General features: G+C 55.2%; 56 protein-coding genes (2 of these 56 running past the window's edge). 22 read left to right on the top strand and 34 right to left on the bottom strand.

Annotated features, from left to right (window positions below):
- The 7 genes in view from paaG to paaA are tightly spaced (at most 11 nt apart) and all read right to left on the bottom strand, a layout consistent with a single transcriptional unit that may run on beyond the window.
- Positions 1-21: the beginning of a 2-(1,2-epoxy-1,2-dihydrophenyl)acetyl-CoA isomerase PaaG gene (gene paaG / locus CRO87_RS00765; protein WP_097161019.1), read on the bottom strand. 768 nt of this gene lie to the left of the window's left edge; 21 of the gene's 789 nt are visible here — the first part of the coding sequence; the start codon lies at positions 19-21; its stop codon lies off the left edge, out of view.
- Between the two features lie 2 nt (positions 22-23).
- Positions 24-791: a 2,3-dehydroadipyl-CoA hydratase PaaF gene (gene paaF / locus CRO87_RS00770; RefSeq protein WP_097161020.1), complete on the bottom strand. Its 768-nt coding sequence runs from the start codon at positions 789-791 to the stop codon at positions 24-26.
- Positions 788-1,858, bottom strand: a complete 1,071-nt coding sequence (gene paaE, locus CRO87_RS00775) for a 1,2-phenylacetyl-CoA epoxidase subunit PaaE (protein ID WP_097161021.1) — start codon at positions 1,856-1,858, stop codon at positions 788-790. Before paaE ends, paaF begins: the two co-directional genes overlap by 4 nt.
- A gap of 7 nt (positions 1,859-1,865) precedes the next feature.
- On the bottom strand, positions 1,866-2,363 hold the full coding sequence (gene paaD, locus CRO87_RS00780) for a 1,2-phenylacetyl-CoA epoxidase subunit PaaD (protein WP_097161022.1): 498 nt from the start codon (positions 2,361-2,363) through the stop codon (positions 1,866-1,868).
- Between the two features lie 9 nt (positions 2,364-2,372).
- Positions 2,373-3,128: a 1,2-phenylacetyl-CoA epoxidase subunit PaaC gene (paaC, locus tag CRO87_RS00785; RefSeq protein WP_097161023.1), complete on the bottom strand. Its 756-nt coding sequence runs from the start codon at positions 3,126-3,128 to the stop codon at positions 2,373-2,375.
- An 8-nt stretch (positions 3,129-3,136) separates the two neighbouring features.
- Positions 3,137-3,424 carry a 1,2-phenylacetyl-CoA epoxidase subunit PaaB gene (paaB, locus tag CRO87_RS00790; RefSeq protein WP_097161024.1) on the bottom strand — a complete coding sequence of 96 codons (288 nt, stop codon included), beginning with the start codon at positions 3,422-3,424 and terminating at the stop codon, positions 3,137-3,139.
- Positions 3,425-3,435: 11 nt separating this feature from the next.
- Complete coding sequence (gene paaA / locus CRO87_RS00795; RefSeq protein ID WP_255252465.1) at positions 3,436-4,365, bottom strand: 1,2-phenylacetyl-CoA epoxidase subunit PaaA; 930 nt, start codon at positions 4,363-4,365, stop codon at positions 3,436-3,438.
- Between the two features lie 288 nt (positions 4,366-4,653).
- Here paaA and paaZ point away from each other — a divergent pair, with 288 nt between their 5' ends.
- On the top strand, positions 4,654-6,693 hold the full coding sequence (paaZ, locus tag CRO87_RS00800) for a phenylacetic acid degradation bifunctional protein PaaZ (RefSeq protein ID WP_097161026.1): 2,040 nt from the start codon (positions 4,654-4,656) through the stop codon (positions 6,691-6,693).
- A gap of 188 nt (positions 6,694-6,881) precedes the next feature.
- Positions 6,882-9,137 carry a primary-amine oxidase gene (gene tynA, locus CRO87_RS00805; RefSeq protein WP_097161027.1) on the top strand — a complete coding sequence of 752 codons (2,256 nt, stop codon included), beginning with the start codon at positions 6,882-6,884 and terminating at the stop codon, positions 9,135-9,137.
- A 26-nt stretch (positions 9,138-9,163) separates the two neighbouring features.
- Here tynA and CRO87_RS00810 read toward each other — a convergent pair whose 3' ends face one another.
- Positions 9,164-9,478, bottom strand: a complete 315-nt coding sequence (locus tag CRO87_RS00810; RefSeq protein ID WP_097161028.1) for a hypothetical protein — start codon at positions 9,476-9,478, stop codon at positions 9,164-9,166.
- Between the two features lie 341 nt (positions 9,479-9,819).
- Complete coding sequence (locus CRO87_RS00815) at positions 9,820-10,092, bottom strand: hypothetical protein (RefSeq protein ID WP_097161029.1); 273 nt, start codon at positions 10,090-10,092, stop codon at positions 9,820-9,822.
- Between the two features lie 261 nt (positions 10,093-10,353).
- On the opposite strand from CRO87_RS00815, the gene CRO87_RS22440 reads away from it, so the two are divergent.
- Positions 10,354-10,638: a hypothetical protein gene (locus CRO87_RS22440; RefSeq protein WP_141398650.1), complete on the top strand. Its 285-nt coding sequence runs from the start codon at positions 10,354-10,356 to the stop codon at positions 10,636-10,638.
- 504 nt (positions 10,639-11,142) lie between these two features.
- Here CRO87_RS22440 and CRO87_RS00820 read toward each other — a convergent pair.
- Entirely contained in the window at positions 11,143-11,661 is a 519-nt protein-coding gene (locus CRO87_RS00820; RefSeq protein ID WP_176504239.1) for a phosphoribosyltransferase, read from the bottom strand.
- Positions 11,662-11,887: 226 nt separating this feature from the next.
- Here CRO87_RS00820 and CRO87_RS00825 point away from each other — a divergent pair, with 226 nt between their 5' ends.
- Complete coding sequence (locus CRO87_RS00825; RefSeq protein WP_097161030.1) at positions 11,888-12,226, top strand: type II toxin-antitoxin system RelE/ParE family toxin; 339 nt, start codon at positions 11,888-11,890, stop codon at positions 12,224-12,226.
- Position 12,227: 1 nt separating this feature from the next.
- Positions 12,228-12,512, top strand: a complete 285-nt coding sequence (nadS, locus tag CRO87_RS00830; protein ID WP_097161031.1) for a NadS family protein — start codon at positions 12,228-12,230, stop codon at positions 12,510-12,512.
- A gap of 113 nt (positions 12,513-12,625) precedes the next feature.
- Here the strand turns inward: nadS and CRO87_RS00835 are convergent, their stop codons facing one another.
- On the bottom strand, positions 12,626-14,125 hold the full coding sequence (locus CRO87_RS00835) for an aldehyde dehydrogenase family protein (protein ID WP_097161032.1): 1,500 nt from the start codon (positions 14,123-14,125) through the stop codon (positions 12,626-12,628).
- 231 nt (positions 14,126-14,356) lie between these two features.
- Here CRO87_RS00835 and feaR point away from each other — a divergent pair, with 231 nt between their 5' ends.
- The gene (gene feaR, locus CRO87_RS00840; RefSeq protein WP_097161033.1) at positions 14,357-15,265 is read left to right on the top strand and encodes a transcriptional regulator FeaR; all 909 of its coding nucleotides are present in this window, start codon (positions 14,357-14,359) and stop codon (positions 15,263-15,265) included.
- Here feaR and CRO87_RS00845 read toward each other — a convergent pair whose 3' ends face one another.
- The 3 genes from CRO87_RS00845 to CRO87_RS00855 are packed head-to-tail and all read right to left on the bottom strand — an operon-like array spanning position 15,266 to position 18,427.
- Entirely contained in the window at positions 15,266-15,589 is a 324-nt protein-coding gene (locus CRO87_RS00845) for a YdbL family protein (protein ID WP_097161034.1), read from the bottom strand.
- Between the two features lie 7 nt (positions 15,590-15,596).
- Positions 15,597-15,788, bottom strand: a complete 192-nt coding sequence (locus CRO87_RS00850) for a YnbE family lipoprotein (RefSeq protein ID WP_097161035.1) — start codon at positions 15,786-15,788, stop codon at positions 15,597-15,599.
- Entirely contained in the window at positions 15,785-18,427 is a 2,643-nt protein-coding gene (locus CRO87_RS00855) for a YdbH family protein (protein WP_097161036.1), read from the bottom strand. Before CRO87_RS00855 ends, CRO87_RS00850 begins: the two co-directional genes overlap by 4 nt.
- Before the next feature lie 256 nt (positions 18,428-18,683).
- Here CRO87_RS00855 and CRO87_RS00860 point away from each other — a divergent pair, with 256 nt between their 5' ends.
- On the top strand, positions 18,684-19,673 hold the full coding sequence (locus CRO87_RS00860; RefSeq protein ID WP_097161037.1) for a 2-hydroxyacid dehydrogenase: 990 nt from the start codon (positions 18,684-18,686) through the stop codon (positions 19,671-19,673).
- Positions 19,674-19,789: 116 nt separating this feature from the next.
- Positions 19,790-20,209, top strand: a complete 420-nt coding sequence (gene hslJ / locus CRO87_RS00865) for a heat shock protein HslJ (protein ID WP_097161038.1) — start codon at positions 19,790-19,792, stop codon at positions 20,207-20,209.
- Here hslJ and CRO87_RS00870 read toward each other — a convergent pair whose 3' ends face one another.
- A complete protein-coding gene (locus CRO87_RS00870) occupies positions 20,210-20,476 on the bottom strand; it encodes a DUF333 domain-containing protein (RefSeq protein ID WP_097161039.1) in 267 nt (88 codons plus the stop codon). It abuts the gene before it with no gap.
- A complete protein-coding gene (locus CRO87_RS22645; protein WP_176504235.1) occupies positions 20,418-20,606 on the bottom strand; it encodes a hypothetical protein in 189 nt (62 codons plus the stop codon). Before CRO87_RS22645 ends, CRO87_RS00870 begins: the two co-directional genes overlap by 59 nt.
- A gap of 142 nt (positions 20,607-20,748) precedes the next feature.
- Here CRO87_RS22645 and nifJ point away from each other — a divergent pair, with 142 nt between their 5' ends.
- The 4 genes from nifJ to ttcA all read left to right on the top strand — a co-directional run bounded on the left by nifJ (position 20,749) and on the right by ttcA (position 27,335).
- On the top strand, positions 20,749-24,273 hold the full coding sequence (gene nifJ, locus CRO87_RS00875; protein WP_097161040.1) for a pyruvate:ferredoxin (flavodoxin) oxidoreductase: 3,525 nt from the start codon (positions 20,749-20,751) through the stop codon (positions 24,271-24,273).
- 363 nt (positions 24,274-24,636) lie between these two features.
- Entirely contained in the window at positions 24,637-25,776 is a 1,140-nt protein-coding gene (gene ompC / locus CRO87_RS00880; protein ID WP_097161041.1) for a porin OmpC, read from the top strand.
- A 291-nt stretch (positions 25,777-26,067) separates the two neighbouring features.
- On the top strand, positions 26,068-26,229 hold the full coding sequence (locus CRO87_RS22650; RefSeq protein ID WP_176504240.1) for a hypothetical protein: 162 nt from the start codon (positions 26,068-26,070) through the stop codon (positions 26,227-26,229).
- A 170-nt stretch (positions 26,230-26,399) separates the two neighbouring features.
- Entirely contained in the window at positions 26,400-27,335 is a 936-nt protein-coding gene (gene ttcA, locus CRO87_RS00885; protein WP_097161042.1) for a tRNA 2-thiocytidine(32) synthetase TtcA, read from the top strand.
- A 52-nt stretch (positions 27,336-27,387) separates the two neighbouring features.
- On the opposite strand, the gene CRO87_RS22655 is transcribed toward ttcA, so the two are convergent.
- From CRO87_RS22655 to CRO87_RS00895, 3 genes are all read right to left on the bottom strand, one after another.
- Positions 27,388-27,525 (bottom strand): hypothetical protein, encoded by a 138-nt coding sequence (locus CRO87_RS22655; protein WP_176504241.1) that lies wholly within the window; start codon positions 27,523-27,525, stop codon positions 27,388-27,390.
- Between the two features lie 273 nt (positions 27,526-27,798).
- Positions 27,799-28,782: a zinc transporter ZntB gene (gene zntB / locus CRO87_RS00890; RefSeq protein ID WP_097161043.1), complete on the bottom strand. Its 984-nt coding sequence runs from the start codon at positions 28,780-28,782 to the stop codon at positions 27,799-27,801.
- A 222-nt stretch (positions 28,783-29,004) separates the two neighbouring features.
- A complete protein-coding gene (locus CRO87_RS00895) occupies positions 29,005-30,174 on the bottom strand; it encodes a methyl-accepting chemotaxis protein (protein ID WP_097161298.1) in 1,170 nt (389 codons plus the stop codon).
- A gap of 437 nt (positions 30,175-30,611) precedes the next feature.
- Here CRO87_RS00895 and CRO87_RS00900 point away from each other — a divergent pair, with 437 nt between their 5' ends.
- Positions 30,612-32,726, top strand: coding sequence for a bifunctional diguanylate cyclase/phosphodiesterase (locus tag CRO87_RS00900; RefSeq protein WP_097161044.1), 2,115 nt, complete (start codon positions 30,612-30,614; stop codon positions 32,724-32,726).
- Between the two features lie 68 nt (positions 32,727-32,794).
- Positions 32,795-34,027, top strand: a complete 1,233-nt coding sequence (locus CRO87_RS00905; protein WP_097161045.1) for a sensor domain-containing diguanylate cyclase — start codon at positions 32,795-32,797, stop codon at positions 34,025-34,027.
- A 46-nt stretch (positions 34,028-34,073) separates the two neighbouring features.
- On the opposite strand, the gene CRO87_RS00910 is transcribed toward CRO87_RS00905, so the two are convergent.
- Together CRO87_RS00910 and CRO87_RS00915 are read right to left on the bottom strand one after the other, a co-directional pair.
- Positions 34,074-34,286 carry a hypothetical protein gene (locus tag CRO87_RS00910; RefSeq protein WP_097161046.1) on the bottom strand — a complete coding sequence of 71 codons (213 nt, stop codon included), beginning with the start codon at positions 34,284-34,286 and terminating at the stop codon, positions 34,074-34,076.
- 126 nt (positions 34,287-34,412) lie between these two features.
- On the bottom strand, positions 34,413-36,029 hold the full coding sequence (locus CRO87_RS00915) for an ABC transporter substrate-binding protein (protein WP_097161047.1): 1,617 nt from the start codon (positions 36,027-36,029) through the stop codon (positions 34,413-34,415).
- Positions 36,030-36,228: 199 nt separating this feature from the next.
- On the opposite strand from CRO87_RS00915, the gene mpaA reads away from it, so the two are divergent.
- Positions 36,229-36,957, top strand: a complete 729-nt coding sequence (gene mpaA / locus CRO87_RS00920; protein WP_097161048.1) for a murein tripeptide amidase MpaA — start codon at positions 36,229-36,231, stop codon at positions 36,955-36,957.
- Positions 36,958-37,241: 284 nt separating this feature from the next.
- On the opposite strand, the gene ycjG is transcribed toward mpaA, so the two are convergent.
- Positions 37,242-38,207, bottom strand: coding sequence for an L-Ala-D/L-Glu epimerase (gene ycjG / locus CRO87_RS00925; RefSeq protein WP_097161049.1), 966 nt, complete (start codon positions 38,205-38,207; stop codon positions 37,242-37,244).
- 104 nt (positions 38,208-38,311) lie between these two features.
- Between ycjG and tpx the strand changes: the two genes are divergently transcribed.
- A complete protein-coding gene (gene tpx / locus CRO87_RS00930; RefSeq protein WP_097161050.1) occupies positions 38,312-38,818 on the top strand; it encodes a thiol peroxidase in 507 nt (168 codons plus the stop codon).
- A 52-nt stretch (positions 38,819-38,870) separates the two neighbouring features.
- Here the strand turns inward: tpx and tyrR are convergent, their stop codons facing one another.
- The 8 genes from tyrR to pspA form a co-directional block, all read right to left on the bottom strand.
- Positions 38,871-40,412 carry a transcriptional regulator TyrR gene (gene tyrR, locus CRO87_RS00935; protein ID WP_097161051.1) on the bottom strand — a complete coding sequence of 514 codons (1,542 nt, stop codon included), beginning with the start codon at positions 40,410-40,412 and terminating at the stop codon, positions 38,871-38,873.
- A 150-nt stretch (positions 40,413-40,562) separates the two neighbouring features.
- A complete protein-coding gene (locus CRO87_RS00940) occupies positions 40,563-41,465 on the bottom strand; it encodes an arginase family protein (RefSeq protein ID WP_097161052.1) in 903 nt (300 codons plus the stop codon).
- Positions 41,466-41,549: 84 nt separating this feature from the next.
- Positions 41,550-42,599: a YcjF family protein gene (locus CRO87_RS00945; protein ID WP_097161053.1), complete on the bottom strand. Its 1,050-nt coding sequence runs from the start codon at positions 42,597-42,599 to the stop codon at positions 41,550-41,552.
- Entirely contained in the window at positions 42,596-43,993 is a 1,398-nt protein-coding gene (locus tag CRO87_RS00950; RefSeq protein ID WP_097161299.1) for a YcjX family protein, read from the bottom strand. Before CRO87_RS00950 ends, CRO87_RS00945 begins: the two co-directional genes overlap by 4 nt.
- Positions 43,994-44,116: 123 nt before the next feature.
- Complete coding sequence (gene pspD, locus CRO87_RS00955; protein WP_097161054.1) at positions 44,117-44,335, bottom strand: phage shock protein PspD; 219 nt, start codon at positions 44,333-44,335, stop codon at positions 44,117-44,119.
- Positions 44,336-44,350: 15 nt separating this feature from the next.
- A complete protein-coding gene (gene pspC / locus CRO87_RS00960) occupies positions 44,351-44,710 on the bottom strand; it encodes an envelope stress response membrane protein PspC (protein WP_097161055.1) in 360 nt (119 codons plus the stop codon).
- A complete protein-coding gene (gene pspB, locus CRO87_RS00965) occupies positions 44,707-44,928 on the bottom strand; it encodes an envelope stress response membrane protein PspB (RefSeq protein ID WP_097161056.1) in 222 nt (73 codons plus the stop codon). The genes pspC and pspB overlap by 4 nt, the downstream gene beginning before the upstream one ends.
- A 53-nt stretch (positions 44,929-44,981) precedes the next feature.
- Complete coding sequence (gene pspA / locus CRO87_RS00970; protein WP_097161057.1) at positions 44,982-45,650, bottom strand: phage shock protein PspA; 669 nt, start codon at positions 45,648-45,650, stop codon at positions 44,982-44,984.
- A 158-nt stretch (positions 45,651-45,808) separates the two neighbouring features.
- On the opposite strand from pspA, the gene pspF reads away from it, so the two are divergent.
- From pspF to CRO87_RS00990, 4 genes are all read left to right on the top strand, one after another.
- Positions 45,809-46,804, top strand: coding sequence for a phage shock protein operon transcriptional activator (pspF, locus tag CRO87_RS00975; RefSeq protein ID WP_176504242.1), 996 nt, complete (start codon positions 45,809-45,811; stop codon positions 46,802-46,804).
- A gap of 322 nt (positions 46,805-47,126) precedes the next feature.
- On the top strand, positions 47,127-48,209 hold the full coding sequence (locus CRO87_RS00980) for a DUF262 domain-containing protein (RefSeq protein WP_097161059.1): 1,083 nt from the start codon (positions 47,127-47,129) through the stop codon (positions 48,207-48,209).
- Positions 48,209-49,003 (top strand): HEPN domain-containing protein, encoded by a 795-nt coding sequence (locus tag CRO87_RS00985; RefSeq protein WP_097161060.1) that lies wholly within the window; start codon positions 48,209-48,211, stop codon positions 49,001-49,003. Before CRO87_RS00980 ends, CRO87_RS00985 begins: the two co-directional genes overlap by 1 nt.
- A 548-nt stretch (positions 49,004-49,551) precedes the next feature.
- A complete protein-coding gene (locus CRO87_RS00990; RefSeq protein ID WP_097161061.1) occupies positions 49,552-49,989 on the top strand; it encodes a hypothetical protein in 438 nt (145 codons plus the stop codon).
- A gap of 58 nt (positions 49,990-50,047) precedes the next feature.
- Here the strand turns inward: CRO87_RS00990 and CRO87_RS00995 are convergent, their stop codons facing one another.
- Positions 50,048-50,560, bottom strand: a complete 513-nt coding sequence (locus CRO87_RS00995) for a DUF4823 domain-containing protein (RefSeq protein ID WP_097161062.1) — start codon at positions 50,558-50,560, stop codon at positions 50,048-50,050.
- 245 nt (positions 50,561-50,805) lie between these two features.
- Here CRO87_RS00995 and CRO87_RS01000 point away from each other — a divergent pair, with 245 nt between their 5' ends.
- A complete protein-coding gene (locus CRO87_RS01000) occupies positions 50,806-51,900 on the top strand; it encodes an AAA family ATPase (RefSeq protein WP_097161063.1) in 1,095 nt (364 codons plus the stop codon).
- Positions 51,901-51,969: 69 nt separating this feature from the next.
- Here CRO87_RS01000 and CRO87_RS01005 read toward each other — a convergent pair whose 3' ends face one another.
- The 3 genes from CRO87_RS01005 to CRO87_RS01015 all read right to left on the bottom strand — a co-directional run bounded on the left by CRO87_RS01005 (position 51,970) and on the right by CRO87_RS01015 (position 55,324).
- On the bottom strand, positions 51,970-52,473 hold the full coding sequence (locus tag CRO87_RS01005; protein ID WP_097161064.1) for a DUF1543 domain-containing protein: 504 nt from the start codon (positions 52,471-52,473) through the stop codon (positions 51,970-51,972).
- Between the two features lie 265 nt (positions 52,474-52,738).
- On the bottom strand, positions 52,739-54,127 hold the full coding sequence (locus tag CRO87_RS01010) for an MFS transporter (RefSeq protein ID WP_097161065.1): 1,389 nt from the start codon (positions 54,125-54,127) through the stop codon (positions 52,739-52,741).
- Positions 54,128-54,154: 27 nt separating this feature from the next.
- On the bottom strand, positions 54,155-55,324 hold the full coding sequence (locus CRO87_RS01015) for a M20 aminoacylase family protein (protein ID WP_097161066.1): 1,170 nt from the start codon (positions 55,322-55,324) through the stop codon (positions 54,155-54,157).
- Between the two features lie 172 nt (positions 55,325-55,496).
- On the opposite strand from CRO87_RS01015, the gene CRO87_RS01020 reads away from it, so the two are divergent.
- Positions 55,497-57,119, top strand: partial view of a helix-turn-helix domain-containing protein gene (locus tag CRO87_RS01020; protein WP_097161067.1) — the 5' portion only. It continues 696 nt past the right edge of the window; the window shows 1,623 of its 2,319 coding nt (coding positions 1-1,623); it begins with the start codon at positions 55,497-55,499; its stop codon lies beyond the right edge, outside the window.

The following is a 57,119-nucleotide window of genomic DNA, read 5'->3' on the forward strand; positions in this document are numbered from 1 at the left end:
GCTGAGAATGAAAGCATCCATCGTTAGCGTCCTTTAAATTCGGGTTGGCGTTTGGTGAGAAACGCGGCGATGCCTTCGCGGCGATCGTCGGTGGCGCTGAGCAGCGTGAACAGCTGGCGCTCCTGGGCAAGCCCGGCGCTGAGGCACACTTCCTGCGACTGGCGAAGCGCCTGCTTCGCAGCCTGAAGGGCCAGCGGGGAGTGTTTCGCCATCTGTGCGGCAAGCGTCAGTGCATATTCAGCCATCAGGCCAACAGGATGCACTTCACTGACCAGTCCGGCCTGCTGCGCACGCTGCGCGTTGATGGCCTTGCCCGTCAGCACCATCTGCGTCGCCAGCGATTTGCCCACGGCGCGAATCAGACGCTGCGTGCCGCCCGCGCCAGGCATGATACCGAGGGTGATTTCAGGCAGGCCAAACGAGGCGTTATCGCCTGCCACCACCACGTCGCACAGCAGCGCTAGTTCGCAGCCAGCGCCCAGCGCGTAGCCGTTGATGGCCGCAATCAGCGGTTTAGTGAAGGCATCGATCCGCGCCCAGATGCGTGGCCGAACGTCGTTGAGCGTGGCGGCCAGGTCCTTCTCCGCCATCTCCTGTAAATCGGCCCCGGCGGCAAAGCAGCGCTCGCTGCCTGTGATGACCACTGCGCCAACCGTGCTGTCCTGCTGCGCAGCTTCCAGCGCTTCTGCAATCTGCGTCAACAGCGCGTTGTTCAGGGCATTGCGTGCCTGCGGACGATTGAGCGTCAGCAGCAATACGCGCTCGTGCTGGCTTATCAGTAAATCGCTCATGCCATCCCCTTGGCGTCGAAATCGACGATCACGTCGGCGGTTACCGGCAGTGACTGACAGCTCAGCACGTAGCCCGCCGCCAGTTCGTCCGGTTCGAGGCTGTAGTTAGTCGCCATCGACACTTCCCCACGCAGCACTTTGCATTTGCAGGTGGCACAGACGCCGCCCTTGCAGGCATACGGCAGATCTGCGCCCTGGCGCAGCGCCGCGTCGAGAATGCTTTCATCTTCGCCCGACAGCACAATCGCGCGGTCGCGACCGTCCTGACGAATTGTCACGGTCTGGCCGTCGGCCTGCACGCTGGAGGCATGGCGAACGGCGCTGCCCGGCGTGTTGAAGCGTTCCAGGTGAATCGCTTTCGCAGGCATGCCGAGTTCAACCAGCGCCGCTTCGGCATCGTCCATCATTGCCGCCGGACCGCAGATAAAGGCCTCGTCGAACTGGCTGAAATTGAGCAGCGTTTTCGACAGCGCGTGCAGTTTCTCGCCGTCGATGCGCCCGTGCAGCAGCGCACTGTCCAGCGTTTCCTGGCTGAAAATGCAGACCAATTGCAGGCGCGTCGGGTATTTGTCCTTCAGGTCGGCGAGCAGCTGGCGGAACATCATGCTCTGGCTGCTACGGTTGCCGTAAATCACCGTAAACTGGCTGTGTGGCTCGGCCTGCAGTGTGGTTTCGGCAATCGCCAGCATAGGCGTGATGCCCGACCCGGCGGCGATCGCCAGGTAGTGACCGTTGCGTTCAGGCTGGGCCTGATAGCCGAAATTGCCCTGTGGCACCATCACTTCAAGGGCCATGCCAGCTTTGATTTCATCGCGGGCGTAACGGGAGAAGCGCCCGCCTTCGATGGCTTTCACCGCCACGCTGATTTCACCGGGCACGGCGCGGCGGCAGATGGAGTAGCAGCGGCGCAGCTCTTCGCCTGCCAGTTGTGTTTTCAAAGTCAGATGCTGGCCCGGACGGAACGCATAAGCGCTCTGTAAGGCTTCCGGTATCGCAAAAGTGATGGTCACCGCATCGCGGGTTTGTGGCTCCACTTTTGCCACCTTCAGCGAATGAAACGTCGTCATGGCAACCTCAGATACATTTAAAGTAATCAAAGGGTTCCCGGCAGCTGTCGCAGCGATAGAGCGCTTTACAGGCCGTGGAACCGAATTCAGAGATAATGGTGGTGTGGGTGCTGCCGCAGCGCGGGCAGGCAACGTCTTTCGGCATTTCTGCGTGACACGCGTGGGCCTGCGGCGGGCTGATGCCGTACTGACGCAGGCGTTCGCGGGCGTCCGGCGTCATCCAGTCCGTGGTCCAGGCCGGATCCAGTTGCAGCACAATATGCACCGGCGTGAAGCCGTGCGCTGTCATCACCGAGCGAATTTCACCGAGCAGATGCTCCGTGGCCGGGCAGCCTGAATAGGTCGGCGTGAAGCCGATAACCCAGCCTTCCCCCTGAGGGGTGACGCTGCGCACCATGCCTAAATCGGTGATGGTCAGCACCGGCACTTCCGGGTCACAGATCTGACTTAACAGTGCCCAAATCTGATGCACTTCCGCCGGGGCGATTTCCGCGAGACGTTGCATAGCGACTCCTTACCACTGCTGACCAGGATACGAACGCTGCAGATACTGCATCTCTGCCAGCATCGGCCCGAGGTGTTCGGTGTGCAGCCCCTGCTTGCCGCCAATGCGGTAAGCCTGTTCGCCTGGCACCTTCAGTTCTGCTGCATTCAGGGCTGCGGTGATTTCTGCCAGCCACTCTTCGCGCAGTTCGCGCGGATCGACGGCGATGCCCTGAGCCACCAGGTCCAGCTCCAGTTCATCGGCCTGGAACAGCTCGGCGGTGAAGCGCCACAGGTTGTCGATGGCCGCCTGCATCCGCTGGGCGGAAAGCTCTGTGCCGCCGCCCAGACGTTCAACCCAGCCACGGCTGAAGCGCAGGTGGTAGCGCGCCTCTTTAGTGGCCTTCGCGGCAATGGCGGCAATCTGCGCGTCTTTGCTCGTCACCAGACGGCTGAACAGCGCCACGTGCCAGGCGTCCATAAAGAGCTGGCGCGCCAGCGTGTCGGCGAAGTTGCCGTTCGGCTGTTCCACTAACAGCACATTGCAGAACTGGCGCTCGTCGCGTTGAAAGGCCAACTGGTCTTCGTCGCCCTTGCCCTGACGTTCAGCGGCGTAGCTGAGAAAATTACGCGCCTGCCCCAGCAGGTCGAGGCCGATATTGGCTAATGCCAGATCGATTTCCAGTTCGGGGGCATGTCCACACCAGGCAGAAAGGCGTTGTGCCAGCACAAGACAGTTATCGCCCAAGCGCAGCGCATAAGTCGCAATAGGGTCATGATTCGTCATCTGCCGCCTCACATGTGCTCAATGCCGTCAGGCAGGGTGTAGAACGTAGGATGACGGTAGATTTTGCTCTCCGCCGGGTCGAAGAACTCGCCGCGCTCTTCTGGCTGAGAGGCCACAATTTCACTCGCCTTCACCACCCAGATGGAGCAGCCTTCGCTGCGGCGGGTGTAGGCATCGCGGGCGTTTTCCAGCGCCATGCGATCGTCGGCGGCGTGCAGGCTGCCCACGTGACGGTGGGATAACCCCTGTTTGCTGCGAACGAACACTTCATATAAAGGCCAGTAGACATTGCTCATCGTTATTCTCCTTATGCCGCGTTGCGGGCCTGCTGTTTTTTGGCGTGCGCCAGCGCGGCTTCCCGCACCCAGGCGCCCTCTTCCCAGGCTTTACGCTTGGCGGCCAGACGCTCGTGGTTACACACGCCGCGCCCGTTGATCACTTCGTTAAATTCATGCCAGTCGATCTCGCCGAAGCGGTACTGGCCGGTAGTTTCATCAAGGGTCAAATCTTTGTCCGGCACGGTCATGCCGAGCATTTCCACCTGCGGAACGGTGTTATCGACAAAACGCTGGCGCAGTTCGTCATTACCGAAACGTTTGATCTTCCAGGCCAGGCTCTGGGCGCTGTTTGGCGAGCTGTCGTCGTTCGGCCCGAACATCATCAATGCCGGCCACCAGAAGCGGTTGATGGCGTCCTGCAACATGGCACGCTGCTCTTCACTGCCGTTTGCCAGCGCCATGCAGGCCTCGAAGCCCTGCCGCTGGTGGAAGCTCTCTTCCTTACAGATTTTCACCATCGCGCGGGCATACGGGCCGTAGGAGGTGCGGCACAGCGCCACCTGATTGACGATAGCGGCGCCGTCCACCAACCAGCCGATTACGCCGATATCGGCCCAGCTCAGCGTCGGGTAGTTGAAGATGGAGGAGTACTTCATGCGGCCATCAAGCATCTTCTGGTAGATGTCTTCGCGGGCGCAGCCGAGGGTTTCAGCGGCGCTGTAGAGATAGAGGCCATGCCCCGCTTCGTCCTGCACCTTGGCGAGCAGGATTGCCTTACGGCGAAGAGTTGGCGCGCGGGTGATCCAGTTGCCTTCCGGCAGCATGCCGACGATCTCGGAGTGCGCATGCTGACCAATCTGGCGGATCAGGGTTTTGCGGTACGCCTCCGGCATCCAGTCCTGCGGCTCGATGGCCGTCTCTTCGGCGATCTTTGCTTCAAAGCGTTGTTCTTCAGTCACATCGTCACCTTTATGATTCCCATTTGACTCACATTTTGCTTTCTCGTGAATCATATTGTTTATGAGAAGTTACATAATGGTTAACTGAAACCCCAAGAACGCTTTGTGTATTCTGTGAGCGCCATCGCAGAGTAAATCACACAACCCTTTAATAACAGTCAGTTAACAAAAAATCGCATATAGATAAGGATCTCATTGTTAATAAATTATTAAATTCAGGATTGCTTTTTATGATTCAACATCAAACTATGTATAGCGATACGACGTAACATTTTACGGAGAAGCAAGATGCAGCAGTTAACCAGTTTCTTATCCGGCAGCTGGCAGTCTGGCCGGGGCCGCGAGCGCACCATCAACCACGCCATTACGGGCGAAGCGCTGTTTTCTGTAACCAGTGAAGGTCTGGATATGGCGCAGGCGCGCCGCTATGCCATCGAACACGGCGGTGCCGCACTCGGCAAAATGACCTTTGTGGAACGCGCCGCGATGTTAAAAGCGGTGGCAAAACATCTGCTGGAGCAGAAAGAGACGTTTTACGCCCTCTCCGCACAAACGGGCGCCACCCGCGCCGACAGCTGGGTGGATATCGAAGGCGGGATCGGCACGCTGTTTACCTACGCGGGCCTCGGTGCGCGTGAGCTGCCGGATGACGTCTTATGGCCGGAAGATGAGCTGATCCCCCTTTCTAAAAACGGTGGTTTTGCGGCGCGTCACGTGCTGACGGCCAAATCCGGCGTGGCGGTGCACATCAATGCCTTCAACTTCCCCTGCTGGGGCATGTTAGAAAAGCTGGCTCCGACCTGGCTTGCCGGGATGCCCGCCATCATCAAACCCGCCACTGCCAGCGCGCAGGTGACACAGGCGATGGTCAAAGCGATTACTGACAGCGGCCTGGTCCCGGACGGCGCTATCAGCCTGATCTGCGGCGGCGCGGGCGACCTGCTGGATCAGCTCGATTTCCAGGACGTGGTGACCTTTACCGGTTCGGCGCAAACCGGGCAGTCGCTGCGCATCCACCCGAACATCGTCAAAAACTCGATTCCGTTCACCATGGAAGCCGACTCGCTGAACTGCTGCGTGCTGGGCGAGGACGTAACGCCAGAGCAGCCGGAGTTTGCGCTGTTTATCCGCGAAGTCGTGCGTGAGATGACCGCCAAAGCGGGCCAGAAATGTACCGCTATTCGCCGCATCATCGTGCCGCAGGCGCAGGTTGAGGCCGTGAGCGAGGCGCTGATCGCCCGTTTGCAGGGTGTGAAAGTTGGCGACCCGGCAACAGAAGGCGTGAAAATGGGTTCGCTGGTTAACGCCGAACAGCGTGCCGACGTGCAGGAAAAAGTGGATGCGTTAGTGGCCGCAGGCTGTGAAATTCGCCTCGGCGGCAAGGCCGATCTGCATGACGCAGGCGCATTCTTCCCACCAACCCTGCTCTTCTGCCCGCAGCCAGAGGAAAGCCTTGCCGTGCACGCTATTGAAGCCTTTGGCCCTGTGGCAACGCTGATGCCTTATCAGACTCGCGAGCAAAGCCTGGCTCTGGCGCGCGCCGGACAAGGCAGCCTTGCAGGCACGTTGGTCACGGCAGACGGCGACATCGCCCGCGAGTTTATTCTGGGCGCAGCGCGTGCGCACGGCCGTATTCAGATCCTGAACGAAGAGTCGTCGAAAGAGTCCACCGGGCACGGCTCCCCGCTGCCGCAGCTGCTGCACGGCGGTCCGGGTCGTGCGGGCGGCGGTGAAGAGCTTGGCGGCTTACGTGCGGTGAAGCATTACCTGCAACGCACCGCCGTTCAGGGCAGCCCGACCATGCTCGCCACTATCAGCCAACAGTGGGTTCGCGGCGCGAAGGTGCAGGAAGACCGCGTTCACCCGTTCCGCAAATACTTCGAAGAGCTCCAGCCGGGCGACAGCCTGCTGACCGCTCGTCGTACCATGACCGAGGCAGATATCGTCAACTTCGCCTGCCTGAGCGGCGATCACTTCTACGCCCACATGGACAAAATCGGTGCGGCGGAATCGATGTTCGGCGAGCGTGTAGTCCACGGCTACTTTGTGATTTCTGCCGCGGCGGGCCTGTTCGTGGATGCGGGCGTCGGCCCGGTGATCGCCAACTACGGGATGGAAAACCTGCGCTTTATCGAGCCTGTCAAACCGGGCGATACGCTGCAGGTGCGCCTGACGGTGAAGCGCAAAACAGTGAAACGCCAGAAAACTGCCGAAGACAAAGCGACAGGCGTGGTGGAATGGGCCGTCGAGGTGTTTAACCAGCACCAGCAGGCAGTTGCGCTCTACTCCATCCTGACGCTGGTGGCTCGTCAGCACGGCGATTTTTAAGTCTAAAACCCGCCCGGTGGCGCTTTGCCTGCCGGGCCTCCGCCTCAATCCACGAAACAGAAAACCTGGCAAATCTGACAAAACGGCTGGCAGGTGCAGGCAAACACCGTGCGCCCGCCCGCTGTTAGGGTGAGCATGTCGCAACTCAACACAACACCGAAAATACTGATAATAAGACGAGGCTTACGATGACGATTTCCGCCCGCAAGACGGCGCTGGCTATGGCTGTCGCCCTGATGTGCAGTTGGCAAACACCCGTCTTCGCCCACGGCGGCGAAGCCCATATGCTCCCAATGGACAAAACGTTGCAGGATTTCGGCGCTGACGTGCAGTGGGATGATTACGCTCAGATGTTCACCATCGCCAAAGATGGCGCTTATGTGAAGGTGAAACCCGGCGCGAAAACGGCCGTGGTGAACGGCAAAACCCTGACGCTTCAGGTGCCGGTGGTGATGAAGAATAAAAAAGCCTGGATTTCAGACACCTTCATCAACGACGTGTTCCAGTCGGGGCTGGATCAGACCTTCCAGGTGGAGAAAAAACCGCACCCTCTGAACTCGCTGACCGCCGATGAAATCAAGCAAGCGGTGGAGATTGTTAAAGCCTCGCCTGATTTCAAGCCCAACACCCGCTTCACCCAGATTGCGCTGGCCGAGCCTGACAAAGCCAAAGTGTGGAATTTTGTGATGAGCGGCACCGCGGTGGATGAGCCGCGCCTGGCAAACGTCACTATGCTCGACGGCAAACACGTCATTGAGAGTCAGGTCGATTTGCAGAGCAAAAAAGTGCTGCACTGGGAACCGATCAAAGACGCCCACGGCATGGTATTACTGGACGACTTCTCTACCGTGCAGAACGTGATTAACGCCAGCAAAGAATTTGCCGATGTGTTGAAAAAGCACGGTATTACTGACACGACTAAAGTGATCACCACCCCACTGACCGTGGGCTATTTCGATGGCAAAGACGGCCTGAAGCAGGAAGATCGCCTGCTGAAAGTGGTGAGCTACCTCGACACCGGCGACGGCAACTACTGGGCGCACCCGATTGAGAACCTGGTGGCGGTGGTCGATTTAGAGCAGAAGAAGATCATCAAGATTGAAGAAGGCCCGGTGATCCCCGTGCCGATGACCCCGCGCCCGTATGATGGCCGCGACCGCGTGGCACCGAAAATCAAACCGCTGGATATCATCGAGCCGGAAGGCAAGAACTACACCATCACCGGCGATATGATCCACTGGCAGAACTGGGATTTCCACGTGCGCCTGGATTCCCGCGTCGGCCCGATCCTCTCGACCGTGACCTACAACGACAACGGCACCAAACGCAAAGTGATGTATGAAGGCTCGCTCGGCGGGATGATCGTTCCTTACGGTGACCCGGACGTGGGCTGGTACTTCAAGGCGTATCTGGATTCCGGCGACTACGGCATGGGCACCCTGACCTCGTCCATCGCCCGCGGCAAAGACGCCCCGTCAAACGCCGTGCTGCTGGATGAAACCATCGCCGATTACACCGGTAAACCGATGGACATTCCTCACGCCATCGCCGTGTTCGAGCGCTACGCCGGGCCGGAGTATAAGCACCAGGAGATGGGCCAGCCGAACGTCAGCACCGAGCGCCGCGAACTGGTGGTCCGCTGGATAAGCACCGTCGGCAACTACGATTACATCTTTGATTGGGTGTTCCACGATAACGGCGTGATCGGCATTGATGCAGGCGCAACGGGCATTGAAGCAGTGAAAGGCGTGCAGTCGAAAACCATGCACGACGCCACCGCGAAAGATGACACCAAATACGGCACGCTGATTGACCACAACATCGTCGGCACCACCCACCAGCACATCTACAACTTCCGTCTCGATCTGGACGTGGATGGCGAAAACAACAAGCTGGTGGCGATGGATCCAGACGTGAAGCCAAACACTGCGGGTGGCCCGCGCACCAGTACGATGCAGATCGATCAGCACGATATCGCCACCGAACAGGAAGCGGCACAGAAATTTGACCCGGGCACCATCCGCCTGATGAGCAATACCAGCAAAGAAAACCGCATGGGCAACCCGGTTTCCTATCAGATAATCCCTTACGCGGGTGGCACGCACCCGGTGGCCACCGGCGCGAAATTTGCCCCGGATGAGTGGATCTATCACCGCCTGAGCTTTATGGACAAGCAACTGTGGGTAACGCGCTACAAGGCGGATGAGCGCTATCCGGAAGGCAAATACCCTAACCGTTCTACCCACGACACTGGTCTTGGCCAGTACAGCAAGGATAACGAGTCGTTGGATAATCAGGACGATGTGGTGTGGATCACGACCGGCACGACGCACGTCGCCCGCGCCGAAGAGTGGCCAATCATGCCAACCGAATGGGTTCACGCGCTGCTGAAGCCGTGGAACTTCTTCGATGAGACGCCGACGTTAGGCGAAAAGAAAAAATAACCAAAAGGGCCGAAAGGCCCTTTTTTTCAGGATTTTTGGCATCGTCCGGAGCAAGAACCGCTACCGTTTTGGTCCAGAAAGAGAAACGCCGCCGCGATGCCGACAACCAGCAGGGCACAGTAGAAAAAGATGCTACCTGAAAACTGAGAAAGTTCTTCCAGATGTTCACTACCCTGTTTGTTCAGCTTCCGAATAGCTTCTTTGTGATCATTCGCTTCAATCGTATAGGGATATTTGGTAAATCCATTTCTTTTCAGGTCCCGGGGAAGAGCACGCGTAACACGTTCCGCTAAAAAAACTTCAGTCTCATTATCCTTGATGAAGATTATATAGTTGTTCATACCCCCTCCTGTTTAGAACTATCCCGCCCTGCAAAACAACACTTTGTTTCATTTTATTAGGCGCTGCTGTAACGTAAACAACCAATAGCACCTCAAGGCTTAAGTTATCAGGGTAAAAGTACATAGAACAACATGGAAAAATCAAATTTCTTCCCTGTGGCGACATCCCCCCCAAAAAAACATTTCAACTTTAAATTCACCATTTTGACGGCATTTATTCATAAAATTAATATTGCTGATGACTCTCATTAATTCCTGATATGTAACAAGCTTTCAGCCCTTGCGTTAGCAATGAGATACTTCCAGCCCCTTGGTCGGTGCGATTTCTGAGTATTCGCCAGTCAGAGTGATAAGAGAAACGCCGCGACAAAACTGAGGACTATTATTGCACAAGCGAAGCAATGGTTACCTACAAACTGGGAAAGATCTTCCAGATGTTCACCGCCCTGTCTGTTCAACTCCTGAATGGCTTCTTTTTGACTGTTGGCTTCAATCGTATATGGATATTGAGTAAAACCGTTTTTTTTCAATTCCCTGGTGAGATCTCGCGTTACCTGTTCGGCTAAAACAACCCTGGTCTCATTGTCCTTAATGAAAATTGTATAGTTATTCATATCACCCCCTGATAAAAATCATCTCAAAATACAAAGCGACGTTTCATTTAACATGACCAACTTAAATAACCCTGTAACGTAAACAGCTAATAAGCATTTAGGATTCATATAACCAGCATGAAAATAACTCGAGACTCAGATAAAAATCAAATTTATTTTTCGAGGCCATCTCACAAAACAAAATATCACCGCTTTTCATTCACTAATTTTAAGTTATTTATACATTCGGAACATACAAACACACAATTAAGGATAATCATTATGAAAAAAATTTTAAGTCACCAGTTGGATCAAATCTCTGGCGGTTGGGCAGATATGGACGGAAGCGGGAATAAATCCGCAACTAATGGTGGTTCGCAGTCCGGTGGCAATGGCGGTCCATCCGCCCTGGACCGATTCACAGCAGCATATCACAACAGCCCCTATGGCAGTGGTTCTGGTGCGATGCATTTATGGGGAGACAACTCAAGTGCCAACGGAAGTGTTCACGGAAGTGGCATTAAAGGCGCGCCTAATGCCGGAGGCAACGGTGGGCGGAACCATTAACACCCGGAACTGATTGGTTCTGAGCGTTAAATATATCTTATATACGTAGCGATCATGGGGTTCTACTCCGGAACCCCACTTCTTATTTATGCTACCAGCACAGCTAAAGGTTCTCATTAATTCTGATTAAGTAACAGGATCATTGTCCTTGCATGTATTATGAATGTGTCGCTTCCATATATACAGGTTGTCGTAATAAAACCACCCTGTATTTTTATATTCGTCTCTGCACAATCAATACATTATTGAACAGATTACCGTGCTTGCTGACAGGCGGTTCGCAGCTCTGCATATCGGCGGTGACAGCCAGATCTCCCCATATTCTACCTTGTGTAATTTCGAAATCATTTAGTTCTTTCATTACAGGCGTCCTTGTGTTGTTTGAGAACTCAAACACAAATGCACACTGAACTACCTTTGTTCAATAGAAGATGTACTATAAATATCGGATTTGCAGTATAAAATATGAAATGGTGCAAGGAGATATTCTTGCACCCAATGTTTTCAGACCTTTAATTTCACCACACAAGGAAGGTTGCGATATTTATTTTCCCACGGCATGCCAAAACCGATGAGCAAATCATCGTTGTCCATTTCAAGGGCATAGTATTGCTTAGCATCAATGAGCACTCTACCAGGTTTCACAAACAGGATCGCGACAGAAACGGATTTTGGCGAATAATTCGTTTTCAGGTGTTCAACCAACCGACGCATTGTGCCGCCAGATTCTATGGCATCATCCACCAGAATCACGTCCCTGCCATTGATATCGATATTCTGGTGATAAACGATGGTTGAGCTGTTATTTCTGTCTCCCGGCGTATGCGGGCAGGAGATGTAATCCATATTGATGTCAAAGTTAAGCTTTCGCACCAGGTCTGCCGTGAACAGCATCCCGCCTGGCACCACGGTAATCACCACCGCATCCTTAAAATCCTGATTCAGCTGTGCGGCGACCTTCTCCACGCCACACGCAATAGCCTGCTCATCCAGAACCACTGCCCCAATGTGTTTGTGTTCCATTCCACGCCCTCGTAATAGTCTTTCCCACTGTCAGAGCGTTCACGTTATCAGTAGGCACTGCGGATGAAAACCGCTTATTTACGAGCGGCTACGCAGAATCATTACGTTTAACAGAAACAGAGTCGTTTCAGGATTACGCTTCTCTCGTCGCAGCAATCAATCAATTTAATGGTGTACACAGTACCCTTTAACGTGTACTGTGTACCTGCTCACGGAGAACGTGCCTGTGAATGAGTATCATGCTATTGAATTTATAGAGACGGCTTTATTTACCCGGCAGATTAAAGCCATTGCCACAGACGATGAACTGAGAGGGCTGCAAAAGGAGCTCATTCAGTATCCGAACCGGGGCGATGTTATACAGAACACCGGTGGGTTAAGGAAAATTCGCCTGGCGACGGGCGTCCAGGGCAAAAGCGGCAGTGCGAGGGTGATCTATTTCGTCGCGACAGAAGAGATTATCTGGTTTGTACTGGCTTACCCAAAGAACGTAAAAGATACCCTGACAAACGCCGAGAAAGCCGAACTGAAGAAACTGACCAGAAAGTTAAAAGATGAGGTATGAGATGACTTTTTTTAACGAACTAAAGGCATCGCTGGAAGAAGCGGTCGAAATCAAAGAAGGCAAGAAAGCCGCCGCACGCGTGACCCGCTATGAAATCGCCGATGTGAAAGCGATTCGCGAGCAGTTGAACGTTTCCCAGAGCGAAATGGCCGCCGCGCTGGGCACCAGCGTCGATACCATCAAAAGTTGGGAATCCAGAAGGCGGAATCCGACAGGGCTGGCGGCGAAAGTGCTGGCGGTGATCCAGTCTAATCCTGCTTTCTTTTATGAGCTGGCGGCACACTGAGCGCCGAACATGAGAGTGCCGGATGGCGCTGGCGCTTATCCGGCCTACAAAAACCTGCTGACGATATACCAGGGCCGGGCAACCACAGGGCCGCCCGGCAAAATGCATGACTCTTAATAGCGTACGCACACAGACTTGGTTTCGCACCAGCCGTCCAGCCAGTCAGGGCCGAAGTCGCGCCCGGTGCCGGACTGCTTCATGCCGCCAAATGGCAGGTTTGGGTCGATGAGCGTATGGCTGTTGACCCACACGGTTCCCGCCTGCAAGCGATCGCTGTAGCTCAGCGCCTGAGACAGGTTTTGCGTCCAGACGCTGGCGGTCAGACCGTATTCCGTTTCGTTCGCCAGGCGCAGCGCTTCATCGCCATCGGCCACGCGCACCAGGTTGACCACCGGGCCGAACACTTCTTCACGCGTCAGGCGCAGCCGAGCATCCGGGTTCACAACCAATGTCGGGCGCACATAGTACCCCTGCCCGCCTGGTCCCTCGTTGCCGCTTATAAGTTCCGCTTTGTTCTGTTCCGCTTCGTGGAGGAAGGCCGCCACTTTGTCACAGTGCGCGCGTGAAGCCAGAGGGTTAATCTGCGCACTTTCAGACATGCCCGGCCCGACGCTCAGCGATTTCACCGCTTGCTCAAAGCCTGTCACCAGCGTGTCGAACAGCGGCGCTTCAATATAGATGCGCGAACTCGCCGCACAAACCTGCCCCTGGTTGAGGAAGCTGCCCATCATCAGGCCCTCAATCACCCACTGCGGATCGGCATCTTTCAGCACAATCGCCGGGTTCTTACCGCCCAGCTCCAGCGTCACGCGGGTCAGTCTGTCGGCTGCGGTGCGGGCAATCTGTTTGCCCGTCTGCGTGGAACCGGTAAAGCTCACTTTGGCAACGTGTGGATGCGAAGTCAGTGCAGAACCGCATTCCGCGCCGCTTCCGGTCACCACGTTGAAAACGCCTTCCGGCACGCCCGCTTCGCTCGCCAGTTCAGCCACGCGCAGCAGAGTAAGTGGCGTTGTTTCCGAAGGTTTGATCACTATCGAGCAGCCCGCCGCAAGCGCAGGCATCACTTTCCACATGCCAATCATCAGCGGGAAGTTCCACGGCACAATGCCCGCAACCACGCCCACCGGCTCCTTGCGCGTCCACGCCTGGTAGCGTGCGCCAGCAGGCAGCGGAATAGAAACATCCAGCGTTTGCCCGGTGATTTTTGTCGCCAGCCCGGCAGTGTAGCGCATCCAGTTGAGCGTGCAGGCCACTTCAAACGCGCGGGAGATGTTGATCGACTTGCCCTGCTCCAGCGTTTCCAGCTGGGCCAGTTCTTCGGCATGTTTTTCCACTAAATCGGCAAAGCGCAGCAGGATGCGCTCGCGTTCGGCAGGCATACGGCCCGCCCAGCGGCGATCGACGAATGCGCGCCAGGCAGACATCACCGCCGCGTCCACGTCTGCGCTGTTGGCATCAGCCGTGGTGGCAATCGCGTTGCCCGTCGCAGGGTCCCAGACGGTCAGGCGCTTATCGCTGCGCGAAGCCTGCTGCGCGCCGTCGATATAGTTCCCGTGCTGGCGCGCCAGGAAGTGTTGCACGCTCTCAAGCAGTGCGACCTGTGAATCAGACATATCAGCTCCTTATTACCCTTCACGGTTTTCTCCAGTGTAGAAGCCCCGGGCCGGATCCGTTTTTGTCTCTCTGTCATTCGCTTTGTCGCCTGTGACAGCCCTCGCAAAGAGTGACAATAGTCATTCACGCGTCTGTCGTGGGTGATAGTTCTTTCGTATAGTCATCAGGACACCCTTGTTTACGCAACATAAATGCAACAATGTGTCAGCACTTCAACGACTGAGGCAGATATGGCGCAGATAACCGGCAACGAGCAGTTTCAGCAATGGCTAGCCCAGATTAATCAGGAATGTGGCAATTTTGCCGCCCGTCCTCTGGACGGTGAATTTTCTGGTCATCTCGAAACCGGCTACACCCGCGCCCTCAAGCTCAGCACCGTCACCACCGCTAACGTGAATCTTTATCGCACCCGCAACGAAATTAAGGATCATAACGACAGCTGGTTCTACACCGTCTTTCAGCTGGAAGGTCAGGCCATTATTGAGCAGCACGACCGTCAAACGGTGATCCAGCCGGGGGATATTACGCTGGTGGATGCCTCGCGCCCTTGTTCGATTGTCTGGCAGCAACCCTCCCGGCAAATTTCACTGTTGCTGCCGCGAAGTTTACTGGAGCAGCAGCTGAGGGTTGGCGAGTCGCACTGCGTGCAGCGGCTCGGTAAGAACCTGCCAATGGTACAGATGAGCCACCGTTTATTGCAGGAAAGCATGAGCAATCACGATCTTTCCGGCACGGAAAGCGAGGCGGCGCTGGAAGCCATTGTTTGTCTGCTGCGCCCGGTGTTGCAGCAGCAGGACGCCCAGCCGTCGCGCCGCGACAGACAGTTTGAGAAAGTGGTTCAGATGATCGACGACCATATTCAGGCGGAAAACCTGCGTCCGGAATGGCTGGCGAATGAAACCGGCATGTCGGTGAGAAGCCTTTACCGGATGTTTGCCGATAAAGGCCTGGTGGTGGCGCAGTACATCAAAAACCGGCGACTCGATCTCTGCGCCAGAGCGCTGCGCAGCGCTTCAGAAGATGAAAAACTGGCCGGGATTGGCTTCAGCTGGGGCTTTACCGATCACAGCCATTTTTCGACCGCCTTTCGCCAGCGCTTTGGCGTATCGCCGGGGGAATACCGCAAGCGTCATCGCTGATTATTTCTTCAGCCACTTCCCGTTCAGGCCTTTCACATACTCACCCGGTGCAGCCCGCATCACCAGTTTCTGCCCGGCCATTTTCGCCACTTCATCCACCGGCAGATTATTGCTGTCTGCCAGCTGCTGGTAGCTTTCACTGCGGGCCTCGTTGATTTGCTTAACCAGCGCCAGAGTCTCTTTGTCCTCTACGCGCGTAGCCAGATAGCCCGACAGGGTTTCCCCCACGCGCCCCTGGGCACGCGCTTCGTCCAGCGTTAACGCCTGCACTGTCTGGCTGAGTAACCCCAGGCTCAATGCTGCCATCAGTAAACTTTTTTTCATAGCGGCCTCAGAACAGATCGCTGCGTGATTTCAGCAACTCTTCAACGTCTTTATCCACTTTGATGTGGATCTCATGTTCGATCTTCACGTTCATATTGATGGTGATAGGCTCTTTCGGGGCGGCGACTTCTATTCGCGGCGTACAACCGCTGAGACTCATCACCATCACTCCGCTCAGCACGGCGGTTATCGCTTTCATTGTTGCTCCTTACAGTCCTTTCCTGCCTGGCAGCCCGAGGCAGGAAGCGTCGCGTTTTGCTCAAGCCATGTCTGAAGATTGTCGCCAAAGCGCAAGCTGCGCCAGAGTTCGAACACGTTCTCTTCATGGGTATAGTTTAAATTGACCTTGCCGGTTTTGCCGTCGGCCCGGCTGGTGCCGGACACCGTGGATTGCAGCGTCAGCTTCCCGAGGTTATCGAGATTTATTTTCGTCCACGATCGGGAAATTTCCATGTAGCGCAGCCAGTTAATCGCCGCCCCGGCGGCCATATTGTCTTTGACCACCGCATCGGCGGTGTCTTTGTCGATCCGCAGCGTCATCGGGCCGGGGTTGGTCAGCCAGCCGTCTTTGATTATCCATTTTTCGTTGTCGAGCCACAGCGGCAGCGCGCCGCTGACCGGGCCGGACATGGTGAACTGCTTCGGATTGACGGCACCGATAAGTTCGCTGGTGGAGATATTCTGCACGCGCAGCAGGGCCGGGTCGTGCTGAGGCATCCGCAGTTGCAGCATCGACAATTTGCCGCCGAGCAGGTCCACGTTGACGTCGCTCAGCAGCAGCGGATCGCTTTCGCTCCAGGGATAACTGCCCTGTAAATCCGCAGAGAAGTTATGGGCGGTAACCTGATTGACGATTTCGCCAATGCGCAGCGTCACCGGGCCCCGCGTACCAAGTTGCCAGACACCGCCGCTGAAGCGGAACGGCAATACAAAGTCCACGCCGTTGATCTTGTTGTCCGGCATCCACGCGCTGCCGCCTTTCAGGACACCGTGGCCGCCCGCTTCAAAGCCCTGTCCGGCGGCTGCGGAAAATGCCACCTGCGCGTACAGCGTTCCCTCGCGGAGGTTCATTTTTAAGTCTGGCGGCACCAGCGGCTGGAACACAGTTAACGACTGTTTCGGCCACCAGGCCTCGCCGCGCAGGCGTATGCCGTCCCAGCGTCCGTTGATACTCACCGGGCCAATCGCTTCTGCGTGCAAATCGCCTTTGAACTGGAACCAGGTCGGGTCGCGTCCGTCAAGGCTGAACTTCAGCGTTGAGGGGGGCAGCACGCTGCCGCCGCTAAAATGCGTCTCACCGGCATCCAGGGAGAGCGCCCCGGTGAATGAAGGATGCTGCTCATCGCGGATCCAGTGAATGGGTTTGTCGAGCGCCAGACGTGGCTGGCTGACGGTCATGGTACCGTACTGAAGTTTATCGAAACCGGTCGACAGGCTGTTAAGCACGATCGAGCTGTCGCGCCACTCGCCATCGCCCTTCACGTCCCACTTCGCCTGCATCGGTGTGAAGTGCCCGTCGCCCCAGTAACGCCAGCGCCAGCTCCCCTGGTCGGGTAGGAAGTTGTCAGCCTGGCCGTCGAGATGCAGTACGAAATCGCCCATCTCCTGCTCGTGCGCCCGCAGAATGGCCTGCAAGCGCCCGTCCACGCCCTGACTGCTGACGTGAACCCCCGCCAGCGGCCAGCGAATTTCATCAATATTGAGAGAGTCAATCACGCGACCGCGGGAGCGCAGGAGTGCGCCAGGCTCGAAGCTCAGCCGGGGATCGATCAGCGAGCCACTCAGCTGTGCCGGTAAGATCGCGTAAAGCACCAGATCGTCATATTTGGCTTCGCCCGTGAGCTGAAGCGGCATCGCGCTATTGTCCATGCTGAGCGTGCCAGGGCCGATGGTAAGAACGGCGTTACCTTTCCCGGCCGCCCCCTGCGTCAGCACGTTCATCCGCCCGGCGATCTGCATTTTATCGAGGCCCTGCAGCCAGTTATCCACCTTCAGACCCACGCGGCCGCTCAGCGGTAAACCGTCCTGCCACGGCCAGTTCCAGCGTCCGTCGCTGATGGTCAGCCGTTCACGGGTCAGCTCCCACGGCAAATCCAGTAGCGGCTCGTCGTTGCCGCGCGCCATCACCACCAGTTGCCCCTGATTTTCCTGCCATTCCAGATCGGCATCGACCAGCGATCCAGACGCTGGCACCTGAAACGTGGACTGAACGTGGCCGCTGACCGGCAGGCCGTCCGGCACCAGTGGCATCGTGAACTCACCGACAAGCTTGATCGGCGGCTTACCGTCCTGAACCTGAGCCTCAAACTGGCTGACGGTGAGCTGCTGGCCCTTCAGGCTTGCCTGTATATGTACCGCCGCGCCGTTGTAGCTGATTGCCTGCTTCGCGGGCGTCAATGAAACCGCCAGCTTGCCCTGCCATTTATCCCAGGGTGAAAGGCGCAGCTCGTCGATGGTCAGCCAGCTGTTGGGCAGCATCGACTGCCATTCGGCCAGGCTTCGCGGTGCGCCAGGTGCGGGCGCGCTTTCGGGAATTTTGCTCAGGCAGTCTGAGTTGATATTGAGCGTGCCGACGTGCAGTCGCCAGCGGCTGGGGTGGGAAAGTTCGGCATTGGTGATCTGAGCCAGCTGGCAGTCGCCGACCAGGTAGCGCAGTTCGGGCAAACGCACTGAGTTTCGCGTGAAACGAGGGCTGTGATCGATGGCGATTCGCGTGCCCGCCGGAAGCCAGATCCCCGCCAGCGTGGGCACCCAGTGCGTCAGGGTCAGCAGCAGCGTAAGCGGCAGGAGGATCAGCAGCAGCAGTAGCGCAATCGTGGCTTTCCAGGTACCCTTCATGGGCGATTAACATCCTGATTTGTTGTAAGTAAAAGCCAAAGTGGCCCGTATTGTGGCATGTTTAACCCTGCCGTTAAAGTCACCGTCAGGTTTAAGCATAGATGCAGGAAATTGCCTCTTCCTGAGGATCCATCAAACATCTGCATTTTATGCTCTACACTCTCTGTTATAACCTGTTCATTAAACAAAATTTTAAAATTTGTATGATTATTTTAAATATGCTACCGTGACGTTAATATCACTGGAGAAAAGTCTTATGAAAATCGCAGTTTACAGCACAAAGCAATACGATAAAAAGTATCTGCAAGATGTTAATGATGCGTTTGGCTTTGAACTTGAATTTTTTGACTTCCTTTTAAGCGAAAAGACGGCCAAAACCGCCCACGGCTGTGACGCGGTCTGTATCTTCGTCAACGACGATGGCAGCCGCCCGGTGCTGGAAGAGCTGAAAAAACATGGCGTTAAATATATTGCCCTGCGCTGTGCCGGGTTTAACAACGTCGACCTCGATGCGGCCAAAGAGCTGGGCCTGCGTGTAGTCCGCGTTCCAGCTTACTCGCCAGAGGCGGTGGCCGAACATGCGATTGGTCTGATGATGTCGCTGAACCGTCGTATTCATCGTGCTTATCAGCGCACCCGTGATGCCAACTTCTCGCTGGAAGGTCTGTGCGGCTTCACTATGCACGGCAAAACCGCAGGCGTGGTGGGTACCGGGAAAATCGGTATTGCTACTCTGAGGATCCTGAAAGGCTTCGGCATGAAGCTGCTGGCCTTCGATCCCTATCCAAGCGCCGCAGCGCTGGAGCTGGGCGTGGAGTATGTCGACCTGCCAACGCTGTTCTCGCAGTCGGACGTTATCTCCCTGCACTGCCCGCTGACGCCGGAAAACTACCACCTGCTGAACCACGCCGCGTTCGCTCAGATGAAGGATGGCGTGATGGTGATCAACACCAGCCGCGGCGGCCTGATTGATTCCCAGGCGGCGATTGAGGCGTTGAAAACTCAGAAGATTGGTGCGCTGGGCATGGACGTGTATGAAAACGAACGCGATCTTTTCTTCGAAGACAAGTCCAACGACGTGATTCAGGATGACGTGTTCCGCCGTCTTTCGGCCTGTCACAACGTGCTGTTCACCGGCCATCAGGCGTTCCTCACCGCCGAAGCACTGACCAGCATTTCCGAAACCACCCTGGAAAACCTGCGTCAGATCGACAGCGGCGAAACCAGCCCGAACGCCCTGGTTTAACCTTTTCTGCTCCCCGTTCGCGGGGAGCACTTTCGGACAATCCCCACTCTTCAACCCCGCACTACAGTGTCATGCTGTGTCGGTACTCTTTTTTTGGTGAATAATTGATGAGCAGTATGAAACTGACTGTCGCCCTGCTGGCAGGCGCGATGATGCTGGCAGGTTGCGTCTCCACAAGCAAAGTGACCACTCAGCCGGAACAGCTGGAGCACCACCGCTTTGTGCTGGAAAGCGTGAACGGTAAGAATATCAGTACTGAAAAACCGCTGGAGCTGAGCTTCGGCGAGAAAATGCACGTGTCGGGGAATATGTGCAACCGCTTTACCGGCGAAGGCAAGCTGTCTGACGGTGAGCTGAAGGTGAAAAACCTGGCCATGACGCGGATGCTCTGTACCGATGCACAGCTGAATCAGCTAGACGCGCTGGTCGGCGCAATGTTGCACGACGGCGTTCAGGTCGATTTGACGGCAAACCAGTTAACCCTCGCGACTGCGCATGATTCGCTGGTGTACAGGCTCGCCGATTTGATGAATTAACTAGTAGTTTCCGCAACTCCCGGTGGCCAGAGATTGCTCACTGCATCGCTTGCCATTGGGTAATGCGCACATGCCGATGGCCGAGCCATCAAGCTGACGCGCAACGGATAATGCCCCACCGACCATGGCGCAGTTTGCCTGCCCTGAATCGGACATCGCCGCCCGCATCCCAGGCGTAACATGCGCCGCGGTGGCCTGCTGTACTGGTTCACTGCTGCATGCCGATAATAACAGCACCGCGCACCCTACCCAAAAAGCTGCTCGCATTCTCTTTTCCCCTGTCAAATACGTTTCGCAAAACCTGTTCATAATAGGCAGCAAGCGGCGTGCCGTCGAGAGACGAGGCGCGCATTTCGTGTTTCAGAAACAAATTCTCGCAATTTAATGCCGCAATCATTGATCTGCTCATTGTTCAAATAAATACCAAGGACACAAAAGCAAAAATGGCCCTCATAACGCTTTGCTAAAATAGACTCATAATTACATGACCTGTTGAGGTAACGCGGGTCTTTTTTCTTGCGCAATGTAAGGGTGTCACAATGATTACAACTGACGGTAATGGCGCTTGCGCGTCGGTGGCGTTTCGCACCAGTGAAGTTATTGCCATCTACCCGATTACGCCAAGCTCAACCATGGCGGAACAGGCCGATGCCTGGGCAGGTAATGGGTTGAAAAACATCTGGGGTGATGTTCCCCGGGTCGTAGAAATGCAGTCTGAAGCAGGCGCGATCGCCGCCGTTCACGGTGCGTTGCAGACAGGCGCCCTCTCCACTTCCTTTACGTCATCGCAGGGCCTGCTGCTGATGATCCCGACGCTGTACAAACTGGCCGGTCAACTGACGCCATTTGTGCTGCACGTCGCTGCGCGTACTGTTGCGACGCACGCGCTTTCTATATTTGGCGACCACTCCGACGTGATGGCCATCCGCCAGACAGGTTGCGCGATGCTCAGCGCGGCTAACGTGCAGGAAGCGCAGGATTTTGCGCTGATCTCCACGATTTCTACACTGAAAAGCCGCGTGCCGTTCATACATTTCTTTGATGGTTTCCGCACCTCGCACGAAATCAACAAAATCGTTCCGCTGGCGGATGACACCATCCTCAACCTGATGCCACAGGCAGAAATCAACGCGCACCGCGAGCGCGCGCTTAACCCGGAGCACCCGGTGATTCGCGGCACCTCCGCCAACCCGGACACCTATTTCCAGTCCCGCGAGGCCACTAACCCGTGGTACAACGCGGTTTACGATCACGTTGAACAGGCGATGAATGACTTTGCCAGCGCCACGGGCCGCCAGTACAAGCCATTTGAATATTACGGCCATCCGCAGGCCGAACGCGTGATTGTGCTGATGGGCTCTGCCATTGGCACCTGCGCAGAAGTCGTTGATGAACTGCTGACCCGCGGCGAAAAAGTGGGCGTGCTGAAAGTTCGCCTGTACCGCCCCTTCTCCGCAAAACATCTGCTGGCTGAATTACCGGAGAGCGTAAAATCCCTCGCCGTGTTGGATCGCACCAAAGAACCTGGCGCGCACGCCGAACCGCTCTATCTGGATGTGATGACCGCCCTGGCGGAAGCCTTCAACAACGGTGAGCGCGAAACGCTGCCGCGGGTGATTGGTGGTCGCTATGGCCTTTCCTCGAAAGAGTTTGGCCCTGAATGCGTGCTGGCCATTTTCAGCGAACTCAGCGCCGCTAAGCCGAAATCACGTTTCACCGTCGGCATTTACGACGACGTCACCAACCTGTCTCTGGTACTGCCGGAAAACACCCTGCCGTCCACCGCCAAACTGGAAGCGCTGTTTTACGGACTCGGCAGTGACGGCAGCGTCTCGGCCACCAAGAACAATATCAAGATTATTGGTAACTCCACGCCGTGGTACGCCCAGGGCTATTTCGTCTATGACTCCAAAAAAGCAGGTGGCCTGACGGTTTCACACCTTCGCGTATCGGAACAGCCAGTGCGTTCGGCGTACCTGGTATCTCAGGCCGATTTTGTTGGCTGCCACCAGTTACAGTTCATCGACAAATATCAGATGGCCGAACGCCTGAAGCCGGGCGGCATTTTCCTGCTCAATACGCCGTACAGCGCCGATGAGGTGTGGTCACGCCTGCCGCAGGAAGTACAGGCCGTGCTGAATCAGAAGCAGGCCCGTTTTTATGTGGTGAACGCTGCGAAAATCGCCCGCGAATGCGGTCTGGCGGCGCGTATCAACACCGTCATGCAAATGGCTTTCTTCCAGCTGACGCAGATTCTGCCAGGCGACAGCGCGCTGATTGAACTTCAGGGCGCGATTGCCAAAAGCTACAGCAGCAAAGGCCAGGAGCTGGTTGAGCGCAACTGGCAGGCGCTGGCGATGGCCCGCGAACTGCTAGCGGAAGTGCCGTTGCAGCCTGTCAATGAAAGCAGCCCGCTGCGCCCGCCTGTCGTTTCAGACGCCGCGCCGGACTTCGTCAAAACCGTCACCGCGGCGATGCTCGCGGGCCTTGGCGATGCCCTGCCCGTTTCTGCGCTTCCGCCGGACGGCACCTGGCCTGTCGGCACCACCCGCTGGGAGAAACGCAACATCGCCGAAGAGATCCCTATCTGGAAAGAAGATCTCTGCACCCAGTGTAACCACTGCGTTGCCGCCTGCCCGCACTCGGCCATTCGCGCCAAAGTGGTTTCGCCTGAAGAGATGGAAAACGCCCCGGCCAGCCTCCACTCGCTGGACGTGAAGTCCCGCGATATGCGCGGGCAGAAATACGTGCTGCAGGTGGCACCAGAAGACTGCACCGGCTGTAACCTGTGCGTTGAGGTCTGCCCGGCGAAGGACCGCCAGGATCCGGACATCAAGGCCATCAATATGATGTCGCGCCTGGAGCATGTCGAAGAAGAGAAAGTGAACTACGACTACTTCCTCGCGCTGCCGGAAATCGATCGTACGAAGCTTGAACGTATTGATATTCGCACCTCGCAGCTGATCACGCCGCTGTTCGAATACTCCGGCGCCTGCTCCGGCTGCGGCGAAACGCCATACATCAAGCTGCTGACCCAGCTGTACGGCGACAGAATGATGATCGCCAATGCCACCGGCTGTTCCTCTATTTACGGCGGCAACCTGCCCTCCACGCCTTACACCACCGACATTAACGGTCGCGGTCCGGCCTGGGCAAACTCGCTGTTCGAGGATAACGCCGAATTTGGTCTGGGCTTCCGCTTATCCGTCGATCAGCACCGAAGCCGCGTGATGCGTCTGCTGGAAACCTTCGCCGACAAGCTGCCTGCGGAACTGAACGAAGCGCTGCATGCTGAAGCCACGCCGGAAGTGCGTCGCGAACAGGTTGCCGCGTTGCGCCATCATTTGCAGAATGAGGATGGTGCGGCGGAGCTGCTGACCGACGCCGACGCGCTGGTGGAGAAATCCATCTGGCTGATTGGCGGCGACGGCTGGGCCTACGATATCGGCTTCGGCGGCCTCGACCACGTGTTGAGCCTCACCGAGAACGTCAATATTCTGGTGCTCGATACCCAGTGTTATTCCAACACCGGCGGACAGGCATCAAAAGCGACGCCGCTCGGTGCCGTTACCAAGTTTGGCGAGCACGGTAAACGTAAGGCACGCAAGGATCTGGGCGTCAGCATGATGATGTACGGTCACGTTTATGTCGCGCAGATTTCGCTGGGCGCACAGCTCAACCAGACGGTGAAAGCGATTCAGGAAGCGGAAGCCTATCCGGGGCCGTCGCTGATCATCGCCTACAGCCCTTGCGAAGAGCACGGTTACGACCTGGCGCTGAGCCACGATCAGATGCGTCAGCTGACCGCGACCGGCTTCTGGCCGCTGTATCGCTTCGACCCGCGTCGGGCGGATGAAGGCAAGCTGCCGCTGGCGCTGGACTCTCGCCCACCGTCGGATGCGCTGGCCGATACGCTGATGAAAGAGCAGCGCTTCCGCCGTCTGAATGCTCAACAGCCGGAAGTCGCCGAACAGCTGTGGAAAGACGCCACGGCCGATCTGCAAAAACGCTATGACTTCCTGGCTCAGATGGCAGGGAAAGCGGAGAAGTCGACCAGCGACTGAGGCTGATAACTTAATTTAAAAATAAATAAAAAAAAGCCCGGATATTACTCCGGGCTTGTCATTTGTTATTGACAAAATAGGAACTTATTAGCACCGCACGGCAACAAGAATAATTCGCGTGGCAAATAGGCATATAACGGCGAGATTCTAGTGGCATTCATTTTCGCTGTATAATTTTAATATTGAATATTTCACCCTCATATATTCACACCGCAAATCACCATTACAGGCGTATTATTTTCTCGACATTTCATTTATATCGTAACAATTGAGGCATACCTTCTTTAGATATCTCTACATTAGCATGGAGCCACTAGCCTCTCCGGAAGGCAGTATATAAAAACAGCTTAAAGGATTATTAAAATGAAAAGAAAAGTACTGGCACTCGTTATCCCTGCATTATTATCCGCAGGCGCAGTTCACGCGGCAGAGATTTACAACAAAGACGGCAACAAGCTGGACCTGTACGGTAAGGTCGACGGTCTGCATTACTTCTCCGACAACAACGGTGCTAACGGCGATCAGTCGTACATCCGTATGGGCTTCAAGGGTGAAACGCAGATCACCGATCAGCTGACCGGCTACGGCCAGTGGGAATACAACGTTCAGGCGAACAACACCGAAGGTTCTTCCGATCAGTCCTGGACTCGTCTGGGCTTCGCAGGCCTGAAATTTGGCAACTACGGCTCATTCGACTACGGTCGTAACTACGGCGTGCTGTACGACGTAGAAGCCTGGACTGACGTGCTGCCGGAATTCGGCGGCGACTCTTACACTTCCGCTGACAACTTCATGACTGGCCGCGCAAACGGCGTGGCAACCTACCGTAACAACGATTTCTTCGGCCTGGTTGACGGTCTGAACTTTGCGGTCCAGTACCAGGGTAAAAACGAAAACCCAGGTTCCGGTGAAGGCACCAATAACGGCGATCGTAGCTTCCGCAATGCCAATGGCGACGGCTGGGGTATTTCCTCCACCTACAACATTATGGATTCCGGTGTTAGCGTAGGTGCCGCTTATTCTTCCTCTGACCGTACCAACGACCAGGTTAACAAAGGCGGACAGTACGCACAGGGCGATAAAGCTGACGCATGGACTGCAGGCCTGAAATACGATGCGAACAACATCTATCTGGCAACCATGTACTCCGAAACCCGTAACATGACCAACTACGGTAGCACCGACAGCAACTACGGTGGCGGTACTGCGAACAAGACCAAGAACTTCGAAGTGACTGCACAGTACCAGTTTGATTTCGGTCTGCGTCCTGAAGTTTCTTTCCTCCAGTCTAAAGGACAGGATCTGACCCACACCGACGGCAGCAACGCCGGTGACCAGGACCTGGTGAAATACGTTTCTGTTGGCGCGACTTACTACTTCAACAAAAACATGTCTACCTATGTTGATTACAAAATCAACCTGCTGGATGACAACGACTTCACCAAAAATAACGGCATCAACACTGATAACGTTGTGGCAACAGGCCTGGTTTACCAGTTCTAATTCCGCTATAGCTGTTATTAATAACCCGCCCTTACCGGCGGGTCTTTTTATTTACTGAACAACAAACGCACAAATAAGGAGCGAGCGACAGATATTTCCCCGCCAGGTTCCCTTCCCGAAAAATAAAGATGTAACAGCACCCGCGCTATTTTCTCAGAAGGCTTGCGCACGCAAAGCTTAAAAAAAGCCAGATGTATTACACGAAAACCCGGAAGTCTATTTTTAATACCGTCCGTTTTTCTTCCGGTTTTTATTGGCCACAATGATTTCACTACCACAGGAGATGAAATCATGAACGATGTCCACAACTGGTTACGCAAAATGAACAGCCAATGGCTGAAAGAACCGACAGCCCCTCATACACATCCGTTTTACCTGACCCCTGCCGAACGCTATGCGTTGCTGAAAGAACTGCTGATGCCGCTCAGCGAGGGGAAAAAAACGGGTGAGTAAATGCTTTGCGACTGAAATCACGCTGGCATTCGGCGCTGTAATCCGTACCATACACGCCAGACTATCGACAGGACAGCCGCAGTTTCTTGCTACACTCCATCATTAATCCTGATGTCCGTCAGTGCTCCTGACGCAGGCTGTCCTTTACCTTCGAGCAGAGCCATCATTACATGTCGCAAAATCAAGAAGTTAGTAAGAAAGAACAGTACAACCTGAACAAATTGCAAAAGCGCCTGCGTCGTAACGTGGGCGAAGCCATTGCCGACTTCAATATGATTGAGGAAGGCGATCGCATCATGGTCTGCCTCTCCGGCGGCAAAGACAGCTACACCATGCTGGAAATTCTGCGCAACCTGCAGCAGAGCGCCCCGGTGAATTTCAGCCTGGTGGCGGTGAACCTCGATCAGAAGCAGCCCGGTTTCCCGGAGCACATTCTCCCGGCGTACCTCGAGACCCTCGGCGTGGAGTACAAAATCGTCGAAGAGAACACCTACGGCATCGTAAAAGAGAAGATCCCGGAAGGCAAAACGACCTGTTCCCTCTGCTCTCGCCTGCGCCGTGGCATTCTGTACCGCACCGCTACGGAACTGGGTGCAACGAAAATCGCCCTGGGCCATCATCGCGATGACATTCTGCAAACCCTGTTCCTCAATATGTTCTACGGCGGAAAAATGAAAGGCATGCCGCCGAAGCTGATGAGCGACGACGGGAAGCACATCGTGATCCGTCCGCTGGCCTACTGCCGCGAAAAAGACATTGAGCGTTTTGCCGAAGCGAAAGCGTACCCGATCATTCCGTGCAACCTTTGCGGCTCGCAGCCTAACCTGCAGCGTCAGGTCATTGGCGACATGCTGCGCGACTGGGATAAGCGTTACCCGGGGCGTATCGAAACCATGTTCAGCGCTATGCAGAACGTGGTGCCTTCTCACCTGTGCGATACCGAGATGTTTGACTTTAAGGGCCTGAAGCACGGCGCTGAAGTCGTTAACGGCGGTGATTTAGCCTTCGACCGGGAAGAGATCCCACTGCAGCCAGCGGGCTGGCAGCCGGAAGATGAAGAGTCAGACGTGCTCGCGAATCGACTTGATATTGTCGAAATCAAATAAGCGCAAAATCCTTCATAGGCCCTCTTAACGAGGGCTTTTTTGTGCCTGCCATTCAGCGAAACGGCGGCGGATCGATAATCGGATGCGGATCGGGGTCGAGCGGCGGGTCGGGTATCGGCTGAGGACGCGGGATGGGGTCCGGCAAGGGAACAGGATCGGTAGGAATCGGATCGCTGAGTCGCCAGTTCATAATGACCTCCTGGACGGTTGAACGTCCCTTAAGGGTAGAAGGTCTGGCGCGAGAGGCAAAAAAAAGCCGACTTATCTAAGTCGGCGTCGTACGAATCAATTGTGCTATGCAGTAATTCAAAAAAGGAAGTAAGACAATATGGAGCGCAACGCCCATCGCTTGACGTTGCATTCACCTGCGGGAATGATATTGCCCTGAATGGGTAGGCCGTTTATTGACTTTGCTCAAACTTAACCGCATTTTTGGGCTCTTCTCGCGTATAAAACTGATTTCTTACAACCATTTACTTCGATGTAACCACCAGGTAACACCGCCGATCAGCACCACTAACCCAATGCAAAACAACGAGAAACCAAACTGCCATCCGCCGCCGGGAATGCCGCCGAGGTTGACGCCAAACAGACCCGTCAGGAAGGTACTCGGTAAAAAGACCATCGCCATCAGTGACATGGTGTAGGTTCTTCGTGCCAGTGACTCCTGCATCACCTGGGCGATTTCATCGGCCATCACACCGGTACGGGCGATACAGGCGTCAATCTCATCGAGCCCACGACCCAGCCTGTCGGCAATGTCCTGCATCCGGCGGCGCTGATCGTCATTCATCCATACAAAACGCTCGCTGGAAAGCCGTGAATAAACGTCGCGCTGCGGTGCCATATAGCGGCGCATCACGATCAGTTGCTTACGCAAAAGTGCCAGAAAACCGCGCGGCGGCACCTGCTGATCCAGCAGGTTATCTTCCAGATCGATGATCTTATCGTGCAGCTCTTCGATGAACTCACTGGCGTGATCGGTCAGCGCATCACACACGTCGACCAGCCAGCCGCCGCAGTCCGTGGGGCCGGTTCCCTCTTCCAGGTCTTTTACCACGTCATCCAGCGCCAGCACTTTGCGTTGACGGGTTGAAACAATCAGGCGCTCATCCATATACAGGCGCATGGCCACCAGCTGATCCGGGCGTTCATCGGTGCTGCCGTTAATACAGCGCAGCGTGATCAGCGTGCCCTCACCGACTCGCGTCACGCGTGGGCGCAAGCTGTCGCCCGCCAGCGCATCGCGCACGCTGTTCGGCAGCAGCGGCGTGGTCGCCAGCCATTGCGCGCTTTCCGGATGGGTATAGTTGAGGTGCAGCCAGCAGGGATTATCCTTGTCGATAACCCGCTCGTCCGTCATCGGGATCACCCCGCCTTTGCCATCCAGCATCCAGGCAAAAACCGCATCAGGTACGTTCACATCGGCTCCCTTAATGGCTTCCACATCGCCTCCATCAATATTTACTTGTGCAATGAAGTCTAGCCCGGCGGGCGTAATAAACAAAATGTGTTCCCGCCATCGCCATGAATTTATTCATGAAAGCGGAATTATCTGGCAGACGGCCGGACAGCGCAATGTCCGAATCGTTAACAGGGATGAATTGAGATTGCTGCAAATAAAACGGGCCTGCATTGTGCAGGCCCGTTTTATTGTTCTCGCAAGCGTTTAAAAGGAGTGCCAGTAATTTCGATCGCCGCCTGCAACTGCGACGGGCGCGGTTTGTGGCGGTGGCGTTGTAACCGCCGGGGTGGGCATTTCATTGCCGAGACGGAAATTACGCGTCCGGGTTTGCAGCTCAATCACCTGATGTTTGAGCACATCCGACGATCCGGCCAACTCTTCCACAACGGCGACATTACTTTGCGTGACTTTCTCAAGCTCAGAGAGCGCCATGGTTATCTGCTCGATACCTTTCTCCTGCTGTAACGTAGAGCTTGAGATCTGCTCCATCAGGCTGCTCAGTGAGCCTGAACCCGTCACTATATCCTGCATATTTTTCTCAGCTTCCGCGACAATACTTGCGCCCTGAGTCACGTTATCACTGGTCACGCTGATCAGTGTTTTAATATTCTTCGCCGCTTCAGCGCTACGGTGAGCAAGGTTGCGCACTTCACCCGCCACCACCGAGAACCCTTTGCCGTGATCGCCTGCCCGCGCCGCTTCAACCGCCGCATTCAGGGCCAGAATATTGGTCTGGAAGGCAATGCCGTCAATCAGGGTGATAATTTCCGTCATCTGCCGCGCGCAGTCGGTTATAGACTGCATGTTAGTGGCGACGTCACCCATAAGCTCTCCACCTTTACGGGCGCAGAGTGTGGCATCCCCTGCTCGATCGCTGGCAAGTCGGGTGTTCTCGGCGTTATTTTTGGTGCTGGCCGCAATCTCTTCCATGCTCGAAGCCGTCTGCATCAGGGTGGCGGACTGCTGCTCCGAGGTTACTGACAGCTCGGCGCTGCGGTTTGCCAGCTGTTCAGAGAGCGTCATTGCCGTTTGCGATGAACTGCGGATTTCCGATACCAGCGTAGAGATATTGCTCGACAAGCTATTGATACCCGGAATTAAACGCCCGGCGCAGTTGTTGCCAAATTCAGGGATATATACCGATAAATTACCGGAAACCACTTCATCAATGCTTCTCTTAACGGCGTTAATCGGCGTAACCAGATATTTAGTCATATATAGCCACAGCAGTGAAAAGGCCGTCAGCCATACAATATTAAACATAATCATCACCGCCATATTAGCGGATAATATAACAGCCAAAATATCGACAATAATGAAAACCGCCAGCAAAAACATCAATATGAAAGTTCTGACACTAATATTTCTCAGCATAATCAGACTCACAGAGATACTCGGAGGGGTGATATGTTTATAGCACCTGCCATCGTCAATTCAATATGATTTCCATGAGAAATTAATATTCATGCTTAAACCCGGTGAGTTTGGCTTTAGCAACTTATTTATCTGACCACGTGCCACATGAGTAGTGATTTCCACTAAAAAACAATGACACATCGCATCATAACGGCAGATTATTGCATGACAACACCAGCAAAATCAGATTCAGTTAACTGGCACTATATCATTTTTAAGCCATGCTTAAGTCGTTGGTGCGTTTTTTGCGCGTATGATTTCAGCACGATGATAAAAGTGTGAGCGTAAAACCAATCAAAAGAAATACAGCATTTCTTCTTCTCTATTTCATTGGCGTCGCCTTCAGATTTGCTGTTACATTACTTTAACAACCTTGAAAAAACGTGGATTGCATGATGCTGTACGTTTCGTGGGACCCGGTTCTGGTCGGCATTTCCTTTTTAGTTGCTTTTATCGCTTCGTTTGTTGCCCTGGACAGTGCGGCAAAAATTGCTGCCTCCAATAAAAATGCCGCACTCTTCTGGCGTCTCGCCGGAGGGGCCACGTTAGGTATTGGGATTTGGTCAATGCACTTTATTGGCATGCTGGCCATGAAAATGCCAATGATGATGCACTATGACTTTGCCACTACAGCGGTTTCACTGCTGGTGGCCATCGTCACCTCAACCCTCTCAATTAATATCGCCGTTAACGGCAGCGAGCTTTCGCTCAAACGCCTGTGTCTCGCCACAGCGATTCTTAGTAGCGGCGTGGTGACCATGCACTACGTCGGCATGGCGGCGCTGATGATGCAGGACATGATCATCTGGAATTACGGGCTGGTGGCGCTGTCAGTGATCATTGCCATTGTCGCCTCAGGCGTCGGTCTGTGGCTGGCGTTCAGCCTGCGACTCAACAGCAAAGGCGTGCTCATCAATCGCATGACTGCGGCGGTCGTCATGGGCATCGCCATCGCCGCCATGCACTACACCGGCATGAGCGCGGCAGAGTTCGAAGATAGCGGGCATTACATGAGCGGTGGCGTCAGCGAACTCGGCCTCTCTATCTGGGTTTCGGCGACGACGCTTGCCATTCTTGGCGTGATGCTGATCATTTCGATGGTCGATTCGCAGCTGCGCACCAATCGCCTCACGGAGAACCTGCAACAGCTCAACCAGCAGCTGGAGCAGCAGGCCCGCTTTGACGGCCTGACGGGGCTGGCAAACCGCAGTCAGATCGATCTGCGTCTTGAGGCCTGCCTGCAGCAGTCGCAAATCACCCAGGTTCCCTTCGCGTTGATTTTTATGGATCTCGACCGCTTCAAACTGGTCAACGATGCCTGGGGTCATCACGTGGGCGATCACCTGCTGGTTTCCGTCGCCAACCGCATCAGCGCCTGCCTTTCCCCTAAAATGACCCTCGCCCGCCTCGGCGGTGACGAATTTATCCTGCTGGTACCGGACGCCACTCAGGGTGACGTTGAAGATTTAGTCACCCGGATGGTGGAGTGCATTCGTCGTCCGTTCTACGAGGCCGGGCAGATACTGCAGGTGTCGCTGAGCGCGGGCGTCAGCCTCTTCCCGCAGCACGGAAAAACATTACAGGAGCTGAAGCTGCGGGCCGACACGGCGATGTACAACATCAAGCAGCAGGGGCGCAACGGCTGGGCCATTTATCATACCGACATGGTGCATAAGGTCTGGGAAGGTGCCGAATTCCTGCAGGACCTGACCCAGGCGCTGGAGCGCGGGCAGTTTGAGCTCTGGTATCAGCCGAAGTATCACGCCGGGAGCAAAACCATTTATGGCTTCGAGGCCCTGCTACGCTGGCGGCATCCGGCAAAAGGCATCCTGCTGCCTGAAGTGTTTCTCGCCACCCTGGAAAATACCGGGCTGATTATTCCTGTCGGTTATTGGGTTGTGGACCAGGCGTGCCTGCAGCTGCGTCAGTGGGCCGACCAGGGCCACCCGGAGTGGAGCCTGTCGATAAACCTGTCGGCGGCGCAGTTCGAGCAATTCGACATTTATGACACCATTTGCAGCGCGCTGGCGCGCCATGCGGTGCCGCCATCCCGCCTCACCATTGAGCTGACGGAAAGCACCGCCCTGCGCAATCTTGAGCGCAGCATTGAGATCCTCAATGACTTCAACCGGATGGGGATCACCGTTTCTATCGACGATTTCGGCACCGGTTACTCCAACATGCTGACGCTGAAAAACCTGCCTGCCCGGGAGCTGAAAATCGACAAAAGCTTTGTGCGGGATATTCGCGACAACAGTAAAAACGTCAAAATCGTGGCGACGATCATCGACATCGCTCATTCGATGAACATGAATGTGGTGGCGGAAGGCATCGAAACGCAGGATCAGCAGCAGCTGTTGACGAGCCTCGGCTGCGGCTATTTGCAGGGCTTCCTGTTTGCGAAAGCGCTGCCTGCCAAAGAGATCCCGCAGCTGCTGTCACAAATAGAGAGCGCGAAACAGACGACCCCGGCCCCCGTCCAGACCGCGGTACAAAAAAAGCAGGCGTGAATTCATAAAAATGCATTATGTTTAATACGTGCCGTTGGCGGGCAGGCGTTCGCCCAGGGAGATAATGCATGTTGCCAGCCGAATTATCCGCTTACCATTACCTGACCACACCGGTATGGGTCGTCGACCCGGACGATGAGCGAGTCGTCTTTGCGAATCATGCTGCACAGGCGCTGGCGGGCGACAGCTCGCTGACGTCTCTGCGTTTCGGTGCACTCTCCGCCTGCGCGCAAACGCGGCTGGCGCACTATATCAACGACCTGAAGCATCAGCATGAAATCGTGGAGATCTGGACTTTTGCCACTCCGTCGGGCGAACTGCCGCTGCGCTGTCGTCTCTCACTGGCGACCTTTCCCACTATGCCGCCGGTGATTCTGTTTGAAGGGGCGAATATCCCTCACGCAGCAACCGAAAGCCCTGCGCGTTCGGCTGGCTACCCATCCCGTCGCCACAGCTTTTATCACCGTTTTTTCACCACCACGACCGCGCCAATGCTGCTGATTGACCCGACCCGGGACGGCAGAATTGTCGATGCCAACCTCGCGGCGCTGCGTTTTTATGGCTACGGTCGCGAGGAGATGTGCCAGCTGCACACCTGGGAGATTAATACCCTGGGACGTCAGGTGCTGCCGGTTATGGCAGAAATCGCCCGCCTGCCGGGCGGCCACAAACCGCTCTATTTTGTGCACAGGATGGCCGATGGCTCGACCCGACACGTGCTGACTTACGCCGGGCCCATCATCATCGGCAGCGACCGCCTGATGCTGTGCATCATTCACGACATCACCGAGCAGAAACGTCTGGAGCAAGAGCTGGAGCATGCGGCCCTGCGCGATTCGCTGACCGGCCTGCTCAACCGTCGGCAGTTCTATGCCCTGACCGAGGGCCCGGCATCGCGCCATCTGCTGCTCAAAAACGACTACTGCCTGCTTCTGGTGGACACCGACAACTTCAAAGCCATCAACGACAACTTTGGCCATCTGAAGGGTGACGAAGTGCTGGTGCAGCTTTCCAGGATTCTCGAAACCTGCAGCCGGGCAGGTGATTTCATCTTCCGCTGGGGTGGCGAAGAGTTTGTCCTGATGCTGCCGCACACTCCGCTGGAGAGCGCCGTAGAGCTGGCCGAACGCATACGTGACAGCGTCACAAAACTGAACCACGAAGGGCTCCCCGGCTTTACGGTCAGCGTCGGCGTCGCCAGACACCAGGCAGGCGAAACCATTGATGAAATTTTTAAACGGGTCGATAAAGCGCTGTATCAGGCCAAAAACGACGGCCGAAACAAGGTGCTTGCGGCCTGAGGCACAAAAAAACCGCCCGCAGGCGGTTTTTGAAACACAGGTGACGTCAGTGATGATGATAGCCACTGGCACTGTGTTGAGGGCCAATGCGCCCGGCTTCAACCAGAATCTCTTCGATCAACTCCTCAAGGCACTCTTTGCCGTGCTTGTCACAAACCAGATGCACCTGCCGGAAAATCTCTTCGGCGGGCATCCCGTCACAAAGCGCGGATTTCAACATCAGAGTTGCCCATCTTTTGGCTTCAGAATGCGTCAACATATCCCCTCCTGATACAGGATATTTACTAAGCGTAGCCCGTAAATGGGACGTTATCCACATTCCTGGAATGGTCTTAGGCATAAAAAAACCCGGCACGCGAGGCCGGGTTCTTCACTGAAATACAAATCAGTGTTTAATGATGTACATCGTACGGCTGTAGGCCACGTCTTCCGGGTTGTCGATCGGATAGCCCTTCAGCCACGGCTTGATCAGACGGCCGTTGGTGTACTGATAAATCGGCGCGATTGGCGCCTGAGCGGCAATAATTTTCTCCGCTTCGTTATAGTCAGCATTACGCGCTTTTTCGGTGGTTTCCAGCGTTGCCTGGTTAATCACCTTGTCGTAGGCCGGATCGTTGAAGCGCGAGATGTTGCCACTGTGCGTGGAGGTGAGCAGCGACAGGAAGGTAGACGGCTCGTTGTAGTCACCCACCCAGGAGGCACGGATCACGTCGAAGTTGCCAGTGTTACGGCTGTCGATGTAGGTTTTCCACTCCTGGTTTTGCAGCTTCACGTCCACGCCGAGGTTTTTCTTCCACATTGACGCCACGGCAATCGCAATCTTCTGGTGGTTTTCGGAGGTGTTGTAGAGCAGCGTCAGCTTCAGCGGACGGTTCGGGCCGTAGCCTGCCGCCGTCAGCAATGTCTTCGCCTGAGCATTCAGCTCCGCCTGGCTCATACTCTCTGCCGCCGACGGCTGCGGCGTAAAGCCCGCCGTCACATCAGGCGTGAAGCGCCAGGCTGGTTTTTCGCCAGTGCCCAGCACTTTTTCCGCCATGATGTGGCGATCGATGGTCATACTCAGCGCCAGACGAACGCGGGCATCGGCGGTCGGGCCCTTCTGCGTGTTAAACGCATAGTAATAGGTGCCAAGCTGCGGTGGCGTATACACCTGGCCCGGGATCTCTTTCAGCAGCTGCTTGTACTGGTTTTTCGGGAAAGATTCGGTGATATCAATATCGCCTGCCAGGTAACGTTTGGTGGCATTCGACTCCTGGTTAATCGGCACAAAGGTGACCTGCTTGATCACGGTTTTGGCGTTATCCCAGTAGTTTGTGTTCGGCACAACCACCAGTTTTTCATTCACCACGCGGTCTTTCAGCACATAAGCGCCGTTGCCAATCAGTTTGCCCGGGCGCGTCCAGTTTGGATCGCTCTCAACGTTGGCTTTCTGCACCGGGTAGAGGGAGAAGTTAGCGGTCAGATTCACAAACCACGGCAGCGGCTTATCCAGCTGCACGCGCAGGGTTTTCGCATCCACCGCTGTGACGCCAAGCTTATCCGGCGTGGCTTTGCCATCGATAATATTCTGCGCATTAGTGACGCCAGCCAGCGCCGCAAACCAGGCAAATGGCGAAGTGGTTTTCGGATCGACCAGACGCTGCCAGCTGTAGACGAAGTCCTGAGCCGTCACCGGGGTGCCGTCGGACCATTTCGCGTTGTCGCGCAGCGTGAACGTCCAGATACGGTTATCGTTGGTCTGCCATTTGGTCGCCACGCCCGGCACGATATTGCCTTTGCTGTCCTGGTTCACCAGGCCTTCAAACAGATCGCGGATCACCTGAATTTCAGGCAGCCCCACTGCTTTCGCAGGATCCAGAGAGGCCGGTTCATCTTTAATGTGGCGAACCAGCGTCTGCTGCTGCGCCAGAACGGTGCCCTGCGGAACATCCGCCGCAAAGGATTGAAAAGCGACGCCGCCCAGCGCCAGCGCAAAACAGAGAGACGAAACAGGAAACTTCATGGGATCCCCTTGTTCAAATAAACCCAGCCAACTTAGTCGGGTAATTATTTGTTTCAGCAGGAAGAATTGCAAACGACTTGTGGCGAAAAGTTGAAGGAAATGCTGAAAAGGATTCTGGAACGACCAGCAGGAAACTATTTGATTCCCGGTCTGTTTTGCACAACACTGCCAGAAACAACACAATAATGCAGGATTATGTATGTCTTCCACCCGTCCCCGCCAGCAGCGTGGCGCATTTCCTCCCGGCACCCAGCACTATGGTCGCTCGTTACTGGGCGCGCCGCTGATTTGGTTTCCTGCCCCTTTGGCAGACCACAACAGTGGATTGATCATTGCCGGCACCCACGGCGACGAAAATTCCTCCATCGTCACCCTCTCCTGTGCTTTGCGTACACTCGCGCCGGACCTGCGCCGTCATCACGTTGTGCTCACCGTCAACCCGGATGGCTGCCAGCTGGGCCTGCGTGCGAACGCCAACGGAGTTGATCTGAACAGGAATTTTCCAGCAGCGAACTGGAAAGCAGGCGAAACGGTTTATCGCTGGAACAGCTCGGCGGAAAGCCGCGATGTGGTGCTGCTGACGGGGGATAACCCCGGATCAGAACCTGAAACCGAAGCCCTGTGCCAGCTGATTCATAAGATTCACCCGGCATGGATTGTGTCTTTCCACGATCCGCTGGCGTGCATTGAAGATCCCCAGCAAACGCAGCTTGGCAAATGGCTGGCTGACGCGTTCGAACTGCCGCTGGTGACAAGCGTGGGCTATGCGACGCCGGGTTCATTTGGCAGCTGGTGTGCCGATATCGGGATGCACTGCATCACCGCCGAATTCCCGCCCATCTCCTCCGACGAAGCCAGCGAAAAATATCTCGCCGCCATGACGGCCCTGCTGCACTGGCATCCAGAATCCAGAACGCCCGCAAAATAATCTGTGCCCATAAAAAAACCCGCCAGGCGAAAACGCGGCGGGCTTTTTTTTACAGCGTATATGTTTCAAACAAAACACAGAACAGCCATCACAACCGCCAGAAGGATAACCAGACCTACCGTATCAATCATCCGCTTGGTTAATACTTCCTGCGTGGAAACGCCTTCTTCTTCCCAGTCAACCATATCAATACCCTCAAATCTGATGCGCCTATGCTAAGCGCGTGGCGTGAAGGAGCAATGATCGATTTGTGCCTGATTCTGTTTAAAAATAAACGGTCAGCCTTACAGGTATAGCGTACCGGTGGCAAAGCGCAATGCGGGTTCCGCATCCACGGCAAGCCACGTTGGGCCATCAAGATCGGCAAAGCGAACTTTCGGGGTCAGCGGCAGCGCCGCGCTGATGGCGCGAGACGTACAAAGCATGCAGCCCAGCATCAGCCCAAAACCCTGCGCCTCGGCCTCTGCGGCCAGAGCCAGCGCCTCGGTCAGTCCGCCCGTTTTATCCAGTTTGATGTTGACCATTTCATAGCGGCCCGCCAGTTTTGCCAGGCTTTCCCGGGTGTGGCAGCTTTCGTCGGCGCATATCGGCAGCGGATGAATAAAATTCGCCAGGGCCTTGTCTTCACTGGCGGGCAGCGGCTGCTCGAGCATGGCCACATTGAGGTCGGCCAGCAGCTGACAGCGCGCCGCCAGGCCGTCGCTGTGCCAGGCTTCGTTGGCGTCCACAATCAGGGTCGCTTCGGGCACCGCGGCACGGATCGCCACCATGCGCTCGCTGATCAGATGATCGTCGAGCTTTACCTTCAGCAGACGCGCGCCGTTATCCCACAGTGCTTTGGCGCTGTTGGCCATCTGCTCCGGCGTGCCAATCACTACGGTTTGTGCGGTCGTCACCCTGGACGCCAGTTCGGCACCCGAAAGCTGCGCCAGCGTTTTGCCCGCCTTACGCGCCTCTAAATCCCACAGGGCGCAGTCGACGGCGTTCCGGGCCGCTCCTGAGGGTAACAAATGCTGAACGGCTTCACGGTCGGCGCCGGACTCCAGCTGCTCGCCAATACTGACGATTTGCGCCATTACCGAGTCGATACTTTCCCCGTAGCGTGGGTATGGCGTGCATTCGCCGACGCCTTTCACGCCGTCTTCTTCGATTTCCACCACCACAACCTTCGCCTCGCTGCGGCTCCCGCGCGAGATCACAAACGGCGTGTGTAGCGGCCAGGCTTCCTCGTACACTCTCAGACTTCTCATTCCCTGCCCCTCAGTTATAGATGGCACCAAAAGCATTTGCTGTCGTTATGATTGTTGGCATACACTAGCCGCGACGTTAACTATATGTAAACAGGAAGATAATCATGTCACAAACTGTGCATTTCCAGGGCAACCCCGTTTCCGTTCAGGGCTCCATTCCTCAGGCGGGCGCCAAAGCACCAGCATTCACACTGGTTGCCAAGGATCTCTCCGACGTCGCACTGAGCCAGTTCGCCGGCAAACGTAAAGTGCTTAACATTTTCCCAAGCATTGATACCGGCGTTTGCGCGGCATCCGTGCGTAAATTCAACCAGCTGGCGGGCGAACTGAACAACACCGTCGTGCTGTGCATTTCTGCCGACCTGCCATTCGCCCAGTCCCGCTTCTGCGGCGCTGAAGGCCTGAGCAACGTTGTTACCCTGTCCACCCTGCGTGCGCCAGAGTTCCTGCAGCAGTATGGTGTTGGCATCGCAGAAGGCGCGCTGAAAGGCCTGTCCGCTCGTGCCGTCATCGTTCTTGATGAAAACGACAACGTTATCCTGAGCGAGCTGGTGAACGAAATCACCACCGAGCCAGACTACGCTGCCGCGCTGGAAGCCCTGAAAGCTTAATTTCTTTCATGCATAAAAAAGGCCGCCTTCATCGCTGAAGGCGGCCTTTTTATTACTCTTCGTTTTTCTTCTGGCTCAGGCCGTATTCACGCAACTTGTTGGCAATCGCCGTGTGCGAAACCCCGAGGCGTTTCGCAAGCTTACGCGTGCTTGGGAAGCTGCGATAAAGCTGAGTCAGCACCGAGCGCTCAAAGCGGCTGGTGATGTCATCGAGCGAGCCTTCCATCGCATCTTCGCCCACCGCAACCGTGGTCGTGTCGTAATCAGGTAACAGAATGTCCTGCGGACGTAGCTCGTAGCCTTCCAGCTGTGTCAGCGCGCGGTAGACCGCATTTTTCAGCTGACGGACGTTGCCCGGCCAGCCGTAGCGCGTCAGCACGGTATTAAGATCGGCGGCAAGCTTCGGACGGGCAATACCCTGCTCATCGGCAAAGCGCGCCACGAACAGTTCCGTCAGCGGCATGATGTCCTGCGGACGGTCCCGCAGCGGCGGCAGGTTCAGCGTCAGCACGTTCAGACGATAGTAGAGATCTTCGCGGAACAGCCCTTTCTGCACCAGTTCGACAAGATTCTTCTGCGTGGCGCAGATGACGCGCACATCGACATGAACTTCATGATCTTCACCGACGCGGCGGAAAGTACCATCGTTCAGGAAGCGCAGCAGCTTCACCTGCATCCGCGGTGACATTTCACCGATTTCGTCCAGCAGCACGGAGCCACCGTTCGCCTGCTCAAAGAAGCCTTTTTTCCCTTCCGGCGCGTGGCCAAACAGCTCACTTTCGACCGCGTCTTCAGGAATGGAGGCGCAGTTCAGCGCCAGATACGGCTTCTGCGCGCGAGGGCTTGCCAGATGGCAGGCGTTTGCCAGCAGATCCTTCCCGGTGCCGGTATCGCCCACAATCAGCAGCGGCGCACTCAGCAACGCCAGCTTGCGTGCCTGCTCCACCACGTGACGCATTTTCGGGCTGGCGGCGATGATCTGGCTGAACGCACTCACGTCCTGGGTGGTCATGGTTTGCAGCTGACGGCCCATGCGCAGCGTTGAGCGCAGCATCACCACCGCCCCCATCAGCACGCGGGTGGCATTTTCCCCTGCCAGAGTGACCGGGGTAATTTCCAGCAGGAAATTCTGCCCGTTTATCACCACGTGTTCAGCGTGGGATTCCAGCGGCGAACCTTCCAGCCAGCGCTGGAAATTAAAGCCACCGATCAGCTGGGCAGCATTATGGTTACGCAGTTTGTCTGGCGACTGCCCAAACAGCTGGCTGCTGGCGGGGTTGGCCAGCTCGACTTTGCCTTTGGTATCCAGTGACAACACCGGTTCTGGCATCGCTTCCAGTAAGGCACTCAGCGCCAGATGCTCGCGCTCGGATGGCATCCACGACACGGTGCGCACGTCCGTTACGCCCGCAATACGGCGGATTTCTGCCATCAGCGTGCTGAAAGCGTTGAACTCCAGCTCGGCAAAATTCAGGTAGATTCGGCCAATGGGGTCGATATCGATCCCGCGCAGATCAATGCCGCGCAGCACCAGCAGATCGAGCAATTCACGAGTCAGACCAAGGCGGTCCTCACAAAAAACTTCAAGACGCATGGGAAGTATCACCCTCAGAGCCAATAACGCATGGATGATAAGACAGTTCTTCGCCTGCGGGAAGATGGCTGTCAACAATTATTGACAGTATGACGGAAAATCAGGCGCTTTGCCGTAAAGCTGACGGAAAAGCGCACAAAGCGAAAAAGGTCAGCGCTGAAACATGTTCTCCAGTATCCCGATAATCAGTGCCGCACAGCGACCATCGTGGTCAAGATCGGGATCGAATACCGTCACCGTCATGCCACAACAGAGCGGACAGGCCAGCAACGATGCGCAAATCTCTTCGAGCCAGCGACGATCGATGCCTGGGCTGCCGGGTGAATCCACCGCAGGCATGACAGCCTGATCGAGCACATCCACATCGAAGTGGACCCAGTAGCGCTGGCCGGGCTGGCTGTGCAGCACCTGCGCAATCGCCTGCTTAATCATCCCTGTCCCCATTTGCTGCGCGGTAAACACGTCCAGACAGGTAATGCCGCTCTGTGCGATATCAGGCCAGGCGAAATTCGCGTCCCGTGATTCCCGCTCACCAATCTGGATCGCGTGCTCATCCTGAACCAGCGGCTCAGCAATGCCCGGCCAGCGCGTCAGCAATACCTCACCTCGTCCGGTGGCTAACGCCAGATCCATACCCGCCACGGCCCCGACCTTCTGCTGCGGATCGTAGTTGCCCGGGTGGCGAAAATCGCTGTGCCCATCAATATGCACCAGCGACACCGGGCCCGTTGCCCGGGATCCTGCCAGTGCACCGAGTAACACAGAGCAGTCGCCGCCGATAACCAGTGGGAAAGCCTGCCGTGCCTGCGTGCGAGCAACTTCCTCCGCCAGCATGAGATTGAATTCACGCAGCGCATGACCGTTGTAGAGACGCGTGCCGGCCTGTGCATCCGGCGAATATTCCGTAACGGGTAACCACGTCACGCTATCGGCATGAAGCCGTTCAGCCAGCCCCTGTGCCATCAGTACTTCGGGGGCACGCAAGGTCCCTGGCACATGGCCAGGGTAAAGCGGCCGCAGGCCGAGGTTGCAGGGAGCAAGGATGAGATGCATGGCATAAACCTCCGTTCGATGACGTCCGGTGGGCTTAAATTTAGCAGAGGATTGCGCGGCCTCCGGGCCGCGCAGCTGAAAAAGTCAGGTGGGACGCTTGTTGATGGTTTCTTTAAGCTGCCCGATTAGCTCCCGGCGGAAGTCGCCGAGCTTCGGCTTGTCGTTATCTATCCACGGCAGCGGGCGGCACACTTCCATCGCCTTGATACCAAGACGCGCGGTGAGGAGGCCAGCCCCAATCCCTTGCGCTGCGCGGGCGGAAAGGCGCGCCGCAAGATCCTGAGACATCCAGTCCATCCCCACTTCGCGCACCAGTTCGCTGGCCCCGGCAAAGGCGATATTCAGCAGCACCAGGCGGAACAGGCGCAGGCGGCTGTAATAGCCAAGTTCAATACCGTACAGCGTGGCAATGCGGTTGATCAGCCGCAGGTTACGCCAGGCGATAAACGCCATGTCCACCAGCGCCAGTGGGCTGACGGCAATCATCAGCGTTGATTCAGCCGCAGAACGACTGATCTCACGGCGGGCCTGCGCGTCCAGCACTGGCTGAACCAGGTGCGCATAAAGCGTGACCACTTCACGATCGTTCTGCGTTTCATGGATGGCGGCATACCAGCGTTGAAGCGCCGGGTGCGACTGATCGAGCCCTGCCTGGCGGGCAAGCTGCTCGCAGAACGCACGGCCTTTGCCCGTGCCGTGGCTGTGCAGCAGATCCCTCGCTTCATCACGCTCCTGCGCGCGCTGGCGCAACCGCCACAAGCGTCGCCATTCTGTCGCAACGGAACCCACACCGGCCCCGACGATCAGCGCCCCGGCGGCACAGCCCCCAAGCGCGACCCAGTCCTGAGTTTGCCAGGCGTTCATCGTCCACTGCACGCCCTGCGCGACAACGCTCACGCCGAAAATCGCCAGCCCGGCGCTGACCATTCTGCGCCACAGGCTGCGCTTCGGGCGCAGCGCGGCTTCCACCACCGCTTCGGCCTGCCCTTCATCCTCCAGCGGGTCGTCAATGACCGTCGGGGAGAAGTTCTCCATCTGACTCTGTTCAAAGGTTTGCGCCGCGCGCAGCGTTTCTGTTTTATCCGCTTCCAGCGGTCCGGCAAAATCAATGCGCGGTTTTAACGGTTCGCTCATCGCAATTTGTCTCCAATCAAAAACTCCAGCGCCGCATCCAGGCGAATGTGCGGCAGCGGTTTGTCGACGTCCATCGCCTGCGGGCGGAACGCCTCAAACTGAAAGCCCTGCTGTTCCCAGAATGCCTGGCCCGGCAGACGCGCCGGAACCTCGCCCGGGTAGACCGTCAGCGGTTCGCCATCGCTCAGCCGATTGCCGCGCAGCGCCGGGATTTTCTCGCCGTTGACGTCAATCAGCCCGCTCTGGGTCGCCTGCACCGAGGCGAGCCCCAGGCAGTCCATGCTGATGCCTTCAAACGCCGCATTCTGCCAGGCGTCCTGAATCAGCTGTTGCAGCAAAGACACCATGTTGGCGTGCTGATCGACGGTGACGTGGTCGGCCTTGGTGGCGGCAAACAGCAGCTTGTCGATCACCGGGGAGAACAGGCGACGGAACAGCGTGCGCTGCCCATAGTGGAAGCTCTGCATCAGCTGCGTCAGCGCCAGGCGCATGTCGTTGAACGCCTGCGGACCGCTGTTCAGCGGCTGCAGACAATCGACCAGGACTATCTGGCGATCGAAACGCAGGAAATGATTTTTATAGAAATCTTTGACGATATGCTCGCAGTAGTAGTCAAAACGTGCGCGAAGCATACCGGCATTGGTGTGTTTATCGGCCTGCGCCAGCTTTGCTTCCCCCGCGGCATCCACGTCCGGCCACGGGAAGAACTGTAGCGCAGGTGCTCCGGCCATTTCCCCCGGCAGCACAAAGCGGCCCGGCTGAATGAAATGCAGCCCCTCTTTTTTGCAGGTGTGGAGATACTCCGTCCAGGCCTGGCTGATTTCCGCCAGACGATTTTCATCGGCGGGCGCCAGCGGATCGAGCCCTTCGCACAGCTCACGCCAGCGCGCCGACCATTCTGCACGCTGGCCCGTCAGCAGGCCAGTCATCTGCCGCGACCAGCCCAGGTAATCCTGCGCCAGCATCGGCAAGTCCAGCAGCCACTCGCCGGGGTAATCGACAATTTCCAGATACAGTGTGGACGTGTCTTTGAAGTGGCGTAAAAGCGAATCATTGGAGCGAAAACGCAGCGCCAGACGAATCTCACTCACCCCGCGCGTGGGCGTCGGCCACGTCGGCGGCGTGCCGTATAATTGCGCCAGCCCTTCGTCATAGGTGAAACGCGGAATGCCGTAATCACGCTGCGGCACACGTTTCACGCCCAGCAGGCGCTCCTCGCGCACCGCGCTCAGCAGAGGGAGACGCGCCCCGGCGTGTAAATTCAGCAATTGATTGACCATCGCCGTGATAAACGCCGTTTTGCCGCTGCGGCTGAGCCCCGTCACCGCCAGGCGCAGATGTCGGTCCACGCCGCGGTTCATCAGGGCATTGAATTCGTTTTTCAGTCGGTTTATCGCCATTCCATTGCGTCCAGAAGTGGGAATATCAGTCAAGGATATTACATGGGGGCAAAGCGGGAAGATGCAATGTGAAAAATTCTTAGGATTCTGGCACTTCCGTGGCTGTGCCTCTCATTGCTACTTGAGGTTTCGGGACAAACGGCTGGCAAGACGTGCCAGCACAGGTTCAAGCGCCACCGCCAGCAGCATCTTCAGCGGGCGGCGAGCGACGGATTTGATAGCCCAACCGGCAACGCCCGCCGGGCCGTAACGCAGTGCGGTCAGCAAAACGAGCTTGCCCGCGATTTTCAGGCCGGGTTTCACTTTCTGCCCGGTGCGTTGCCATTTTGAGTTCATGCTTTTCTCTCTCAGTTACAGCTGGCGGAACCGGCTGCGCAGGGAAAAAGTATCGGAAGTAACATAGCGTTCCATTTCGCGTAAACGCTTTTCACCCGCCGCCAGCTCTGCGTCTACCGCATTCAGCAGCTCGCCGCTGGACGGCATTTTTTCGCCGTACATTTCGCTGTCCGGCATCGGGTCGAGGGCGAAGGTCATGATGATGTAGGCCACCACAACAAAGAAAAACAGCCCAAATATCATTGCCAGCACGGTGATGATACGCACCAGCTTCACCGGCACGTCGAGCCAGTGTGCGATCCCGGCGCAGACGCCCTTCACCATGCCCTGCTGCGGAATGCGCCACAGCTTTTTGCTGAAATCTAATGCCATTATTTTTCTCTCCAGTTCGGGTGTTCCGCGTCGAGAATGTCTTCCAGCGCCTGAAGGCGGTCACGCATCCGTTTTGCTTCGTCGGTCAGCTGTACCAGCCGCTGCTTTTCGCCCGACGTTAAATCTGCACTGCTGCGATTGCTGTAATGCAGCCAGAGCCAGACCGGAAGGACAAACAGCACAAACAGCGTCAGCGGAATGGCAAGAAAAAGCGCGCTCATAAGGTCTCCTTACTGATGATGAGCGGCGACACCCGCGGTGCCGCCTGCCAATATTATTGATTATCCTGCTTCATTTTGGCCCGCAGTTCAGCGATTTGCGCACTGATATCGTCGTCCGCTTTCAGGTCAGCGAACTGCTGATCCAGCGATTTCTGTTTGCCAAAGCCGTGGCTTTCCGCTTCGGCTTCCATCTGGTCAATACGACGCTCGAAGGATTCAAAGCGCGCCATTGCTTCGTCCAGCTTGCCGCTGTCGAGCTGACGGCGCACATCGCGGGATGAGTTGGCCGCCTGGTGACGCAGCGTCAGCGCCTGCTGGCGAGCGCGGGTTTCGCTCAGCTTGTTCTCCAGCTCGCCAATCTCTTTTTTCATACGCGCCAGGGTGTCGTCCACCAGCGTCACTTCCTGCTCCAGCGTGACGATAAGATCGGTCAGCTTTTGCTTTTCAATCAGCGCGGCACGCGCCAGATCTTCTTTCTCTTTACGCAGCGCCAGTTCGGCCTTCTCCTGCCATTCGGCCTGCTGTGCGGTCGCCTGCTCGATGCGGCGGGTCAGTTGTTTCTTTTCCGCCAGCGCGCGGGCTGAAGTGGAACGCACCTCAACTAAGGTGTCTTCCATCTCCTGAATCATCAGGCGGACCAGCTTCTGTGGATCTTCAGCCTTTTCCAACAGCGAATTGATGTTGGCGTTCACGATATCGGCAAAGCGAGAAAAAATACCCATATTCACATCCTCATACAGTCAGTTTTGTCATCGGGCAAAGCCCTGCTGCAAGGGATAATACAAACGGCGTGCCAACTTTTTATCTTATTGATTTTGCGAGGGGTGATTGAAATTCACCCATTCCACCGCTACAGTGAAGTGGTCAATTACACTAACGAGTGGCGAATTTCATCATGGCAGAATACAAGGACAACCTGCTCGGCGAAGCGAACAGCTTTCTCGAGGTGCTGGAACAGGTTTCACGGCTCGCACCGCTGGACAAACCCGTGCTGGTGATCGGCGAGCGTGGCACAGGGAAAGAGCTGATTGCCAACCGCCTGCACTTTCTCTCCTCGCGCTGGCAGGGGCCGTTTATCTCACTCAACTGCGCGGCGCTGAATGAAAACCTGCTCGATTCAGAACTTTTCGGCCATGAAGCGGGCGCCTTTACCGGCGCCCAAAAACGCCATCCGGGGCGATTCGAACGCGCCGACGGCGGCACCCTCTTCCTCGACGAACTCGCCACCGCCCCGATGTTGGTTCAGGAGAAGCTGCTGCGAGTTATTGAATACGGAGAACTGGAGCGAGTCGGTGGCAGCCAGCCGTTGCAGGTTAACGTGCGCCTGGTCTGCGCCACCAATGCCGATTTACCGAAAATGGTGGAAGAAGGCACCTTCCGCGCCGACCTTCTCGATCGCCTGGCCTTCGACGTTGTACAGCTCCCGCCGCTGCGCGAACGCCAGAGCGACATCCTGTTGATGGCGGAACATTTCGCAATTCAGATGTGCCGCGAACTTGGCTTACCGCTCTTTCCGGGCTTTACCGAACACGCGCGAGACACGCTGCAAAATTACGGCTGGCCGGGCAATATCCGCGAACTGAAAAACGTGGTCGAACGCTCGGTCTATCGCCACGCCAGCATTGAAGAACCGCTGGATAACATCATTCTGGATCCGTTCCAGCGGGCGGTTCCGGCTTCGGCGGCTGTTGAGCAGGTTTCAAAAGAGAGTTCTCTGTCGTTGCCAATGGATCTGCGCGAGTTTCAGCAAGAGCAGGAAAAGGGTTTGCTGCAACAGGCGCTACAGCAGGCGAAGTTTAATCAGAAGAAAGCCGCTGAGCTCTTGGGGCTGACTTATCACCAGTTACGGGCTTTGTTGAAGAAGTATCAGCTTTAGAGCTTGGGCAGTTGATTGTTGTTTGGTACATAGGGGCTGCTTTGTGCCAGAAACAATCATTACTAGCCTATGCTGCAATAATTCTCTGGGGGCAGGTCAAGTACAGTATCAGGGCTGGCGCGCAATGCTTTCCCCGCCACGCCTGCCCGCTTTATGGGACTGTTTTAATGCAGTTGCATTGCTAAAGCCTGTCAGCATTGGTTCTTGGGGAAGACTGTAGATGCTCAATTTTTAATGCTATTACATGCAAATAACTGCATACTTTGTGAATCATGTATTGTGCTAAAGATAGCCGTTTTAAATGTCGTTTCGTGGAGAAAACATGACCAATCTCAAACATAACCTCGAAGAGTTGCAGCAAATAGCAAAAGAACGCACAGTCAAAACGCAAACTATCGAATATGATCTGGAAACTTTAGTAAAAAAAATAAAAAGAAACGTCATAAAGCTTAATCCTGAGTATCAACGAAAACACCGTTGGGATGATGAAACATCATCAAGACTAATTGAAAGTCTTATACTTAACATACCGATTCCTTTTATCTACATCTCCCAAGATGTTGATGTTGATGAGGAAGTAGATTTTGAGTCATCACGTTTCTCTGTCATCGATGGACAGCAGCGTCTCACTGCAATTTATAATTTCTTTGAGAATAAATACCAACTCCAAGGTTTAGAGGTTCTTGACAAACTCAATGGGGCGTTCCATAAAGATTTACCTCCATTTTTAATGAGGCGCCTTGAAGAAAGAAGTATCAGATGTTTGCGAATTGACTCTACGCTCGACCCACAAGTGAAATATGACATTTTTGAAAGACTGAACTCTGGATCGGTAAAGTTGGAGTCACAAGAACTGCGAAATGCGACATGCAGAGGGCCATTTAAAGACCTCGTAAAAGGATTATCAAAAAATGAACACTTTAAATTGGCATGTAAGTTAACACCTGATAGTTCCCGCGTTAAAAAAATGGAAGATGAAGAGCTTGTACTGCGTTTCTTCGCCATAAACTACCTTGATAGCTATAGGGATTACAAAGGGAAGTTCAAAAATTTCCTGACTATTAAGATGAATTCATTTAACAATCTACCTATAAAACAGTTAGAGGAAATGGAAAGGTTGTTTAATGATACTTTTAAAGCCATTGAAAAATCTAATATAGATTATCCTTTCACTAAGTATCGGGCAACGGCCGATGGTTTTGAAAAAATGTCTGATTTTAATGCTGCGGTGTATGATTCAATTACACATCTCTTTATTGAAAGTTTGAAAAAAGGAACAGTTGTTACTTCCGAAAAAATTCTCGGAATGTTTTCAGATCCAGATTTTTTTGCAGCATGTGAAGGTAGTGTAAATGATGTTGCTAAGCTAAATACAAGGATTAATAAGGCAAAGGAAACAGCATAATGGCTACATTCATTGCAGATTATCTTGATACCGTTGATCTTCAGTGGAGAGAGGTTGATATTTTAGTCGATGAAGCGGTCCGTGTTCAGGAGTCAAATGAATATTTATATAATGCTCTTTGTCGTTCGATTACAGTTTTGATTGTTGCTCATATGGAAGGGTTCGTTAAAGGTGCAGTCAAAAACATTATTAGCGATTACGCATCCGTAAAATTCAAAGAGTTACCGATCTCGATCAAAAGAACTTACTGTAAAAAATATTTAGGATTTGATGAAAAAGCGTTTCCCGGATATCAAGATGCAATCCAGTGCCTAATGGATGATTTAGAGAAAACAGATGACTTCAAAATTTCTCCTGAACCGTTTATATCGGATAGGAATAAAAACCCAAAGCCAGATGTCATTGGCAATATAGCATCAAGGTTTGGCGTTGGAGATATTTTTAAAAACCTACACGAATCAAGGTTTGACAAAATCTTTGCCATGACATCTCCACAAATTAAAAATGCTCTTGAAGTTATCTCTGTTTTAACTAAGCGAAAAGTTTGTGATTTTCCTTATAGAGTAAGGAAAAATGCTTACTATACGAGCCCGGCATTATATCGTGGGCGAAGTTTATGGCAGACTTTTTTAGATGATTTAAATCAAAAACGTCATAAAATAGCCCATGGCAATGACTTTGCGAATGCTACAGATATTAACTCACTTATTGATCTTAAAGATAAGGTCAGAATCCTTCAGTACTCATTTTTATTAATTATTTGCTCTGAAATATGTAATACCCAAATACAGTAGATAATGTTAATGAGGGGCAGTTTTGCTGCCCTTTAAAACCATATTAATTATGTGATTTAAAAATAACTTATAGCGTTGTAAGTATCCCTGCAAAAGGAACCATTCACTTTAACAGATATGTCAATGTCCGCTGTTCGCTCATAGCAGCCATAAGCTGTTGTTAACTGAAATCAATAAAACGGATAAATCCCTCCAAACTATTCATCCAATTTATGTAAACAAACACAATAACTTACATTCCATAATGAGATCCTCCTTCCAGTAATAGCCCTTGTTGGTATCGGGTTATCGCCGTACTATTTTTGAGCACTAGCCAAATCTGGTGCCGGGATTGACCTCCTGATAAACTCCACCGACGTCACAATGGGCGCGTCAGCGCCTTTTTTGTGCCGTGCGTTCGGCTACGCTTCAATGGCGGGTCGGACGAGGGCATCGAAAGATGCGCTGGTATCGGTGAGAGCCAGTAAGGTCAACCTCGTTCGATCCGCCACCCGTGAGATTGACCTCTCCGCTGGCGGTCATAAAAATCTCTCACCGGAGTTAGTCAAATGACAACAATCCCCACTACCGATCAAGATGTCCTGAACCAGTCCTTCACCGCCGCGGCGGACTTTCTCGAACTCGCCAACCACTGCGACCGTTTCGCTGAAAACCTGATTGACTGTGACGACACCACCGAAAAGCTGGCGCTGCTGGGCCGGATCGGAGCCTGTCTGGCACTGCTGCGCCCGACGCTTAACGATCCCATTCCGGATCATCTGATTGATTGCCTGACAACCAAAACGCTCCCTGCCCCTCAGTCCCATTTCGAACCGGACTCTGAGGCGCTGTGCGATTATTGTCTGACACTCGCGCAGGTGCTGTGCCAGCAATCGTTTTTGCCCGAAACGGAAAAGACGTTGAGAGGGCTGCTGTGTGAATTGGTCTGGATGTTTGCGGCGGATTTAAAAGCGCCGCGTTGGGTTTCCGTTAAGCTCCCGCAGTAAAACAATCTGCCCGGTGGCGCAAGCTTACCGGGCCTACAGCAGAAATCTGGGCTAAATGTTAATAGAGGCTATTTACGTAATCATTCACTGGCTTTGGAAGTAGATCCTGGGGATGATCGCCACCAAAAGTTGCCAATTTACTTTTCCCGGCAAGGATGGTTGAAGCCAGACGTTCATCCGAAGCTATATCATAAACAGTGATTTTCACTTCTATTTGATCAGGAATACCTGACCACTCTGTGGCACGTTCTTCCCAGTGTAGAATCTGAGGAACAACATAATATCCACGCTTTGTTGTGGAGTGGCTTTTAAGGCAGGTGATGTCAGCACAATCGTCTAAAACTGTAACAGTATCGGAATGCTTCAGGAATGCCGCCCTGACGGCAGAGGCGGTAGCACTACCTGAGCCTGAATAAGCGTGCCCTTCATAAGCCCCATCAGCAGGCACTGAAATAACAACTGGTTCATCTCTGACCAAATTCTCACTGCGGTTCTGAATATTGTTTGTGGTGTACTTAGCCGAGCAGCCAGTGAGAAGAACGGCTGCTGATAAGAGTAAAAAATGCTTCATGATTCCATCCTGTGTGTAAAAAACAATCACCTCAATGCGAGTGATTAAAATACCAATAGTTGGTAACTGACATTGTGGATCAATACAGATCAAGCTTAAACATCGAAACAAAATAATCGTGACTGACGGATGATAAATTACATACTTTGCCTGCAATGGATAAATTTACGTTGAAGCTTATCCGGAGGTTCAGCTATAACGGAGCCGTCAAGAAAAGCCCCCAGTGATACCACAGGAAACAAGCCATGATCAGCCGCATTCAGATACAAAACTTCCGCTCCGTTCGCAAAATCGACCTGGAGCTGGGCAGACTGAATGTCGTGGTTGGCAGTAACGGTTGCGGTAAATCAAACATTTACAAAGGCATTCAGCTGCTTTCGGCTGCGGCTGAGGGGAGATTCTCGTCACATCTTAGCGATGAAGGTGGTCTTGAGAATGTGATGTGGTCGGGGCAATTTAACGCAGCTGCCGGGGAGCCCCGACGCCTCGCCTTATCCTGTCAGGCCGATGATTTTGACTATGAAATGCAGATTGGCTTTCCTGATAAGTTGCCCTATCCCACCCACTTTGCGCTGGATGCCGTGTTTAAAGAAGAGAACATCTGGGTCGGGAAGGTTGGGCGACGCCCCAGTGCGAACGTCCTGCATCGTAAAAACAGCGCCGCTTTTCTTGTCGATGTTGATGGGCATAAAACGGCCTATACCGATGCCGTCTATGAAAACGAGTCCATTTTCGGTCATTTAGGTGAACCGCATAAATATCCTGAGATCTCTTTAGTTCGGGAAACCATGCGCAAATGGCGCTTTTATCACGAGTTTGATGTCTCAAAAAAATCCTCGCTGCGCACTCCCAGCGTCGGTCACCGCTCGCCTGTCTTATTCAGCGACGGCGCCAATCTTGCTGCCGCCTTTCAGACAATTATTGAAATTGGTGATGCGGAATTATTGACCGAAATTCTTGCCGATGCATTTCCCGAATGCTCTTTTTATTGTGAAAATGAGCATTCGCTTTTTGCCATGAAAATGCGACGTAAAGGCGTGCTTCGCCCCTTGCTTGCAAGCGAAATGTCAGACGGCACATTACGGTTTTTATGCCTTGCGGTGGCATTGCTCAGCCCGAGGCCACCTTCATTTTTTGCGTTAAATGAGCCAGAAAATAGCCTTCACCCACTCCTGCTTCCGGCCCTGGCAAAGCTAATTGTGGAATCGTCACGATACTCGCAAATATGGCTGACCAGCCACTCACCGGAGCTGGCAGAACTTATCGCCGGGCACACTGCATTTCATCTTTATGAGCTGGAAAATGGGGATGGTGAGACGGTGATTAAACACCGTAGCTGACGTGGTAATGTACCCGGCAGCGCAAACTTACCAGGCCTGCCGCTTGCATCAGCTGGCAGGCCCACGGTTTTACTCACCAATCGGCTGGTAGCCCTGCCACTCAGGCTTGTCGCGCGTGCCTGTGGCGCAGGGCGTTAAATGCACAAACAGTTCACCCACTTTATCGAGCAGCAGGCAATCGTCCACCTCTTTGAGGTTGTCTTTATGCTGCTGATCGACGCCGCACAGGAGCGTATCCAGCGCTTTCTTTTTTGCCTCCTGCGCAGTCGCCGCAACGAACAGCTCGAACTCGTGCAGTTCAGCTAGCGTATCCGGACGATATCCCCCGGCATTGACAAAGAAGAGCCTGAGGCTGGAAGAGGATGGCTCGGCAGAGAGCGTGACGCTATAGCCATCCGCCCAGGTAACCTGGCTGTAGCCATCAATGTGAATTTTATCTTTATCGCCAAACCACGCGGCCCTTAGCGCAGGCCATGCCTCGCTTGGGGAGTGGGCAGCAACAAACTGAATGTCATGAACTTCAATATTGGACTTGCCGGCATTGCCGCCGACGTAAAACATATACAGCCTCATCGGAACGCTCTCCTTAACTAACCGATATGCATTAAATTATATAGCGGTTGTTACTGCAACCCTTGACAAGAGTGACAGAGGGATAAGTTCAGGAAGTCCTGTTCGTCGTCTTTAGCGTAGTAAAGTTTACCGAGCTGAATGTAACGTGTGAAAGATTGCAGTATCAGCATCGAATCGGCGGGACCTTTTACGACGCTCGGGTTTGTGAAGTCTATACAGAGCCTGAATCACCCGGCGGCGCAAGCTCACCGGGCAACTCAGTAAACTATTTCCCCTTCGACAGCAGCGCCGCGCTCGCCAGCATCGATCCTAAGCACAGCACGCTGTTAAACAGCAGCGCGTACTGGGCCGCAGTTGCCATGCCGAGGGGTAAAAACAGCGCATAAAGTGACGCCGTCACGGCGATGCCCATTGCCCCACCGAGCGAGCTGCCCATTTTGTAAATACCTGAAGCGACACCGACTTTTTCTTCTGGTGCATTGACCACGGCCGTATCCGTGGACGGCGTTGCGTAACAGCCGAGTCCTAATCCAAGCAGCACGTTGCTGAAGAATACCACGCCGATATACACCGACTTCTCCAGGAAGGTGCAGGAAATCAGCAGCACCCCCACGCCCGCGATAATCGGCCCGGTCATCATCGGCAGCCGTGCGCCAAAGCGTTGCAGCAGCTTTTCGCCGACGCGGATCATCACCAGTACCGTCACCAGGTAGCCCATCGTCATCAGCCCGGTCTGCAACGCGCTGAGGTGATGCCCCTGCTGGAGCCAAATGCTGGCGATCATCAGGGTTCCAATACAGCCGTTCAGCAGGAAGTTCGACAGCACCGCCGCGCTGTAGTCGCGGTTGCGGAACAGGGCGAAATCAATCAGCGCGTCTTCACCTTTGCGCAGCCCGGTGCGGATAAAAAGCAGCGTGGCGAGTACCGCGCCACAGAGCATGGAGAGTGACAGGCCGCTGCTCCAGCCCCAGGCGTAGCCCTTGCTAATAAACAGGTTCAGCAGCACCAGCGCGGTAACGAAGCTGAGCAAGCCGCTCAAATCCAGACGGCGGCTCTGAGCGCTTTCGCTTCGGCTCTCCGGCGTGCCGCGGATCAGCAGCAGCGCCACCAGCGCCGCCACCATCGAGAAGACGAAGATCCAGCGCCAGCCCAGCCCAGTGGCAATAGCCCCGCCGACGAACGAGCACAGGCCGCTGCCGCCCCAGGAGCCAATCACCCAGAAGCTCACCGCGCGCTGACGGGCCTTGCCCTCATACCAGGTTTTGATCAGCGCCAGCGTCGCTGGCATGATGCACGCCGCCGACAGCCCCTGAATCACTCGCCCGGCAAGAAACAAGGCCGGGCCCTGCGCCACCACCAGCATCCCGCTGCCGAGAATGCTCAGGCCGAGGCCGATCAGCGTGAGGCGCACACGGCCAAACTTATCCGCCAGCCCTCCGCTCGCCACCACAAAGCAGCCGCTGAACAAGGCGCTGAGGCTGACCGCAAGCGTCAGCGTCTCCAGTGAAATATCCAGACTGCTTTTCATTGCCGGAACGACGTTGATCACCGACTGGGCGAACAGCCAGAAGGTCAGAACGCTGAGAACAATGCCCGCCAGCAGCCGGTCGTTACCGGCAAACGGACGAGTTTCTGTCAGGGAAACGGTACTCATCGTGCGGCCCTCCTTCTTGTGCGTCGGTTAGCGCAGGTAGTGTTCGGTCAGGCCGCTCCACAGCGCCGCGCCGGTGATCAGGATGCTGTCGTTGAAGTCGTAGCCAGGGTTATGCACCATGCAGCGCTCCGGTTCGTCTCCCGCGCCAATGGTGAAGTAGCTGCCGTTCGGGTTCTTCTCGAGCATGAAGGCAAAATCTTCGCTACCCATAAATGAACCGATGGTGACCACGTTTTCATCGCCAAAGAGATCGCGGGCGACGCTGCGTACCATCTCGTTCGCCGCCGGATCGTTTTTCAGCACCGGGCTGCCATTGACGTGGGTGATGGCCGCCGTCGCGTTGAAGCTCTCAGCCTGAGATACAGCGATGTCGTGAATGCGCTGCAGCACGGTCTGACGCACCTTCTCATTCAGCGTGCGCACGGTGAGCTTCATCAGCACTTTTTCATTGATGATGTTTGGCGCATGACCTGCCTGAATGCTGCCCACGGTCACCACCGCAGGCTCGAAAGGCGTGATGTTGCGTGAGACGATCGACTGCAACGCGATGGTGATATGGCAGGCCACCAGCGTGGCGTCCACGGTGTGCTCCGGCACCGCACCGTGCCCGCCCACACCGTTCACCTCAATATGCAGCGTGTCGGACGACGCCATCATTGCGCCGTCGTGCAGGCCGATTTTGCCGAGCTTCTGCGACGGCATGTTATGCAGACCAAAAATGTGGTCGCAGGGGAACTTATCGAACAGGCCGTCTTCCACCATTACGCGCCCGCCGTACAGCAGTTCTTCGGCTGGCTGGAAAATCAGGTTCAGGGTGCCGCTGAAATTGCGCGTGCGTGCGAGGTATTCTGCGGCATACAGCAATGTGGTGGTGTGCCCGTCGTGACCGCAGCCGTGGAATTTGCCGTCGGTTTTGCTGGCCCACGCTTTGCCGCTGTTCTCCTGCATCGGCAGCGCATCCATATCCGCGCGAATACCCAGCCGTTTGCTGCCGTTACCCACTCTCAACTGGCCCACCACGCCGGTGCCGCCCAGCCCGCGATGGACTTCATAGCCCCATTTGCTCAGCAACCGCGCAACCTGGTCGCTGGTTTTGCGTTCTTCAAACCCGATTTCAGGGTGCTGGTGAAAGTGACGACGCAGCTCAATAAACTCTTCTTCGGTGCCCTGTAAGGCGGCAATCAGCGGATGTGACATTTTTGTTATCCCTTTATGGCTTCACAGTGATAATGTCGAGTTTATGTCGCCAGCAATGCCATAAAGTGCAGTTTTTTGTTGTGTAACGACGCATTTCGCATGACTGTTTTTCATACAATTCAGTTATGACAAAAAACAACCCGCAGTAATTTGTCCTGATGTGAGGTGAGTCATGGATCACGGCAGCAACGAGTTTGCAGTTACCGTGCAGGATGTGCGGCAGCTTGCCCAGGAGGAGAGCAACGCGCTGACGCTGCTGTGGATGCTGGAGGGCAACGCGGAACTGGAAACCGACACGCAGCGCACACAGCTCACTCCCCAAAGCCTGACGGTCGTTAACCGTCAGCAGCGCTGGCAGCTCTCTGCCACAATGCCGAATGCAATGCTGCGTGTGACGCTGTCGGGCCAGTGGCTGACGCGCCTCTCGCCTGACTTCTTCTCTTATGACTACCATCTGCCGGATGAATCCAGCGGCAGCTGGCCGCAATGCGATGAGCTGCGCCATCTGTTACGCCAGCTTCTGGTGGCCACCCTCATTAACGACCCGGCCCGCTATAAGCTGGAGGCCAACCGCTGGCTCGGCGAAATCGTGCTGCTGCTGGTCACCCGCTTTCAGCAGTCGGCGCGCCTCAGCCTGCGGGCAGCCCATCCTGGCTGGAGCAAGCGCATCACTCAGGTGGTGGAACGCATTGAGGCCAGCTACACGCGGCGCATTACGCTGGCTGAAATTGCGCAGGCGGAATTTGTCTCCGAGGCCTGGCTCTCGCGGCTGTTTCGCAAGGAGGTCGGCGTGAGCTTTATGCAGTTCATCACCCGGCTGCGGCTGGAGAAGGCCGCCGAAGCCTTACGTCAGACTAACCGCCCGCTGCATCAGATTGCGCTGGAGCAAGGGTTTGCCAGTACCCGCATGATGAGCGACCTGTTTCGTCGTCACCAAAGGATGACCCCGCGAGAGTTTCGCCAGCAGCGCCAGAGCCCCGGCAACAGCAACCGTCCGCGCACAGCCGGGCGTGATACCCTGCTTCCGGTGGAGGTGGATCGTCTGTTCAGCCTGCTGAACGAGCCGGAAAAGCGCGGCTGGGAGCCTTCTCCCCTGACCCTCCATCAGCAGCATGAACGCGTTGTCGACCTGCGGGAGCCTGCTCCCCGATCCGTTCCGCTGCGGCATACCCGCGTAATGATTACCCTGCGCGAACTCGATGATTTGCTGAGGGAAGATGTGCGCCGCGAGCTGGAAGCGCTTGATGAACACATCCCGATCCATGGCATCGACATCACGGAGCCGTTCCTCAGCAGCCGCCTGTTTGCTAGCGGCTGGGACGATCCGCTGATGGCCGGTTACGCCAGCTGGTACAACCTGCATCAAATTTTCAGCTGGCTGGCGGAGAAAAACTGGACCGTGCTGCTGCATACCGGGCTGACTACTCAGGTGCCGCTGCTGCGGCAATTTCTGAAGCAGGCCGTGAATCACTTCCCGGCGGAGGTGACCGCAGGCTGGCAGTTCGTCTGGCACTGGTCGTCGCAGGCAAGTGAAGAGACGCGCGAAGGCGTCTGGCGGGCGCACCGGGAGGCTCTGCGGACGTTCCTGCCTCAGGCGAAATCAGGGGTATGGCATCGGTTTGCTGTCGGCGCCCAGCCCATTGCGGATGAAGCCCTCTTCCGCTCGACAATCCTTAAAGAGGCAGATTTTCTGGCCTGCCCGGCGGACGCCAACGAACTGCTCGATCGGGCACAGCTTGATCCCTCGCTGCTGGCCTCAACGGAAAACTACCCGGTGCAGAAAGTTCGGCAGATC

Source organism: Enterobacter sp. CC120223-11, assembly GCF_900215375.1.
Lineage (GTDB): Bacteria > Pseudomonadota > Gammaproteobacteria > Enterobacterales > Enterobacteriaceae > Scandinavium.

Bases quoted from the DNA above. Each gene is read 5' to 3' on its own strand.
- CRO87_RS00815 (WP_097161029.1), bottom strand. From the start codon at position 10,092: ATGAATAACTATACAATTTTCATTAAGGACAATGAGACCAGGGTTGTT.
- ompC (WP_097161041.1), top strand. From the start codon at position 24,637: ATGAAAAGAAAAGTACTGGCACTCGTTATCCCTGCATTATTATCCGCA.
- nifJ (WP_097161040.1), top strand. From the start codon at position 20,749: ATGATTACAACTGACGGTAATGGCGCTTGCGCGTCGGTGGCGTTTCGC.
- CRO87_RS01000 (WP_097161063.1), top strand. From the start codon at position 50,806: ATGATCAGCCGCATTCAGATACAAAACTTCCGCTCCGTTCGCAAAATC.
- CRO87_RS22440 (WP_141398650.1), top strand. From the start codon at position 10,354: ATGAAAAAAATTTTAAGTCACCAGTTGGATCAAATCTCTGGCGGTTGG.
- paaE (WP_097161021.1), bottom strand. From the start codon at position 1,858: ATGACGACGTTTCATTCGCTGAAGGTGGCAAAAGTGGAGCCACAAACC.
- paaZ (WP_097161026.1), top strand. From the start codon at position 4,654: ATGCAGCAGTTAACCAGTTTCTTATCCGGCAGCTGGCAGTCTGGCCGG.
- hslJ (WP_097161038.1), top strand. From the start codon at position 19,790: ATGAAACTGACTGTCGCCCTGCTGGCAGGCGCGATGATGCTGGCAGGT.
- tpx (WP_097161050.1), top strand. From the start codon at position 38,312: ATGTCACAAACTGTGCATTTCCAGGGCAACCCCGTTTCCGTTCAGGGC.
- CRO87_RS00820 (WP_176504239.1), bottom strand. From the start codon at position 11,661: ATGGAACACAAACACATTGGGGCAGTGGTTCTGGATGAGCAGGCTATT.
- ycjG (WP_097161049.1), bottom strand. From the start codon at position 38,207: ATGAGAAGTCTGAGAGTGTACGAGGAAGCCTGGCCGCTACACACGCCG.
- CRO87_RS00910 (WP_097161046.1), bottom strand. From the start codon at position 34,286: ATGTTGACGCATTCTGAAGCCAAAAGATGGGCAACTCTGATGTTGAAA.
- nadS (WP_097161031.1), top strand. From the start codon at position 12,228: ATGACTTTTTTTAACGAACTAAAGGCATCGCTGGAAGAAGCGGTCGAA.
- pspB (WP_097161056.1), bottom strand. From the start codon at position 44,928: ATGAGCGCGCTTTTTCTTGCCATTCCGCTGACGCTGTTTGTGCTGTTT.
- CRO87_RS00905 (WP_097161045.1), top strand. From the start codon at position 32,795: ATGTTGCCAGCCGAATTATCCGCTTACCATTACCTGACCACACCGGTA.
- ttcA (WP_097161042.1), top strand. From the start codon at position 26,400: ATGTCGCAAAATCAAGAAGTTAGTAAGAAAGAACAGTACAACCTGAAC.
- CRO87_RS00845 (WP_097161034.1), bottom strand. From the start codon at position 15,589: ATGAAAAAAAGTTTACTGATGGCAGCATTGAGCCTGGGGTTACTCAGC.
- CRO87_RS00860 (WP_097161037.1), top strand. From the start codon at position 18,684: ATGAAAATCGCAGTTTACAGCACAAAGCAATACGATAAAAAGTATCTG.
- CRO87_RS00985 (WP_097161060.1), top strand. From the start codon at position 48,209: ATGGCTACATTCATTGCAGATTATCTTGATACCGTTGATCTTCAGTGG.
- CRO87_RS22645 (WP_176504235.1), bottom strand. From the start codon at position 20,606: ATGATTGCGGCATTAAATTGCGAGAATTTGTTTCTGAAACACGAAATG.
- CRO87_RS00855 (WP_097161036.1), bottom strand. From the start codon at position 18,427: ATGAAGGGTACCTGGAAAGCCACGATTGCGCTACTGCTGCTGCTGATC.
- pspD (WP_097161054.1), bottom strand. From the start codon at position 44,335: ATGAACTCAAAATGGCAACGCACCGGGCAGAAAGTGAAACCCGGCCTG.
- paaC (WP_097161023.1), bottom strand. From the start codon at position 3,128: ATGACGAATCATGACCCTATTGCGACTTATGCGCTGCGCTTGGGCGAT.
- CRO87_RS00915 (WP_097161047.1), bottom strand. From the start codon at position 36,029: ATGAAGTTTCCTGTTTCGTCTCTCTGTTTTGCGCTGGCGCTGGGCGGC.
- CRO87_RS00870 (WP_097161039.1), bottom strand. From the start codon at position 20,476: ATGCGAGCAGCTTTTTGGGTAGGGTGCGCGGTGCTGTTATTATCGGCA.
- tynA (WP_097161027.1), top strand. From the start codon at position 6,882: ATGACGATTTCCGCCCGCAAGACGGCGCTGGCTATGGCTGTCGCCCTG.
- CRO87_RS22650 (WP_176504240.1), top strand. From the start codon at position 26,068: ATGAACGATGTCCACAACTGGTTACGCAAAATGAACAGCCAATGGCTG.
- tyrR (WP_097161051.1), bottom strand. From the start codon at position 40,412: ATGCGTCTTGAAGTTTTTTGTGAGGACCGCCTTGGTCTGACTCGTGAA.
- paaD (WP_097161022.1), bottom strand. From the start codon at position 2,363: ATGCAACGTCTCGCGGAAATCGCCCCGGCGGAAGTGCATCAGATTTGG.
- CRO87_RS01005 (WP_097161064.1), bottom strand. From the start codon at position 52,473: ATGAGGCTGTATATGTTTTACGTCGGCGGCAATGCCGGCAAGTCCAAT.
- CRO87_RS00850 (WP_097161035.1), bottom strand. From the start codon at position 15,788: ATGAAAGCGATAACCGCCGTGCTGAGCGGAGTGATGGTGATGAGTCTC.
- CRO87_RS00900 (WP_097161044.1), top strand. From the start codon at position 30,612: ATGCTGTACGTTTCGTGGGACCCGGTTCTGGTCGGCATTTCCTTTTTA.
- CRO87_RS00990 (WP_097161061.1), top strand. From the start codon at position 49,552: ATGACAACAATCCCCACTACCGATCAAGATGTCCTGAACCAGTCCTTC.
- pspA (WP_097161057.1), bottom strand. From the start codon at position 45,650: ATGGGTATTTTTTCTCGCTTTGCCGATATCGTGAACGCCAACATCAAT.
- CRO87_RS00995 (WP_097161062.1), bottom strand. From the start codon at position 50,560: ATGAAGCATTTTTTACTCTTATCAGCAGCCGTTCTTCTCACTGGCTGC.
- CRO87_RS01015 (WP_097161066.1), bottom strand. From the start codon at position 55,324: ATGTCACATCCGCTGATTGCCGCCTTACAGGGCACCGAAGAAGAGTTT.
- CRO87_RS00810 (WP_097161028.1), bottom strand. From the start codon at position 9,478: ATGAACAACTATATAATCTTCATCAAGGATAATGAGACTGAAGTTTTT.
- CRO87_RS00945 (WP_097161053.1), bottom strand. From the start codon at position 42,599: ATGAGCGAACCGTTAAAACCGCGCATTGATTTTGCCGGACCGCTGGAA.
- CRO87_RS01010 (WP_097161065.1), bottom strand. From the start codon at position 54,127: ATGAGTACCGTTTCCCTGACAGAAACTCGTCCGTTTGCCGGTAACGAC.
- feaR (WP_097161033.1), top strand. From the start codon at position 14,357: ATGGCGCAGATAACCGGCAACGAGCAGTTTCAGCAATGGCTAGCCCAG.
- CRO87_RS00895 (WP_097161298.1), bottom strand. From the start codon at position 30,174: ATGCTGAGAAATATTAGTGTCAGAACTTTCATATTGATGTTTTTGCTG.
- paaB (WP_097161024.1), bottom strand. From the start codon at position 3,424: ATGAGCAATGTCTACTGGCCTTTATATGAAGTGTTCGTTCGCAGCAAA.
- mpaA (WP_097161048.1), top strand. From the start codon at position 36,229: ATGTCTTCCACCCGTCCCCGCCAGCAGCGTGGCGCATTTCCTCCCGGC.
- CRO87_RS00940 (WP_097161052.1), bottom strand. From the start codon at position 41,465: ATGCATCTCATCCTTGCTCCCTGCAACCTCGGCCTGCGGCCGCTTTAC.
- CRO87_RS22655 (WP_176504241.1), bottom strand. From the start codon at position 27,525: ATGAACTGGCGACTCAGCGATCCGATTCCTACCGATCCTGTTCCCTTG.
- CRO87_RS00980 (WP_097161059.1), top strand. From the start codon at position 47,127: ATGACCAATCTCAAACATAACCTCGAAGAGTTGCAGCAAATAGCAAAA.
- CRO87_RS00835 (WP_097161032.1), bottom strand. From the start codon at position 14,125: ATGTCTGATTCACAGGTCGCACTGCTTGAGAGCGTGCAACACTTCCTG.
- paaF (WP_097161020.1), bottom strand. From the start codon at position 791: ATGAGCGATTTACTGATAAGCCAGCACGAGCGCGTATTGCTGCTGACG.